Below are 57221 nucleotides of genomic sequence, written 5' to 3'. Positions count from 1 at the left end.
CTGCACGCCGGCCGTGTCGTCGTCCTGGTCGGCGTAGACGTCCTGCGTGGCGACGTTGTCGAGATAGTCGGCCGCGCTCGGGTCCTCCGGCAGGCGGCCGTCATCCTCGTCGGGGTCGTCGGAATAGGTCGGCGCGACAAGGCCGTAGCCGGTCGGCAGCAACGCCAGGCCCGAGACATCGAGCGGGGCGGCGCCCGTCTCGGGGCTCTTGGCCACGACAGAAACGCCCCCGGCGCCGGCGTCCACGTGGCGCACGCCCACGATCTGCGCGGTGACGTCGTTGGCGATCTCGTTGATCGAGACGGCGACGCCCAGCGACACCCCCACGCCCACGCCGCCGAAGGAGGCCGAGATCGCGGCCGCCCCGGTGAAGCTGTCGATGGAGGAATCGTCGTTGGCCTCGACGAAGACGCCCTCGGCGATGATCTCGGTGGTCCCGTCGGGGCTGTCGGTTTCGCCGACATAGCCGTCGATCGCGGCGATCACGTCGGTGGCGATGCGGTTCTCGGACCCCGCGCCGGCGCCCGAGACGCCCACGCCCACCGTCCCGCCCGACACCGCCGCGGTGGCCGCGAGCACGGCCGAGACGATGCTCTGCGCGCTGTCGGCGTCCACGCTCAGGGCGCCGCCCGCCTCGATGGAGGAATTCTTGACGAGCGCCGAGACCTCGCCCGGCGCGGCCCCGCGACTGACCAGCTTCCAGGCGTCGGGGTTGCCGAAATCGAGGTCCTGCAGGCGCACCACGTCGTTGCGCCGGTCGAACAGATCCTCGTTCTCCTGGTCGAGCACGTCGTAGTCCGCGCCCACGTATTCGTAGACGTCGCCCTCGCGCACCCCGTCCGAGATCTCGACCAGCGTCGGCGCGGGGGCGCCCGCGTGGTCGGCGGCCGCGAGATCGCCCAGCCGGATCTCGGTCGCCTCCAGCGCCAGCGTGGAGAAGTTGAAGGTCGACGTGCCGATGGGGGTTCCCGCCACCGTCCGCTCGCCAAAGCCGATGAAGTTGCGCGCGACCGAGAGGCCCAGCGCCGGGGCCACGCCCGCCGTGCCCCCCACGCCCAGCGCGAAGGCGACCGAGGCGACCAGCGCGGTCACCTCGCCGAGGGACTCCGCGCGCACCGTCACGTCGCCCGCCGCCTCCACGTCCGAGCCGTCGACCAGCGCCCGGACGTCCGAGAGGATCGTGTTCTCCGACCAGGCGCCGGCGCCCGCGATGCTGACCCCCGCCGTGCCGCCCACCGCGAAGGCCACCGCCGCGGCGGCCGACAGGGCGGTGATTTCGGAGCTGTCCGTCGCCTCGACCCGCACCAGGCCGGTCTCGGCCTCGAGGCCCGCGTCGAGGGTCTCGATCACCGCCTCGGTCGCGCCCTCGATGGTGTTCATCGCCACCGAGACGCCCAGCGACACCGCCACCGAGGCGCCGCCGGAGAAGGCCCCGGACACCGCGACCGCGGCCGCCAGCGCGGAAATGGCCGAGGCGTCGTCCGCGTCCACCGTGATGCTGTCGGCGGCGATCGCCGGGCTCGCGCCGCCGTCGTCGCCCGAGATGGCCGCGCGCACGTCGTTGTCGATCTCGTTGATCGCCACGACGCCCGAGCCCGCCACGCCGATCCCGTTGCCCCCGCCCGCGGCGATGGCGACCGAGCCCGCCACGACCATGGATTCAATGGTCTGGGTGGAACTCGCCGACACCGCCAGCGCGCCCTCGGCGTCGACCCGGCTGTCCACGATCTCGGCCGAGACGCCCGATGCGGCGGAACCGCCGTCCCGCTCCCTGCCCATGAAGTTGCGCGCCACCGAGACGCCGATGGAGGCCCCGACCGCGTTGCCCGATCCGCCCGCAAACGACAGCGAGGCCGCCACCACCAGCGCCTGGATCGAGGCCGCGTTCTGCGCCGTGACGCTGACATCGCCCTCGACGTCGAGATCGCTGTTCTCGATCAGCGCCGAGGTGGTGGAGTTGATCACGTTCTGCGAGTAGGCGCCCGCGCCCGCAACGGCCACCGGATTGCCGCCGGAGATCGAGGCCGCAAATGCCGCGGCCGCCGAGACCGAGGAGACGGTCGCCCGCTCCACCACAAGGTCGCCGGTGTCCGACAGGCTCAGCCGGTGCACGACCCCGTCAAGCGTGATCAGGGTCCAGCCCGCGTCATCCGCCGCCTTCGCGAAGCGCAGGATGTCGGAGGGGGCGATGTCGAGCCCCGCCGCGCTGAGGTCGGCGGTCAGCGCCGCCAGCGCCAGCGCGTCCCCATCCGCGTCGTCCTGGTATTCGTCGGTCCCTGCGGTGGAGTCGTCGTCGGGGGTCTCCTCGGCCGCGTCATACAGCTCGGCCGCGGTGAGGCTGAGGTCGCCCGCGGCGATGGTGGTCACCTCGCCGCCGCGGGTGGTTGCGGCGACGGTCACGTCGTCGCTTGCGTCCGTGCCGGCGGACTCGAAGGCGGCCACGTTCACGATCTCGGCCGAGACGTCGTTCTCGATCTCGTTCATCGCGATCGAGAGGCCGATGGCGACGCTGGTGGCGTTGCCCGAGCCGATGGCGACCGAGATCGCCGCGGCCCCGGCCAGCGAGCCGATGGAGGAGGTGTCCTCAGCGCTCACGCTGGCGCGCGAGACCACGATCCCGTCGCTCGCGCTGCCCGGCGCATCGTCGCCCGAGACCCGCGCCGAGACGTCCGAGCCGATGCGGTTGCGCGCGAACACGCCCGCCGCCGAGACCGCCGCGGCGTTGCCGCCCAGCCCCACCGCCACCGCGCCGGCCGCAGCCAGAACCGAGGCCGAGATCGACTGATCGCCCGTCGCCTCCACCGCCAGGTCCGCGTCCGCGGCGCCGTTGTCGAGCAGCGCCGTGTTCTCCATCAGCGCCTGGGTGACCAGCCCGCTGCGGGCGATGTCGATCCGCTTCCACAGGTCGGGGTTCGAATAGTCCTGCAGCGAGAGGTCCACGTCCTCGGGCGGGGTCTCGCCCACGAACTCGAACACCTGGCCCAGCCGCAGGAAGTCGCCGACGATGCGCACCACGTCGCCGGTTTCCAGCGCCACCGTCTCGTCGGAGCCGAAGACCTCGGCCGGCGCGAGGATGTCGGAGTCCTCCACCGCCACCGTGCCGAAGCCGATGTTGTTCTCGGCGATGGACAGGCCCACCGCCACCGCGGTGGTGTTGTTCAGCCCGCCCGAAGCGGTGACCGCCGCGGCCAGCACGTCGGAGTCGATCACGGCCGCGCTGCCCGCGTCGACCCTCACGGCCGAGGCCTGCACCACGCTGTCGACCAGCCGCGCGGTCGTCGCGCCCTGGATCGCGTTGGCCGAGATCGCCCCCCCGCCCGAGGCCCCGAAGGCCCCGCCGCCGCCGACCGAGACCGAGGCCGCGACCGCGCGCACCACCGCCGTGACGCTGGCATCCTGCGAGGCGAGCACAGACACGCCTCCTGCGGCCGAGATCGGAAGCGCGTCCGTCCCTGTCCCGAGGATCGCCGCATCCACGAGCGCGTCGATCTGGTTGCGCGCGATGGAGGCCGCGATTGCGACGCTGAGCGACTTGCCCGACCCCAGGTTCAGCGAAACCGAGGCCGACGCCGCCAGAACCTCGGCCCGGATCGTGGCGGCGTCGGCCGCGCTGACGGTGATCGCGCCGGCGTTGGAGCGCAGCTCGTCCGCCTCGACCACGTTGGCCACGGCGCCCGAGGCGACGCGGTTCAGCGTCACGATAGGGGCCACCGCGATGGCCTTCTCGTCCTCGCTCGAGCCGATGGAGACCGAGGTCACGATGACGGTGTTCTCGACCTGCGCTTCGATGGTCCCGGCGTTGGTCGCGGTCACGCTCAGCGCGTCGTCGGCCACGGCCGAGCCGCCCTCGATGGCCGCATAGGCCCGCGCCCGGTCGACGTCGCCGATGGAGGTCCCCAGCAGCGCGTCCACGGTGTTGAACAGCACGTTCTGCGGCGCGATCCCCACCGAGTTGAAGGCCAGCGCCACGCCGATGCCGATGGAATCGCCGCCCCCGCCCTGCACCCGCGTCGTGGTCGTGGTGGTCGCCTCGATGGTCGCGGCATTGGTCGCCGCGACCGTCAGATCCCCCCCGTCGACGCCGCCCGCGGCGTCGAGCGCGGTCATGGCGGCGTCGCGGGCGATGGCGCGGGCCTCGCCCAGCACGGTGTTGGTGGCGATGATCGCGTTGACCGCGAGCACGGTGCTCGACTCCTCGCCCGCCGCGAAGACCGAGCCGCCGTCGGCCTTCACGATGCCGGTGTTGGTCGCCTCGACCGTCGCGGTCTCGGTGGCCGTCACGGCGATGGAGCCGTCGCTCGCGTCCACGTCCGAGCGCCCCACGATGGCGTCCGTATCCGCCCGCAGGTCGTTGAGCGAGATCAGCCCGCCCGCGGCGGTCGCGTCGCTCTCGGAGATGTTGAAGTTGAAGCCGACGTCGTTGAGGATCCCGAAGATCCCTGCAAGATCAACGGGATCGATCTCCTTCCACAGGGTCTCGTCGGTGAAGTCGGTGGTCGCGAGGTCGACCGTCACATAGCCGTCGGTGTCGTCGCTGGCGTCGTTGGGATCCTCGCCCACGAACATGTAGAGCGTGTCGTCGGCCGGATCCTCGGTCCCCGCCGCATGCAGCACCTTCTGGCCGAAGCGGATCTGCCGCTCGCCGGAGTTCTGGGTGAACTGGTATTCGTTGGCGAGACTGTCGAGCGCGCCCAGCGCCGTCGAGATGCCGCCGTCGTTGGAGACGGTGGTGATCGCCTCCATCGTGTTGTCGGCCTGAAGCGTGGCGGAGTCGGTCGCCGACACCGTCACGCCCTCGTGCCCGTCCACGTCGTTGCGCTGCGCGGCGCCGCCCGCGACCAGGGTCCAGTCGTCGTCCGCGGACGGGTCGAACCCGTCGAAGTCGACGCGCATGTCCTCGCCCGTCAGCTCCCAGATCGCGCCGGCCTCGGTCTCGAACCGTTCGCCCGTGCGCGCCCAGCGCTTGCCGTCGCCCTCGCGCCAGTCGGCCACGTCGAGGATGGCGCGGCTCTCGGACGACAGACGGTTGTAGGCGATCACCGCCCCGAAGGCCTTGCCCGAGGCGCCGGTCAGCGCGCCGGCCGAGGAGGTGGCGTCCCCCGAGGTGTCCGCGTCGATCAGCGAGGTGTTGGTCGCCTCGACCAGCACCGCGCCCGAGGCGTCGAGGTCCGAATTGATCACCCGCGCGGTGGCCGAGACGGGCTGCTCGCCCGCGAAACTGTCGGTGAACTCGGCGTCCGAGACCTCCGGCGATCCGATCAGCGCCTCGAGCGCCAGCAGGTAGCGCGAGGTCGGCGACCAGCCGGCGCTGTTGATCGCCATCAACACGCCCACGGCGGTGTCGCCGGTGGAGGTGTCGGCCAGCGTCTCGGCGATCAGCTCGCCGGTGTTGGTCGCGCGCACCGTGATGTCGCCATCCGCGCCGCCGCCCGCCGTCAGATCGGAGTCCGCCACCGAGGCGTCGGCCGAGGCCAGCAGCAGGTTCGTCGCGATGACCCCGTTGACCGCCAGCGAGGTCCCCTCGCCCAGCGCGCTGCCCCCCGAGGAGGAGGCGATGGAGTCGGTCCTGGCCTCCATCCGCGCGTTCTCGACCGCCTCGACCAGGATCGCGCCGCCCGAGGCGCGCAGCTCCGCCTCGATCACCCGCGCCGTCGCGCCGCCGCGCAGCTCGTTGTAGACCAGCAGCCCGGCCGCGCCGGTGGAGTTGGAATCCGAGACGTTGAACCCGGTCGGCACGATCGAGGAGAGCGCGAACTCCTTCCAGAAGTTCGGATCGGTGTAGGTCGCCCCCGCCAGGTCCGTTTCGACGTCGTCGTCGCCCATCCAGACATAGACCTTGCCGGCCTCGCCCGCGCCGGAGAAGTCGTCCGACAGGCGCACCAGCTGGCCATGCTGGAGGAACACGCTCTGGGCGTCGTCGGTGGCCACCCAGTCGGCCGGCGTCAGGTCGTTCAGCGTCTCCTGGAAGACCGCCGCGCCGCCGTCGTTGGAGGTGGAGCTGTCCGAGGTCAGCTTGGTGTTGGCAAAGGCCAGGATGTCGTCGCGCGCAACCACCGAGACGCCGAGGTCGCCCGAGACCTGCGTCCCCGCCGCCGCGCCGGAATTGTCGATCGCCGCGACCGCCTTGCCCGCGATCTTGTTCGAAGCGACGGCGAAGCCGATCGACTTGCCCTCGGCCCCCTTCAGGGCGGAGGCCTCCGAGACGGTGGAGTTCGAGAGCGTCGCGTTCAGCAGCTCATCGGACTCCGCGGTCACGGCGACCGCGCCGGCGGCGTCGATGTCGGAATTCAGCACCTGCGCGCGGGCGGAGGAATAGGTCAGCCCGCCCAGCAGCTCCTCGGAGATCAGCGGATCGGTCAGCACCGTCTCGACGAGGCTGAAGAGGACGTTCGAGCTCTCCCACCCCAGCGTGTTGAACGCCAGCGTGACCGAAACGGCGGTGTCGCCCGCCTTGGTCGAGGGCGCCAGCGTGGCGTCGAGCGTGGCGGCGTTGCGCGCGGCGACCGTGACGTCGCCCAGCGCGCCCGCGCCGGTGGCGGCGATTTCGCTGTCGAGCACCAGCGCCTCGGCCTGGCTCTGCACCAGGTTGGTGGCGATCTGGCCGTTCACGGCCAGGCTCTCGCCCGTGCCCCAGGCGCTGCCGCCCGAGGAGGAGACGTTGGAGAGCAGCGTCGAAAGGATCGCCGTCTGCGCCTGCGCGGTGACCGAGACGGGGCCGCCGGCCTCGACGTCCATGCCGATCACGGCGCTGAACACCTCGCCCCGCGCGTCGTTCAGCGCGATCAGCCCGCCCACGGCGCGCGAGTTGCTGTCGGCGAGGTTCCCAACATTGGGGAAGGCGTCGGCCAGCACGTCGTCGAGCGTGGTGACGTCGACCCAGCCGGCCCCGAAGTCGACCGCGTCCCAGTCGGTCACGGCCAGCGGCGCGGGGCCCTGCCACTCGAACACCCGGGTCTTGAGGGCGGCCTCGCCCCCATGCTCGGTCGCGACGCGCACGCGCTGGCCCTCGGTGACGGTCTGCGCGCCGGAATTGGTGGTGTAGTCGTAGTCGGCGCTCAGCAGCTCGACCGCCACTCCGACCAGCCCGTCGACGTTGTTGGAGACCGAGGACGAGACATCGAGCGAGATGTTGGCCACCACGTTGGCGCTGTCGACCGCGTCGACAGTGACCGCGCCGCCCGCCTCGAGTGTGCCGCCGCCGAAGACCGAGGCCGCGCGCCAGTCGTCGTTCGTGGCGTAGCTCTGCGCCCCGTTGGCGAGGTTGACCGCGATCGGCGCGTTGATCTGCGTCCAGTCGGCGGCGTGATCGGCGATCAGCGCGCTCAGATCCTCGCCGTCATAGACCTCGAAGTCCCCGGGGGCCGAGACCAGCAGCGCCGCGATGTCGGGCGCCGCAACCGGGTCGCCGGTGTAGCGCAGCAGCGCGCCAGCGGCGAAATCGCCGGTGTCGGCGGCCACTTCGACGAGGGCGCCGGTCGCGAGGCTTGCCGGGCTCGCGTCGCTGGCGATCGTGGGCTCGGCGGCGATGCCGGGGCCGTCGTAGCGCAGGATGTCGCCCTGCGCGAAGCCGCCCGCATCCTCGTGAAGGCGCACGGTGATCGGCCCGTCGACCGCCAGCAGGCGAGTGCGGCTGGTGTAGTCGAAGCTTTCGACCGGAGCCTGGTCCTCGCCCACATACTCGTAGACCTGGCCGCCGTGCAGGACCCGGTCGCCCGTGCGCAGCGCGTCCACGGTCTGAGAGGACTCGAAGTCGTGGCCGACCGAGGTGATCACCGCCGAGGTCGAGGAGTTGATCCGGTTCGTCGCCAGCGCCCCGCCCGAGGCCTGGCCGTTGGACCCGTACTTGAGCTTCTTGTCGGTGTCCTTGGACTTGTCGAGCTTCTGCTGGGCCAGCATGCGGTCGACAAGGACCTTGCTGTTGGTCACCTCCTGGGCGACCTCATTGCCCACGCGGGCGTTGACGATGTTGACCAGCGCCACCGTCAGAACGTCGTCCGAGGCGTCGCCCGCCAGCGCGCCGAAGTCGCGCTTGACCTGCCAGGCCCGGCCCTCGGCGTCGGTGACGAACCAGAAGGCGCCCGTCTCGACCGTCTCGACCCTCAGACCCTGCGCGTCGAATTCGATCCCTTCGGCGGCGAACCGGTCGGCGAGCGCGCCAAGGATCGCGGCGTCGCCATCCTCGTCGTCGGAATCGCCCTCGGCGGTCCCAGCGTCATCCAGCGCCTGGGCCGTCGCCTCGACCTCGGCGCTGTCGAACTCGAACAGCGTCTCGCGGCTGTCGGCGGTGACCAAGACGTCGCCGCTGGCCAGCAGGTCGGCGTTCAGCGCCGTGGCGGTGGCCGAGGCCGGCGTTTTCTCGAGCAGGTAGTCCGAGCCGAGCAGCGCGTCGAAGACCTGGAAATACAGGATCGAGGAATCGAACCCCACCGCGTTCAGCGCGATGGTGGCCGCCGCCCCCTCGGTCGTGGCGGTCATCGAGGTCAGCACCTTCGCGTCGAGCGCCGCCAGGTTCAGCGCCGAGATCGTGATGTCGCCCTCGGTCCCCGCCGTGGTGTCGAGGGAACTGTCGACCACCTTCGCCTCGGCCGAGGAATTCAGCTCGTTCATCGCGAGGATGCCGCCCGTGGCCTTCACCGCGGCGATCGAGGAGGTCTCGATCGCCGACAGGGTCGCCCGCTCGGTCGCCGTGACGGTCACGTCGCCGGTGGCCACGATGTCGATGTTCTCGACCCGCGCGAGCGCGCCGCCCGTGGCCTCGTTGCGGGTGACCAGACCCGTCAGCGCTTCGGAATCGCCCGCCGACAGGTCCAGCGCCTTCATCAGCGACGAGGCGACGACGCCCGGCACGACGTTGGTCGCGTCCACGGCCTTCCACCAGTCGGGGTCGTCATAGGCCCGATCCGCGGGCAGCGCGCCGAGATCGAGCGCGGTCCCGTCGGGTCCCATCCAGCGATAGAGCTGGCCGGTGTTCTCCTCGCCCGGCACGTCGCTGCCGACCCAGACCCGGTCGCCGAATTCCAGCGTCTGCAGGCCGGATTCGTCGGTGTACTCGTAATTGTCGAGCAGGCTCTGCGCGAAGTCGTTGATCAGCCCGGCGCCGAGGTCGTTGGTCTTCTTGACCGTGGTGTCGAGGTCGGTGCGCGTCTTCAGCAGCACCGCGTCTGTCGCCGAAACCGTGACGTCGTCGAGGAAATTCGCGTCGGGCGTGTCCTCGGTCCGGCTGCCGACGACGCCCATCGCGGCGCCCTCGAGCTCGACGATCTCGGCGACGGCCGAGGCGGAGATCCGATTCGAGGCCATCACCCCCGTCGCCGCGAAGCCGCTGGCGCCGAAGAAGGCGGCCGCGTCGGCCTTGGCCCGGGTGTCGATGGTCGCGTCGAGGGTCGCGGCGTTCTGCGCGGTGACCGCGACCGAGCCGTCGGCGTGGATCGCGAAGCCCGAGACCCGCGCCGTGACGTCCGAGGGGTCCTCGCTGGCGATGTCGGTCTTGTAGTAGGTGTCGAGCGCCTGGGTGACGATGTCGCCCGGCCGGTAGCCCACGGTGTTGAACGCGACCACGATCCCGACCGCGTCCGCCCCCGAGGTGGTGGCGTTGTGGATCTCCGCCGCCAGCCGCCCGTCGTTCGCCGCGGTCACCGAGACGTGGCGCCCCGCGGTGGCGGAGCCGTCCTCGACCCGCGCCGTGGCCTCGTTCTGCACCGAGTTGAAGGCGAGGACGCCGTTGCCCGCCACGGACTCGCCCGTGCCCCAGACGCTGCCGCCCGAGGACTCGACGCTGGTGTCGAGCACCGCCTCGATGTCGGCGTCCTGTGTCGCCGAGACGCTGACGTCGCGCTCGGCGACCACGTCGCCGCGCAGGATCCGGGCCTCGGTCTCGACGTCGATCTGGTTGCGCGAGAGGGTCGCGCCCAGCGCCATGGAATCCGAGGATGTGAGATTGTAACCGGTCGGAATCGTGGAGGTTTCGGGAACCTCCTGCCAGAGGTCGAGGTTGGTGAAGTCGGTCTCGTCGAGGTTCACGCCGCTCGCGGCGTCGCCCATGAACCGGTAGATCAGCCCCTGGGCGCCGGCGCCGTCGCCCGCCGCCTCGTAGCCGCGGGTCAGCCGCACCCGGTCGCCGAAGCCGAGATCGACCGAGGTCACGTCGGCCGTGCCCCCCGTGCCGAACGTGTCCGGATCGCCCGCCCCCGAAACCACGAAGTCGCTGTCGAGGAACAGGCCCAGCGTCTCGTTGATCTGGGTCAGCCCGCCGTCCGAGGAGGTGGCCGAACTGGCCACCAGCGTCACCTCCGAGAGGATCGCCGAGACGTCGACGGCCGAGACGCTCACGTCCCGCCCGGCCTGCGTCTGCGTAACCCCGTCGGCGCCCAGATCGACGTCGGCGGTCGCCGCGTCGTCGATATAGGCGAGCGTCGCGCCCTCGAGCACGTTGAACGCGATCACCGCGCTCGCGCCCATGCCCTGCGCGCCATAGAGGTAATCGCCGTCGGTCCCGCCGGCGCTGGACTCGGCCGCGTTGGAGGTGACGGCGTCGATCAGCATGTCGGACGCGGCGGCCACCTCGACGTCGCGATCGGCGTTCACGTCCGAGGACTCGATATAGGCTTGGGTCAGCGCGGGCTCGCCCGACAGGCCCAGCTCGGTCCCGAAGAAGACGTCCACCGCCTGGCCGGCGATGTTGGTCACGTCGCGGCCCAGCACGTTCACCGCCACCGCGACGCCGCCCGCCACGTTGGAGCCGCCGATGACCTTCTGGGTCGCGTCGGTGCGCGCGGTGACCAGCTGCGCGTTGCTGGCGCGGACCTTCACGTCGCCCGCGGTCCCCATCGCCCGCACGCCCGAGGCGGCGATGAAGGCCAGCACGTCGCCCCGCATCTCGTTGGAGGCCAGCACCCCCCCGAAGGAGATCCCGATGTTGGGCGCCGTGAGGTCGATGTCGGAGTTGTTGGAGATCGCCATCACCTGCGTCGTGGCGATCAGCGTCATCTCGTTGGTCGCATCGACCTCCACCGCCCCGTCGCGGGCCGCGACCTCCGAGCCCGAGATCGACGCCTCGACGTCGCGCGCGACCTCGTTGACCGCGGCGGCGACCTCGAAGGTCACGTCGGGCAGGCCCAGGCCGACCTCGACCACGGTGTCGAGGATCGTGTCGATATCTTCCTCGAGCCCGGCCGAGGTGACGCGGACCCGCGCGGAATCGGTCGCCGTGGCCGAGACGCCGGCCCCCGAGACCACGTCGGAATTCACGATCTTCGCCCGCGTCGCGCCGGTCACGTCGTTGCCCGAGACCTTGGACTCGGTCTCGTAGAGGGTCGCGTTGCTCGCGATCAGCGAGACGGACCCCATGTCCACGTCGGCCATCGCCAGCCGCGCGACGGCGCTGTCCTGGGAGACGTCGAGCCCGGTGACGCCCACGAAGGTCGAGGCGACCCGCACGCCGATGGCGCCGGCGTTGCTCGCGCTGATGCTCAGCGCCCCGCCCAGCGTCGCGCCGGGCCCGCCGACCAGGACCTCGGCCGAGCCGTCGCCGATCCGCGCCACGCTCGAACGGGTCATGTCAACGTTGGCGAACAGCACGTCAAAACCGGTGACGTCCGACAGAACCCCCGCCTCGACGTCCACATCCACCGTGGTCACGTTGGCCGCCGAGACGGAGACCGCGCCCGAAACCTCGAGCGTCGCGCCGCCCAGAACCTCGGCCCGGGTCATCGCGACCACCGTCGCGTCGATCCCGCCGAGCCCCAGGGTAGCCTCTGCGTCGATGATGTTGGCGGTGTTGGCCAAGAGGCTCAGCGAGCCGGCCCGGATTGTCGAGCTCGCCCCCACCTGCACCGTGGCCGAAGCGTTGGCGCCCGCCGTCTGGGCCGGCGAGGCCGAGCCCGAGAGCGTGGCGTGCGCGGTCGCCTCCGCGCTCAGCGTCACCGCGCCCGAGGCGGTGATGTCGCCCAGCACCACGACCGAGGCGGTCGCCGAGGCCGAGGCCGCGCCAGAACCGGAGGTCGCGGCGTCCGAAGCGGTCGCGTCCAGCGTCACGAAGCTCATCGCGCCGTTGGCGCCGACGTGCGCCGCCTCGGCGATCAGGATGGATTCCGCCTCCACCAGCAGGGAGCCGGTGTAGTTCGGATCGAAGCTCTCGATCTCGAGGAAGTCGACGCCCTCGCCGCCCGAGATGCGGATCGAGTCGGTGACGTTGAAGGTGATCAGCTCGAAGCTCGACCCGTCGAGGGTGAACAGCGATCCGTCCCAGCTGAGCCTCGCGTCGGGATCCGCGCCGTTGCTGAGCACCACGTCGAGGTCGGCGGCGGTGTCCACGATCACGATCGGCTCGAAGCCCGACAAGGCGAGTCCGGTCGCGTCGCGCCAGATCGTGCCCGACTGCGGCCCGTCGACGTCGTAGCGCAGGGCGCCGACGTCGCCCTCGAAGGTCAGCGTGTCGAAGCCGCCCTCGCCGCCCTCGATCCCGCCCGAGATGTTGGCGGCCTCGACGACGACGAACTCGTCCTGGTTGCCCGCCGCGCCCTCCAGCCGCTCGACCCCGGTGAAGCTGACCGCGCCGCGCCCGTCGCTGGCCGAGCCGCCGTCGAGCTGGTCGATGGTCCACAGCATGTCGCCTGCGGTCGCAAAACCCAGCAGGTCCGAGCCCGCGCCCCCGTCGAACGACAGCGCCGGCACGCCCGCGTCCCCGAACGAGGCCGCGTCGACGAAGACGGAGTCGTCCCCCTCCCCGCCCAGGATCGACAGCGCGGTGATCTCGGAGAGGTCGCCGAAGGCCAGCAGCGCGCCGCCCTCGCGGTCGAGCACCTCGACCCGCTGCACGACGGCGGTCGCTTCGCCTTCGCGCCGGGTTTCCTCGTGCATGCGGACCAGGAGGTCGGCGTCGCGTCGGTCGGGGAACAGCGCGCCCACGTCCAGCGCCAGCACGTCGGCGTTGAGCAGGATGCGCGGCTCGAGCGGGTCGAGCGTCAGGCGGCGGGCCGCCGCCTCCAGTCGTCGAAGGCGTCGCGGATCGCGGTGTCGAAGCCTGGCCCTCACCCCCCGGTTGAACGGCAGACGAGGAAGCGAGCCCGCCTCCTGCGGCTTGAACGGCGACGACATGCGACCGACCTCCCCTGTACGCCCCGGCCCGAATTCATGTTAAATTCATGGCCGATTAACGCTTTAGCCCACGCATCCCTGCGACGGAGAGGCATGGACGCGACATACTCGTGTCGCATTTCCGCAAGGGCAAGCCCCAATGCCGCCACCTTTCCCTTTGGCAGCTTTGAATTTTGGAATTTGTTGGAAACGACGTGGAAACCGGAGGAAAAGGCCGCGCACAACCGCTGGGTGTGAACCGGATCTGAACCGAAGCGGCCGGATCGGGAGGCCGCCGGATCACTCGAGGCCGTCGGATCGACGGGCGAATCCCTCCGGCGGGATGCAAGGGAGGCGAGGGCGGGCCGCTCAGCCGGCCCGGCCGGTCACCACGTGGAAGGGCAGCGAGGGATGCGCCCGGCGCGGCGGCTCGGGGCTCAGGCCCACGCGGGTCATCATCGCCACATAGGCTTCGGGGGGGCGGAAGAACGGGGCGAAGACCAGCTCGGCGGCGAGATGAAACGGCGCGGGGTCGGGGACGCGGATCGGCGCGCGCTCGGTCACGATGACCGGCGCGCCGGGAGCGGCGCAGGCGGCGGCGCGGGCGAGCAGCGCCTCGGCCTCCTCGGGCGGCCAGTCGTGCAGGACCGACTTGAACAGCACCGCGTCGGCCGGCGCGGGCCAGGGATCGCGGCGCGCGTCGCCGGCAAGAAATCCCAGCCGCTCGGCCCCCGGACGCCCCGCGCAGCGCGCGCGCCCAAGGGCGCAGACCGCCGGCAGGTCGAGCACCGCAACCGAGAGGCCCGGATGCGCCGCGAGGATCGCCAGGGCCATCTCTCCGGCGTTGCCGCCGATCTCGAGCAGGCGGCCGCGCTCGGGCAGCGGCAGGGCGGGGACCAGGCGCGGAGCCTCGGCCTCGGTCAGGGCGCAGACATGCTCGACCCAGGGGCGCGCGGCCTCGCGCCCGGCGGCGTCGTCGGTGGCGGCAAGGTCATAGCGGTAAAGGGAAAACGTCTCGGACCGGGCCATGTGGCGCGGCAGGTCGGCGAAGACTGCCGCGGGGTCCGCCAACAGGTCCCGCGCGGCGCGGACCAGAAACTCGAGCCGCGCTTGCAGCGCCCGGCCGCGCGCGGCATGGACGGCGGCGAAAGCGGGCGCGAGGGCCGCCAGCCCGTCCCCCGCCGGGCGCACGATCACGCGCTCGGCCTCGAGGATGTCGAGGAGCTGGGCCATCGCCGGCCCCTCGGCGGCCAGCGTCCTCGCCTCGCGAGGGGCCGAAGCCAGGCGGTCGATCAGGCCCAGCTCGATCGCCGCCCGCAGCGCGGCAACCCCCACGAACCGCTCGAGCCAGGGGTCTTCGGGATAGGCGGGAAGGTCGGGCCGGTCGTGCATGCGCGCCTCGTTCGCCGGGCGCGCGCGACCTGCCGCGCGGCGCTGCGGGGCCCCGGCCCCGAAGGCGCGCCCGGGGGGCGAGGGCGCGCTGGTCGGGGCGGCGAGATTCGAACTCGCGGCCTCCGGTTCCCAAAACCGGCGCGCTACCAGGCTGCGCTACGCCCCGACGACACCCCGATACCCCGCGGCCGCGGCAGGGGCAAGCCACGCCGCGCGCCGCCGCAAGAGCCCCCCCTCCCAGCGCTGCGCCGCAGGGCGAAAGCCCTCTTCCCCGCGCTGCGCCGCAGGGCGCAAGGCCTCTTCCCTGCGCTGCGCCGCAGGGCGCAAGGCCTCTTCCCGGCGCTGCGCCGCAGGGCGCAGGAACGCCTTCCCCGCCCGCAAGCGCGGCGGTCAGAGCCGCTCGAGCGTCACCTGCTCGGGGTCGAAGGCGATGTGATCGGCGAGGGCCTCGGCGCCGGGGGCCGGCGTCTCGAGGATCCAGGCGGCGGCAGGCAAGGTCGCGCTGACGCCGACCACGTCCAGCAGGCGGGCGCGGCCGAGGCCCGGCAGCTCGACGGTGGCCTCGGTTCGCTCGAGGAACGGCTCTCCGGCCTCGGCGCGGGGCAGCCAGAACATCGGGGCGTCCGCGGGCGTCAGCCGCGATTCCAGGGCGTGGGCGCTCTCGGCGATGACCGCGTCGGCGGCGCGGACCACGCGGACGCCGGCGGCGGGTTGGATCTCGGGCGTCGGGGCGGCGTCATGGGGCATCGGGCTCTCCCTCAATCGGCGAGCCGCGCGCAGGCCGCGGCCAGCCAGTCTCGGTCGGCGGGGTCGTCGAGCAGCGGCGTCACCTCCGCCGCCACCCGGGCGTGATAGGCGTCGAGCCAGGCCCGCTCGGGCGGGTCCAGCAGCGCAGGGACCACCAGGCGCCGGTCGATGGGGGCCAGGGTCAGGGTCTCGAAACCCAGCATCTCCCGTTCGCCGCCCTCGGGCACGGCGGGGGACGAGACCGCGACCAGGATCTCGAGGCGGATGCCCCATTCCCCTTCGCGGTAGCAGCCGGGCTCGTCCGAGAGGACCATGCCCGGCTCCAGCGGGACCATGCCGCGGCGCGAGATCGAGGCCGGCCCCTCGTGCACGCCCAGATAGGCGCCCACGCCATGGCCGGTGCCGTGATCGTAGTCGAGGCCGCCCTTCCACAGCGCCTGCCGGGCGAGCGCATCGATGTCCCGCCCCGCCAGCCCCGCGGGCCAGCGCGCCATGGCGATGGCGATCATGCCCTTGAGCACCAGGGTGAAGGCGCGCGCGGCGCCCTCGGGCGCGGGGCCGGTGGCGAGGGTGCGGGTGACGTCGGTGGTGCCGTCGGGATATTGCGCGCCGCTGTCCACCAGCAGCAGCTCGCCCGGGACCAGGGTGCGGTCGGTCTCGCGGGTGACGCGGTAATGGACGATGGCGCCGTTGGGGCCCGCGCCGCAGATCGTGTCGAAGGAGATGTCGCGCAGCGCCCCGGTCTGCGCGCGCAGGTTCTCGAGCTTCTCGACCGCGGCGATCTCGGTCAGGGTCCCGGTGGGCGCGGTCTCGTCCACCCAGCGCAGGAACCGCGCCAGGGGGACGGCGTCGCGCAGGTGGGCCGCGCGCGCGCCCTCGAGCTCGGCCGTGTTCTTGCGGGCCTTGGGCAGGATGCAGGGGTCCTGCCCCCAGTCGATCCGCGCGCCGGCGGCCTCGAGCCGGTGGGCGATCCACACCGGGCAGCTGGCGCGGTCGAGCAGCACCGCGCTGCCCGCCAGCGCGTCGAGCGCGGGGCCCAGCGCCTCGGGGTCCGCGATCTCGACGGCGTTGCCCAGGTGCTCGCGCACCGGATCGCTCAGCTTGGCGGCGGCGACGAACAGGGTCGCGGTCCCGTCGGCGCGCAGCAGGCCGAAAGCGTGGGGCGCGGGCATCCGCGCCACGTCCGAGCCGCGCACGTTGAGCAGCCACGCCAGGCTGTCGGGCAGCGTCAGCACGGCCGCGTCGCGCGAGGCTTCCGCCAGTTCCCGCCCCAGCCGGGCGCGCTTGGCGGCCGAACTTTCGCCGGCCAGCGCCTCGGGGTGGACGGCGAGCGGGCCCATGGGCGGGCTGGGCTGATCCTCCCACACCGCGTCGATCAGGTTGGCGGTGGGGACCAGTTCGGCCCCGACCTCGGCGCAGGCGCGCTCGAGCGTCTCGATCTGCTCGCGGCCGTGCAGCCAGGGGTCGTAGGCCAGGCGCTGGCCCGGCTTGAGGGCGGATTTCAGCCAGGCCGAGGGGGGCGTCGCCTCGATCCCCACGCGCTCGAACGCTGCGTCGACCTGCTCGCGGGCCTGCAGGGTGTAGCGGCCGTCGCTGAACAGGGCCGCGCGCTCGGCCAGCGCCACGCAGATCCCGGCCGAGCCGGTGAACCCGGTCAGCCAGGCCAGGCGCTGGTCGCGCGCGGCGACGGTCTCGCCCATATGCGCGTCGCCGCGAGGCGCCAGGAAGCCGTGCACCCCCTCGGCCGCCATCCGGGCGCGCAGCGCGGCCAGTCGGGCGGGACCCGCGGCGCGATTTCCCTGGGTCTCGAAGCTCTGGAACATGGACGATCCCCTTGCTTGGCGCGCGGAGGCTAGGGCGAAAGCGGCGGCGGCGAAAGAGGCGCGGCGCGCCCGCCCGCGGGTGGGAGGGCGGCGCGGCGCGCTAGGCTCCGGTCCAGCGGGTCAGGCGGCGGCGCTCGGCGGCGTAGGCGACCGGGTCCCAGCCGATCGAGAGGATCGCGCGCGCGCCGTCGTCGCGCACCAGCGCGATGCGCTCGCGGTAGCGGCCCCGCGACAGGCCCTCGACGGTGCGCGAGCCGGTCCACTCCCGCCCGTGCAGCAGCATCCGCGCCGCGCCGTCGGGCGAGACCAGGATCAGCGCCGGCGCCCCCGGCGAGGGATAGAGCGCCACCACCCGGTCGCCGTCGGGCCCGGCCGCCTCGGAAGCCGCGAGGTCCACGTCGATGTCGAGATCGGGCGAGACCAGGCGGGCCGAGACGCCGGGCGCGTAGTCGAAGGCGTCGGGCGCGGCCAGCGCAGCGTCGTCGAGCGCCGCGAGCCGGCAGCCGCAACCCTGCGCGCCCGGGGGCGGAGCGTCCGCGGCCTCGAGCGCGGCGAAACAGGCCTCGAGCGCGGCCGAGGCCGCGGCGTCGGGCGAGGGGCCGCCGGTCTCGACCCGCGCCGGGCAGATGTCGGCGGGCTCTCCCAGCGCGAAGGCGCGCGAGCCCTGCGCCCCGCCTGCGGGCCGCGACAGGAACCGCCGGCCCTCGGGCGAGCCGTAGAGGATCGGCAGCGCCGCGGCCTCGGCCGGGCGCGGCGGGCGGGGGCCCATGTCCGAGGGCGTGCGAGAGACGATTCTCGCGGCTCGGTCCGAGACTTCCGTGACGGCGCCGCGATCTGGCGCGATCAGCGCCTGCGGGGCGGCCCCGTAGGCTGCGAATCTGAACGAAGAGCGGGCTGGATTCGCCTCCCGTTCGGTTGGATGAACGGCGCCGCAGGCGCTCGCGCTCAGCGCGACGATTCCAGCGAAAATTTTAACGCACTGTATTTTCAACGTTTTTTCCGATGCCCGCGGGACGGCCAGGGTTCCGTCGCGGCCAAACTCGCATTTTGTTGCGGCACGTCACATGAATGACGTATATCGGCGAGACGAGTAAGGCACGTTCAGAGTCTGGGGTTAGGTAGTTGACTGGGGAAGTCGTCAAGGTGTCCCGCTTCGTGACCGGCAAGGTCAAGTGGTACGATGCCGAGAAGGGTTATGGCTTCGTTGTGCCGTCCGAAGGCGGTCCGGACGTGATGGTGCATGCCGCCTGCGTTCGCGCCGCGGGGATGTCTTCGCTGGATGAAGGGGCGACGGTGTCGCTGACGGTGGTCAGGGGAGACCGCGGTCTGCAGGCGACCGAAGTCATCGGCGTCTCGGCGGAAGCATCCGCGCCCGCCACGGAGCAGCCGAAGGAAGCGCGGCCGACAGAGATCGCCGCAGAGGCCGAGGCGGAGGGGGAGTTCCTTCCGGCTCGGGTGAAATGGTTCAACAAGCAGAAGGGGTTCGGGTTCCTCAACGTGTTCGGGGACCCTGCCGACATCTTCGTGCACATGGAGACCCTGCGCCATCACGGTTTCCAGGATCTCCAGCCCGGCGAGGCGCTGTGCGTGCGTCTTGTCGCCGGTCCGCGCGGCCACATGGCCGGCGAGATCTGCCGTTGGGAAGAGGTCGTGCGGGTCTGAGACCCGCGCGACGCGACCCGGACGGTTTCGGCGCCCGAGCTTCAGGCCCGGTGCGCTGAAAAAGCGTGTCTGACGTTCGCCAATATTGGCCTTGGCGCCCTTGACCCCTTGGGCGCGGCTTCGGGCGGCTGAGGGACCGGGCGGCCCCGCACCGACCTCCCTCGCCTGGCGCCGCCGGCGGGCCGCGCGCGGCCTGTGCCGCAAGTGTGCGGCAGGGGGCCTTGCATTGCCGGGACGAGGCGGGAAGATGCGCGCCATGGACATCCCTCACGCATCGATTCTCGGGCTCGCCCTGGCCCTGGCGCTCTCCGCCCCGGCCCTGGCCGCCTGCCGCGAAGACGTTGTCGAGCTGAAGGCCGACGACGCCTCCGCCCGCTTCACCGTCGAGATCGCCGACACCGCGCTCGAGCGCGCGCAGGGCCTGATGCATCGGGAGGATATGGCGGCCGGTCACGGCATGCTGTTCCTGTTCGACACGCCGCGCCCGGTGTCCTTCTGGATGAAGAACACGCCGCTGCCGCTCGACATGATCTTCATCGACGAGACCGGCGAAGTGCTGAATGTCATCGCCAACGCCGAGCCGTTCACCGAGGATCCCCGCCCCTCCGAGGGCGACACCCGCGCGGTGCTCGAGATCAACGGCGGGCTGGCCGAGCGCTACGGCATCGGCGCCGGCGCCCTGGTGCGCCACCCCGCCTTCGGCGACGAGGCCGCCTGGCCCTGCGAGTGATCCGGGCCGGGCGAGCGGCCTGACCCGTCCGATTCCCGGCGCCTGAAACGCACCGGGCCCCGCGGACGTCCGCCGGCGCTTCCCGAGGGAAACCGGCGGGCGCCCGCGGGGCCCGGCCGCGCGCCGCCTCCGCACGGAGCGAAGGCGGCGCGCCGGTTCACGCGCGCGTCAGACCGGCGGACGGCCGCGCACGGCGCGCGCAATCATCGCGATCAGGAACAGCGCGATGAACACGAAGAACAGGATCTTGGCGATACCCGCCGAGGCGGCCGCAAGCCCGCCGAAGCCCAGAACGCCCGCGATGATCGCGACGATCAGGAAAGTCAGGGCCCAACCCAGCATCGGTTCTACTCCTCTCATGTCGCCGTGGCGGCCACTGCCGCCGTTTCGGCTCTGAGTCGAAACTGGAGGGCGGTTGCGGCGCATTGGCGCCATCGCGGGGATGATTGCAGGGCGCATTGTGGCGAGATCGCCATCACGGCAGCGAGAGCAAGGCGGCGCGGCGCGCCCCGCGCGGCTCAGGATTGCGCGCAACGCGCCCCGCGCGCGGCAGGAAGAAGCCCCCGCGCGGGCTGCCCGCGGCTCAGGAATGTTCCTCGCGATGCGCCTCGACGAGCGCGCGGTTGTAGGCCTTCAGCGCGTCGAGGTGGAAGACGGCGCCCATCAGCTCCGGCCGCCCGTCCTCGCCCCGGTCGACGACGGGGATGAAGGGGCCGGCGCCGCGACGCTCGAACTGCGGCAGCGCCTGCTCGAGCGTGTCGGTGGGGGCGAGCGTGGCGCCCTGCTCGACCAGGCTCCAGCACATGCCGTCGGGGGCGCCGTCGTCGGCCCCCCGCAGGCGCATCACATGGGTGACCGCGATGGTGCCCGGCAGCCAGGACTGCGGCCCCTCGGCGAGGTGGATGTTGCGGCGCTCCAGCAGGCTGAGGAAGAAGCTCTTGTCCACCATCCGGGCGCTGACCACGGTCGCCATCGAGACCGAGGCCATCACCGCCACCCCCGTCTGCCAGTCGCCGGTCAGCTCGAAGATGATCAGCCCGGTCGACAGGGGCGCGCCCAGGAACGAGGCCGCCACCGCCCCCATCCCCGCCAGCGCATACAGGATCTCGGACCCCGAGACCGAGGGGAACACCCCCACTGCGATATACCCGAACGCGAGCCCGGTCAGCGCCCCCAGCATCAGCGAGGGCGAGAACACCCCGCCCCCCATCCGCCCCGCCAGCGTGATCGCGAGCGCGGCGGCCTTGATCAGCGCGAAGACGATCGCCTCGTGCAGCCCGATGCCGCCGGTCAGCGCCAGGGAGGTCGTCTCGTAGCCCACGCCGATCACATGGGGGAACTGCAGCGCGATCAGGCCCAGCAGCAGGCCCGCCACGCCCGGGCGCAGCCATCGGGGGCAGCGGCTCCAGCGCTCGAAGCGGTCGCCCCAGGCCTCGGTCGCCAGGATCGCCTTCATCGCCAGCACCGCGGCGACCCCGCACACCAGGCCCAGCAGCAGGAAGGCCGGAAGCTCCTGGTAGAAGGCCAGCGAGTGGCGCGGAAGATCGAACTCGGTGATGTTGCCCAGGTGCACGCGGCTGACAACGGCGCCGGCGATCGAGGCGATCACGATGGGCGCGAACGCATGCAGCGCGAAGTGGCGCAGCACCACCTCCATCGCGAACAGCGCCCCGGCGATGGGGGCGTTGAAGCTGGCCGAGACCGCCGCGGCCACTGCGCAGCCCATCAGGTCGCGGGCGGTGATCGGGGTGGCGCCGATGCGCTCGGAGACCCACGAGGCCATGGTGGCGGCGAGGTGGACCACCGGCCCCTCGCGCCCCGTGGAGCCTCCGGTCGAGAGCGTCACGATCGAGGCGGCCGCCGAGGCGAGCCCCGATTTCAGCGGCAGCCGCCCCGATCTCAGCGCCGCCGCCTCGATCACCGAGGCGACCGAGCCGGCCCGCCCCTCGGCCGTGAACAGATGCAGGATCACCCCCACCACCAGCCCGCCGATCACCGGCGTCGCCACGATCACCAGCGGGTCGAGCCCCGAGAGCGTGCTGTGCAGGCGGTGGTCGTCGGCGCCGTAGATGGTGGTCTGGATGGCCGCGATCGCGAGCCGAAAGCCGATGGCCGCGTAGCCCGAGGCCACCCCGATCGCGAGCGCCAGCAGCCAGAACAGCAGCCCCGTCGGCCCATGCGCCACCGTCCAGGCCCGCAGCCCGCGCCCATGAGCGGCGGCGCGTCCGGCCAGTTGCGCCCGCCAGTGCCCTGCCCCGCCGGCCGCGCGCCCGGCAGCGGCCGCCCCTCGCCCGGCGGCCGGCCCGGTTGCAGCGCTGGCCGCAGACCCGTGGGCGGACCCGGTTGCGGCATCGGCCTCGAGCCCGGAGGCGGGGCCGGTCTCGCCCCCTGTGGCGGGCGCCGCCTCGCGTCCGGCCGCGCCGTCGGCGCCCCGGCCGTCGCCGCGACCGGAGGCGGGCCGGTCAGGCTCTGCGCGCCCCTGAGGACCGCCGCCCGCTCCGTCGCCATCCGCTGCGTTGCTGCCCGCCATGACGCGCTCGTCGCTCCCTGCGTCCCCGCGCGGGGACGGTTCGCTGCGGGGTTCAGCCTTTCCGGCGGATGCCGATGACCGACCCGGCCAGCTCAGGCCGCGGCAACGACGCCTGGGCCTTGCCCAGCGCCTCGATGCGCGCCTGGGCCCAGTCGGGATAGGGGGCGGACCGGCGCTTCACAAGGTCCACATTCATGCCCATCGTCTCGGTGTAGGCGGCGGTGGTCCCGTCCTCGAGATTCTTCATCTCGCCAAAGAAGTGCAGGCGCTTGCTGTCCCAGTCCAGCAGCTGCCACAGGCACTGGAAGCGCTCGCCCTCCAGCAGCTCGCCCACGAAATGGATCTGCTGCTGCAGGATCATCGGACCCATCTTCAGCTGCTCGGCATAGGCGCCGCCCACCCCCAGCACGTCGTCGAAGATCACATCCGAGCTCTTGTCGAAGGCCATCGAGTAATAGGCCACGTTCATGTGGCCGTTGTAGTCGATCCACTCGGGCGGCACCCGCATCTCGGGCGTGGGCAGCAGAGCGGGTTCAAAGCTCGGGATGGGCGCGTCGATCAGGAGTTCGGACATGGGGCTCCTCCGTCAGGGTCAGGTTTCTTGAGTGTCGGACAATGCAACGGCCCGCGGCGGAGGTCGAGCCCGCGCGCGACGCCCGCGCCACGTCCCGCGCCGACCAGGCGTCCCGACAGGGCCGCCCCGCCCGACGCCCGCCACGCCACGCCACGGCCCAGGCGCCGCGCCCGCCCCGCGCCGCGAGCCCAAGGCCCGCAATCTGTCCGACGCCCGTCGCGGCGCTTCCCCGGTCCACCCCGGGCGCCGCCCGCTTCGTCCCCGGCGCCACGCCCGTCCCGGGGCTCCCGGGCGCCGCGCCCGCCACGCGCCGCGGGCGGAACCGCGATCCCGGGCGCCGCGCCCGACGCGGCGCCTCCCTCCCGACCGGCGCTCAGCTCAGCGAGGGAACCAGCCGGTTGCGCAGCACGCCGATCTTCTCGATCTCCAGCTCCACCACGTCCCCGTCCGAGAGATAGCGGTCGAACTCCAGCCCACAGCCGTCCCCGACCGTGCCCGATCCGAAGAACTCGCCCGGGTGCAGCGTCTCGCCGTGAGACACCCACTCGATCACCTGCTCGAAGCTCCAGTACATGTCGCCCGAGTTGCTGCGCGACATCTCGGTCCCGTTGATCCGCACGATCATCTCCAGGCCCTTGTAGTCGCCCAGGTCCTCCAGCGGCACGATGCACGGGCCCATGGCGTTGGCCTTGTCGAAGTCCTTGCCCTTGGCCGGTCCCAGCCGCCCCAGCATCTCGAGCCCCTGCGCGTCGCGCGCCGAGAAATCGTTGAACACCGTGAAGCCGAAGATGTGCTCGCGCGCCCGCTCGGCCTTGATGTTCACGCCGCCCTTCCAAAGGAAGCAGCCCATCTCGCACTCGTAGTCCATCTTGCGCGAATAGGGCGGGCGCGGCACGTCCTCGCCGGGGCCCGAGACGGCGAAGCGGTTGCCCTTGTAATAGATCGGCTGCTTGTACCACTGGTCGGGGGCGCGCGGCAGCTCGATGGCGTCGATCTCGGCCTCGCTCGCGCCGCGCTTCTTCGCCTCGACCACCAGCCGGGTGCGTGCGCACTGGCGCACGTGCTTCTCGAACAGCATGAAGTCGCGCATCTGCGCGGGGACCGGCACCGGGGCGCGCAGGCTCACCGCCTCGAGCGGGCGACGCTGGGCCGAGGCCGAGGCCCTGCGCGCCTTGTCCAGCGCCGCCGGACCGCCCTCGATCAACGCCTGCATCGACACGAACCCGTCCTCGCCGGTGGCCGAGAGGTCGGCGACCGTGTCGTCGTCCATCCACACGCCGACCCGGTCGCGCGCGTCGTCGGCGCTCGAAAAGCGGAACGTGATCAGTCTCATCGCATCCTCCCCTCAGTCGCCGGCCGATCCGGCGTGCTTCCCGATCTCCCAGCCCACGCCGCCCAGCGCGGCCTGCGCGAAAGCGAGCGGGCTGTCCTCGAGCTCGGTCGCCATCGTGTCGTTCCAGCGGTTGAGCCATCCGAACAGCGACACGACCGCCACGATCTCGACCAGCTGGTCTTCCGTGAAATGCGCGCGGGCGGCCTCGAAGTGCCCGGCCTCGACCCGGTTGGGAACCTCGGCCGCCGCCTGGGCCAGCGCCAGGGGGCGCGCTCGGCCGGCGTGAACAGCTCGGAGGTCTCGCAGCTCCAGACCTGCGCGATCTTCTCGGCCGAGGCGCCCCGCCGCTCGGCCACGTGACCGGTGTGGGCCTGGCAATAGCGGCAGCCGGCCGCGGCCGAGCAGATGTGGGCGATCAGCTGCACCAGCTCCGCGGGCAGCGAGCAGCCCGGCCCCATCACCGCCCGGCCCAGTCCCGCGAAGGCGCGCAGCAGCTCGGGCTTGCGCGCCATGGTCTTCATCGAGTTGGGCACGAAGCCCATCCGCTCGCGGACCGGATCGAGGTCGGCGGCGAAGGCGGCCAGCGCCTCCTCGGGCAGCGGCGCGACATGGGGCACGGCTCAGCCCTCCAGCACGGCGACCGCGCGGATGAAGCCCGCCGAGGCCGCCTTGATCTTGTAGGGAAAACAGATCACCTCGAACCCGTGGTCGGGGAGCTGGTCAAGGTTGGCCAGCTTCTCCATGTGGCAGTAGCCGATGTCGATCGAGGCGCGGTGCCCCTCCCAGATGATCGAGGGGTCGTGGGTCGCCTCCCAGGTCTTGCGGGTCAGGGCGAAGGGCGCGTCCCAGGACCAGCCGTCGGTGCCGGTGACGCGCACCCCCCGCTCGAGCAGCCACAGCGTCGCCGCCCGGCCCATCCCGCAGCCGCGCAGCACGTAGTCGTCCTCGCCGTAGCGCCCGCCCGCGGCGGTGTTGACCACCACGATGTCCAGCGGCTCGATCTCGTGGCCGATGCGCTTGAGCTCGGCCTCGACGTCGCCCGGCGTCGCGACGTAGCCGTCCTCCATGTGCCGGAAGTCGAGCTTCACGGCCTTGTTCCAGAACCATTCCAGCGGGACCTGGTCGATGGTCCAGGCGGCCTCGCCGCCGTTGAGCTTGCGGTTCATGGTCGAGTGGTGGTGGTAGGGCGCATCGAGATGCGTGCCGTTGTGGGTCGAGATCGCCAGCCGTTCCACCGCCCAGCCGTCGCCGTCGGGAAGATCCTCGCGGGTCAGGCCGGGAAAATGCGCGGCGAGCTGGCCGGCCGTCTCGGCGTGGGGGTGATAGGCGATCTGCGGCAGGCTGCCCGGCGGGTCGGAGGCGATCCCCGCCTCGAGCGCGACCGAGAGGTCGACGAGCTTCCGGGGCATCGGCGGCCCTCCCTGGGTTTCCAGCGCCTGTATAAAGCGCTTGTTTGAATTTGGGCGAGACTGCCCCGGATGCGGACGTGCGTCCAGCATTTCCACCGCCCGAGACGGCGGGGGAACGGAGAGCAGGCGCCCTGCGGGCGGGCTTGGCTGCGGTGCGCGTGGGGCGAGGCGGGCGACTGCCGGCCAGGGCACGGAGCCTCCGGCGGGCTCCCGACTCACCAAAGAACAGGGCCGCGCCTGGTCTCCGGATCCGTCTCTCGCTGATTGATGCCTGAGCGACTCGGCCGGAGGGGTCAAGGACGAGCCGGCTGCGCCGGTCGCTTCGCGATCCTTGACCCCTCCGGCCGAGTCGCTCTGATCGGCATCAGCGAGAGACGGCTCCGGAGAACAGGCGCTTGGCGCGGCGTGTTCGGGCGTCGCGCCGGGGCGCCCGGGATGAGGCGAGGGTGCGGGGAAGGCGGGGGCATTGAGCCTTCGGGCGGGGGGGGCTAGGAACGAGGCTGTTCCGCCCGCGCGACCGGAGGTCGAATGAGCCAGTCCAGCCTCGAGGCCGCCTCGGCTCCCGTCGCGCGACGGCCGCGCTTTGGCGGGCGAGGGCCGAGGGCGGCCTCGGCGCGGGGGCTCACCTGGCCGGCCTGGGTGCTGGCGGCGTTGTGCGCGCTGCCCGCGATCTCGGTGGCGGTCACCGCGGTGACGGGCGACTGGTCGCTGTGGTCGCTGCTGATGGCGAGCGTGCTGCCGCGATATGCCCTGACCACCGTGCAGCTGGCCCTGCTGGTGGCGGCGGGGTCGCTGCTGATGGGGGTCGGATCCGCGGTGCTGGTCACCGCCTGCCGCTTCCCCGGACGGCGCATCTTCGAGGTGGCGCTGATCGCGCCGCTGGCCTTCCCGGCCTATGTGCTCGCCTACGCCTACACCTGGATGCTGGACCACCCCGGGCCGGTGCAGAGCGGGCTGCGCGCGCTGATGGACTGGGGGCCGCGCGACTACTGGTTCCCCGAGATCCGCAGTCTGGGCGGGGCGGCGCTGATGCTGTCGCTGGTGCTGTACCCTTACGTCTACCTGCTGACGCGGGCGGCGCTGATCCACCAGTCGGTGACCGCGGCGCAGGTGGCGCGCACGCTGGGGCTGGGGCCCTGGGGGGTGCTGTTCCGGGTCACCCTGCCGATGGCCCGCCCCGCCATCGTCGGCGGCCTCGCGCTCGCGATGATGGAGACCATCGCCGACTTCGGCGCCGTCAGCCATTTCGGCGTGCAGACCTTCGCCACCGGCGTCTACCGGGCCTGGTTCTCGATGGGCGACCGGGTGGCCGCGGCCCAGCTGTCGCTGTGCCTGCTGACGCTCGCCGTGGCGCTGGTGGCGCTCGAGCGCGCCCAGCGCGGGCGCGCCAAGCGTCACCAGGCCGGGCGGCGATACGAGCGGCTGACCGAGGTCGAGCTTTCCGGCTGGCAGGGGCGGGCGGCCGCGCTCGCCTGCGCCGTGCCGGTGGGCTTCGGCTTCGCGATCCCGCTGGGGATGCTGGGGTGGATGGCCTGGACCTCGTGGTCGGGGCTGGGGATCGAGCGCTACTGGGGGTTTGCGGCGAACACGCTGATGCTCTCGGCCTCGGCGGCGGCGCTGGTGATGGGGGCGGCGCTGCTGATCGGCTATGCGGTTCGCCTCGCGCCCGGGCCGGGGGCGAAGGCGGCGCAGCTCGCCTCCTCGGTCGGCTACGCGGCGCCGGGTTCGGTGATCGCGGTGGGGCTGCTGGGCCCGCTCGCTTTCACCGACAACGCCATCGACGCCTGGGCGCGCGAGGCGCTGGGGGTCTCGACTGGGCTGATCCTGACCGGGACCATCGGGGGGATCCTGCTGGCCTATCTCTCGCGCTTCATGGCCGCGGGGCTGAACGCGGTCTCGGCCGGGTTCGAGGGGCTGGGGCCGAACCTCGACAGTTCGGCCCGCGTGCTTGGCTGCAACGTCTGGGGCGTGGTGGGGCGGGTGCATGCGCCGCTCTTGCGCGGCTCGCTGCTGACCGGGGCGCTGATCGTCTTCGTGGACGTGACCAAGGAGCTGCCGGCGACCCTGATGCTGCGCCCCTTCGACTTCGATACGCTTGCCGTGCAGGCCTATCGGCTGGCGTCCGACGAGCGGCTGACCGAGGCGGCGGCCCCCTCGCTCGCCATCGCCGCGGTGGGCATGGCGCCGGTGCTGCTGCTCGCCCGCGCGATCAGGAAGAGCCGGCCGGGGAGCTGAGGCCCCGGCCGGCCGTCTCAGCCCTTCGCCCGTCGCCGGACCAGGGCGAGCGCCCCGAGACCGCCCAGCGCCAGCAGGCCCGGCGCCGGCAGGGGCACGGCCGTCGCGCCGGTCAGGCTGCCCGGCGCCCCGGGCAGCTGCGCCCCCTCCAAGGCGAGGAGGCTGACGCCCGAGAACTCGGTCGCCGGCGAGGCGGGCGTCGACACGCTCGCCATGATGAAGCCGCTGGTGGGCGCGGTGTTTCCGTCCCCGTCATGCGGCGCGCCCAGGATATGGCCCAGCTCATGGGCGAAGAGCGTGGTGCTCGCCGCCAGCGACAGGCGGTCCGTCGCCTGCACCACGCCGAAGGGGTAGTAGAGGGCGCCGACATAAGCCAGGCCGAGGCCGGAGCCGAAGATCTCGGGCGTGCCGCCCATGTAGGCCGTGTGCGCGGCCGCCGGCGGCCGCATCGCGTCGGCGAACTCCGACAGCGCGTCCTCGAGGCGCGCCTCCGCGCCTTCGAACACGAAGCTGAAGTTCAGAATCTGGATCGGCGCCGGCAGCAGCAGCAGGATGCCGGTGGGATCGTACATCGCCTGCAGCAGCGTCGCGTCGAGCCGCGGCGTGAAGCAGGTCAGACCGGCGTCGGTGCACAGCGAGACCCGCTGCACCGCCAGTTCGGAGGTATAGACGGGCGTCGCGTGGGCCGCGCCCGCGCCCACCCCCGCAATCAGTCCCGCGCCCAGCGCCGCAGCCGCCAACCGGCGGGCCGCCCGCGACCGTCGGCGTGCGCCGGCCGCCGCCAGTCTCGCGCGAATCCAGAGTGTCATCCGATGCCCCTCCGTGTCCGGCCCTCGACCCGGGCCGCCCCAAGGATGAACGATGCCCGCAGGAAGCTGCACGCAGGATGAACAGGACGCTCCGCGAGGGCGGCCGCAGCAGGCGGCGCGGGGCGCCTCGCCCGGCCGCCCGCCGCCGCGATCAGAGGACCGAGCCGCGGCGGGCGGGGTCGGTGACCACGCCCGCCCCCGCCCGCTCGAGCGCCGCAAGCATCGCGGCGATGGTGACCCGCTTCTGGACCATCGCCTCGGCCTCGGCGCGTGTGACGCCGACAGCCAGGTGCAGGTCCACGGCGCCATGCGGGGTCTGCGCCACGTCGAGCTCGGGGTCGGTAATCAGCAGCAGGGCCGCGATCTCGCCCTCGGGCAGCAGCGGCTCGGGCAGCATGGCGAGGAAGCCGGGGACCACCGCCTCGGGCGTCTCCAGAGCCAGGCGGCCGATCACGTTGAGCAGCTCGCACGGCCAGGTGGGGGCGGCGGCCACGTTGGCATCCGCCGCGGCAAGACGGAACACGGGCTCGATTCCCATGCCGCTGACCGTCTCTCCCGCCAGATCCGCATCGAAATCGAGATCCGAGAGGCCGAAGCCCGCATACAGCAGGTGCGCCGGCCCGAGATCCGAGGCGGGGCGGGCGCGCAGGGACACGTCCTCGAGGGTCTCGGGCGGGGCCGACGGGTCCCAGGCGGCGCGCAGCCGCCGCTCGGCCGGGAGGGCGATGCGGCGGTGCTCGGGGCCGAGACGGCTTTCGAGATGGGCGACGAGGGCCTCTCGACCGGGGCTGTCGCCGGCGGTCCAGCGGCGCATGTAGTCGGCCTGGCTGATCGGGGGGGTCATGGCGGGCTCCGGCCTTGAGGATGCGGCGGGGCGGGCGGAAAGCGCAACGGGGCGCGGCCTGCGCCGCGCCCCGTCCTTGTGGCAGATCCTGCCGGGGGTTTCGACCCGAGGCCCCCCGCCGGTCGTTCCGACCGAGGTCCCCCGCCGGCCGTTCCGACCGAGGTCCCTTCCCGGTCGTTCAGACCGGGCGCGCGATCACTCGTAGCCGACGCTGTCGTAGATCATCTGCGCCCTGGCCTGGTTGCGGCCCAGCTCGGCGAGGTTCAGCTCGTCGGCCTTGAACTCGCCCAGCTGCTCGGCCGACGGGGCCAGCGCCACGCCCTCGACGGCGGGAAACTCGTCGTTGCCGTTGGAGAAGTACGCCTGCGCCGAGTCGGAGGCGAGATACTCGAGGAACGCCTTGGCGGCGTCGGGATGGGGCGCGTGGGCGGCCATCGCGCCGGCCGAGACGTTCATGTGCGCGCCATTGCCGTTCTGGTCGGGGAACACCCAGCCGATGCGGTCGACATGGGCCGAGACGCCGTCCACTTCGGTGCGCAGGGCGCGCGCGAAGTAGTAGGTGTTGGCCACGACCACCTCGCACTCGCCCGAGACGATGGCGCGAAGCTGGTCGGTGTCGCCGCCCTGCGGATCGCGGGCGCGGTTGTCCCACAGGCCCTGCGCCCACTGCGTCGCGGCCTCCTCGCCGTCATGGGCGATGCGCGAGGCCAGCAGCGAGAGCATGTAGATGTTCGAGCCCGAGCGGGTGCACACCTTGCCCTCCCACCTGGGGTCGGCGAGCTCGGCGTAGGTCTGCGGCGGCTCGGCCACGTCCTGCTTGTCGTAGAAGATGATCCGCGCGCGCTGCGAGAAGCCGAACCACAGGTCGTCGGGGTGGCGCAGGTGGGCGGGGATGCGGGCCTCGAGGATCTCGCTCTCGACCGGGGCCAGGATGCCGGCCTCCTCGGCGCGCCACATGCGGCCCGCGTCGGTGGTCAGGAACACGTCGGCGGGGGAGTTGCGGCCCTCGGCCTTCATCCGCTCGATCAGCTCGTCCGCGCCGGCCTCGATGCGGTTCACCTTGATGCCGGTGGCTTTCTCGAAGTCGGTGTAGAGACGCTCGTCGGTGTCGTAGTGGCGCGAGGAATAGAGGTTCACCTCCTGGGCGGAGGCGGCGGCGGCGCCAAGCGCGAGCGCGCCGGCGAGGGCGGCGCTCAGGGCTGCGCGGGGAAAAGTTCGAGGCATGTCGGATCGCTCTCCTGCGTTCGACCTGTCTGGCCGGGTCCGCCGCGGGGGCGCGAGGGACCGGCGCGCCCGGGGGAGGACGCGTCGGAATGCCTGACGGTTTCGCACGGTCATGTCAATTCCTAGGTGATTCGTCAGGAATTGGGGCGCGCGTCGCACGCAGAGGGCCGCCTGCGCTCAGGTCTCGATGGCGGCCTCGAAGCCCTCGAACTGCGGCGGACCGAGGTAGAGGGAGCGGGTCTCGCCGGCCCCGGCATGGGCCGCGCGGAACTGCTCGGACCTGGTCCAGGCATCGAAGGCGGCGCGAGAAGTCCAAGTGGTGTGAGAGACATAGAGGATGCTCTCCTCCGTCGCAGGGCCGCGCAGAAGGCGGAACGAGACGAAGCCCGGGACCTCGCGCAGGCGGCTGTCACGGGTGCGCCAGACCTGCTCGAACTCCGATCCGCGGCCGGGGGCCACGCTGAAGCGATTCATGGCGATGAACATGCGGGATCTCCTGGGGCTCGGGTCCGGTCGGACCGTCCGCCCCCAAGGACGCCTCGGCGGTGCGGCAGGGTCAAGGCGGCTGAGGGCCGCCGCCGTGTACCCCCGCGCGCCCCTGCCCCCCGTTCAGATCCGCCCGTCGTAGCCGCCGGGCGGGATCTCGGCCGCGATGACGGTGAAGACGGGGGCGGCGAGCGCCTCGGCGAAGGCCGCGCGCAGGGCCTGGGCGTCGCGCACGGTGGCGCCGCGGCCGCCCAGGGCGCGGGCGACCGCGGCGTAGTCGGTGGTCCCGAAGGCGACGCCGGCGGGGCCCAGGCCCTCGGATCTCTGCTTGAGCGCGATCAGCTCCAGCGAGCCGTCGACCAGCACCACAACCACCACCGGCAGCCCGAGGTCGCGCAGGGTTGCGAGCTCTCCCAGCGTCATGTCGAGGCAGCCGTCGCCGATCACGCAGATCACCGGCGCGTCCGGCCGCGCCAGCTTCGTCCCCGTGGCGAGCGGCAGCGCGCAGCCCATCGTGCACAGGCCCGAGGATTGCAGCAGCGCGCCCGGCGCGTCGCAGCTCCACACCTGGCTGAGCAGGATGCGATGCGCGCCGCTGTCGACCGTGGTCACGGCGCCGGCGGGCTTCGCGCGGTTGAGGACGTGCATCACCTGCGCCGGGCCCCAGGCCTCGCCGGGGGCGAAGGCGTCCTGCAGCGCGGCGCGGGCGCGGGCGGGCTCGCCGTCGGGCCAGGCGGCGGCCGGCGCGAGGCCCTCTGCCAGCGCCTCGAGCCCCGCCGCGATCCCGCAGGTCCATGAGATCGCGGCGTGGTTGAGATACTGGCGGTCGGGGGCGGCGGCGATCTCGATCGCGCGGGCCGGGTCCCAGGGGTCGCGCCAGCCCGCCCGCATCTCGATCGGGTCGTAACCCGCGCAGATCACCAGATCGGCCGCGCGCAGCAGAGGCAGGATCACGGCGTCGGACTTTGGCGACAGGCCGTGGCCGCCCAGACTCAGCGGATCGTCCTCGGGCAGCGCGCCCTTGGCCTTGTAGGTGGTCGCCACCGGGATGCCGTGCGCGGCCGAGAGCCGGCGAAGGGCCGCCACCCCCTCCGGCTCGGTCAGCAGATCGAGGCCGGCGAGGATCACCGGCCGCTCGGCGTCCGCGAACATCTTTCGCGCCCGGTCGAGCTCGGGGCCGGGCGCGGGGGCCGAGGGCGCGAGGCCGGGGCGCAGGGGGGCGCCGGTCGCGCCGGGCTCGGGCGCCGCGGCGACGGGGATCGGCAGGTCGATGTGGACCGGCCCCGGCCGCGGATCCAGCGCCAGCCGCACGGCCTTGTCGATCATCGGGGCGCAGGCGCCGGCGCGGGCCTCGAAGCTCGCCTTGACCAGCGGGCGCAGCACCGCCTGGTGGTCCATCACCTGGTGCGAATAGGTCAGCGCCTGCGCCTCGGGCACCCGGCCCGAGATCACGATCAGCGGCACGCGGTCCTGCTGGGCGTTGGCCACCACGTTGACGGCGTTGGCGATGCCCGGGCCAACGGTGGCGATCAGCACGGCGGGGGCGCCGGTGGCGTGCCAGGCGGCCTCGGCCATGAAGCCGGCGGCGTTCTCGTGGCGGGCGAGGCGGAAGGCGATGCCGTTGCGCTCGAGCGCCGCGATCAGGGCCAGCACCTCGCCGCCGGGAACCCCGAAGGCGTGGCGCACGCCCGCCCCATGCAGGCGCCGCGCGATGGCGTCGGCGGAGGTGGTCGTCTCGGCGGCGGCGAGCGCGTCGGTCGGCTGCACGGTCATGGCCCTGGCTCCGTTGGTTTGGCGCGATCCTGACGCGGCCCGCGGACCGAGGCGAGGGCCCGCACGCAAAGGTGAGGGGCGGCGAGCCCGCTGCCCTCCCCGCCGCGCCGGGAAGGACGCGACAGCCCCGCCCGCCCGCAGGCCTCACCCCCGCTCGGACGGCGGGCGAGGCGAGGCGCCGGGACACGCTCGGGGAGCGCATGATCGGGCCAGAGCGCTCGGGTCTCCCCTCCTGGCCAGGGCGGCTGGCGGGCCTCGCCATCGCCCACCGATACGCACGTATGCGTCTTGCGGTCGCTCCGCCCCCTTGGCGCTCGCGCCCGGGGCCGGAGCGGCTAGGCTCTCCCCAGCGCCGACCGGTCCGGTCGGCGCGCCCCCTTTCGCCCGCCGGGACCGGCGCCCGGCGCGGAGGTCCGCCCCCTCGCAGCCCGCGTCCCCCGACGTCGCGGCCTGCGCAAGGAGATCCGGACCGCGCGCCGCCCTCCCCTCCCGCAGGCCTGCATCAAGGAGTGCGCCCCATGACTTCCGAGCTCTGGTCCTGGACGGCCAGCGAACTGGCCTCGGCCATCGCCGCGGGCAAGATCACCTCCCTCGAGGCGACGCAAAGCGCGCTCGCGCGGATGGAGGCGGTCAACCCCGCCCTGAACGCCGTCGTCGATCCCCTGCCCGAACAGGCGCTCGAGGCTGCGAAGGCCGCCGACGCCGCGCTGCGCGCCCACGGCCCCGCAGGCCCCCTGCACGGCGTGCCGGTGACGGTGAAGATCAACGTCGACTACGAGGGCCGGCCCACCACCAACGGCGTGGTCGCCTTCAAGGACCTGATCGCGCCCGAGGACGGCTCGGTCGTGCGCGCGATCAAGGCCGCGGGCGGGGTGATCGTGGGGCGCACCAACACGCCCTGCTTCTCGATGCGGGCCTTCACCTCGAACGACCTGCACGGGATGACCGTGAACCCCCACGATTCCGCGATCACGCCGGGCGGGTCCTCGGGGGGCGCGGGCTCGGCCACCGCCGCGGGGATCGGGGCGATGGGGCACGGCAACGACATCGGCGGCTCGGTCCGCGGGCCGGCCTATCACTGCGGGATCTACGGGCTGCGGCCGACCGCGGGGATCGCGGGCGCCTACAGCCCCTCGCAGCTGGCCGAGCGGATGATCGTCAGCCAGATGAGCTCGGTCCAGGGGCCGCTCGCGCGCTCGGTCGAGGACGTGCGCCTGGCGATGCTGGCGCTGTCCCGGCCCGATCCGCGCGACATCTGGCAGACGCCCGCCATGGGGATGTTCGCGCCGCTCGAGCATGCGCCCTGCAAGGTGGCGCTGGCCGCCGAGAGCCCCGATTTCCCCACCGACCCGGCCGTTTCGGCCGCCATCCGCAAGGCCGGCGCGATCCTTTCGGACGCGGGCTATGAGGTGGTCGAGGTCCCCACCCCCTCGTTCCAGGAGGCGGTGGAGTACTGGCGGCTGGTGTTGGGCAACGAGATGCGCGCGGGCCTCGCGGGCCTGATGGAGGAGATCGGCGACGCCAAGATGAAGAAGGCGCTCGAGGTCACGCTGCGCGGCGTCCCCGACGTCACGGACCGCGCGGGGATGCTGAAGCTGATCGCGAAACGCTCGACGATCCTGCGCGAGTGGCAGGCGTTCCTGGCCCAGTACCCGCTGATCCTGACCGCCACCTGCTGGTCCAAGCCCTTCGAGGAGGATTACGACCAGCGCGACGACCTCGACGCGGACGCCTTCTTCGCGGCGATGGCGCCGCTGACCGGCACCCCCACGATCGGCCTTCCGGGCTTCTCGATCCCGGTGGACACGGTTCCGGGCCAGCCGATGGGCGTGCAGCTGATCGCGGCCCGCTACGGCGACCGCGCCCTGCTGAACGCCGGCGCGGTGATCGAGCGCGGCATCGGCCCCATCGCCCCCATCGACCCGATGGGGTGACCCCGAGGGTTCCCATACGCCGGGGCGCCGCGGGAGATCGCGGCGCCCTTCGCGGGCTGTCGCGCCGAGCGCATGTCGCGGCAAGGCGCCGTCCCCCGGATCGCGGTGGGTTGCAGGCCACGCCCCCCGCCCGCGGGCCTTTGGTCGAGGCGCCGCGGATCGGCCGCTCTTTCCTCTTTCGCCGGGCTCGGCGAGACTGGCCGCAATGACCGACCTTGAGGAGCTTCTCACGCGGGCGCAGCTGCTGCTGCCCTGGTTGCGCAACGAGATCGTGGCGATGGTCCAGCCGTGGCGGCTGGTCCAGCTGGCCCTGATCGCGCTGCTGGCGCTGGCGGCCTGGGGGATCGGGCGGTGGGCGCATCCGCGGATGGACGCCTGGATGCGGGCGCGCTCGCTGACGCCGCCGGCGGCGCGGGCGCTGGTGCTGGTGCGCGACCGGCTGGGGCTGATCGCCTTCGCCGCGCTCGCCTGGGCCGCGGCGGTGGGGATGGCCGAGGTCACCTGGCCCTCGCGCTCGCATATCGTGGGGCTGGCGGCCCAGCTCGCGGCCGTCTGGGCCGCGGTGGGCATCGTCGTGCGGCTGATCCGCAACCCGCTGCTGCGCCGCGCGGCGCGATGGGGCGGGCTGATCTTCGCCACCGCCCTGGTGCTGGGACAGGCGGGCGCGCTGCTCGAGACGCTGGACGGGATCGCCTTCACGGTGGCCGAGCGGCGGGTCTCGGCCCTGACCGCGGCGCGGGGCTTGCTGGCGCTGATCGGCCTGATCTGGCTGGCGCGCTGGGCGCTCGCGGTGCTGCGGCGCAGGCTGGCGGGGGTCGAGGAGATCTCGCCCTCGATGCGGGTGCTGACCGAGAAGGTCGCGGGCTTCGCCATCTTCCTCGCCGCCGCCGCCGCGGCGCTGAACGTGGCGGGGTTCGACCTGACCTCGCTGGCGGTGTTCTCGGGCGCGATCGGGCTGGGGATCGGGTTCGGCCTGCAGAAGGTGGTCTCGAACCTCGTCTCGGGCGTGATCCTGCTGGTGGACAAGTCGATCAAGCCCGGCGACGTGATCTCGCTGGGCGAGACCTTCGGCTGGATCTCGGGGCTCAACGCCCGCTACGTCTCGGTCGTCACCCGCGACGGGCGCGAATACCTGATCCCCAACGAGGATCTGATCACCGGGCAGGTGGTGAACTGGTCCTATTCCTCGGAGCTGGTGCGCCTCGACGTGACGTTCGGGGTCGCCTACGCGAGCGATCCCCACGCGGTTCGGCGCATCGCGGTCGAGGCGGCCGAGGCGGTCGAGCGGGTCTCCCACGATCCCACGCCGGTCTGCCATGTGACGGCCTTCGGCGACAGCTCGGTCGATTTCGTGCTGCGCTTCTGGATCCACGACCCGGCCAAGGGCCTGACCAACGTGCGCGGCGCGGTGTTCCTGGCGCTGTGGGACGCCTTCCAGGCCAACGGGATCGAGATCCCGTTCCCCCAGCGCGACGTCCGCATCGTCGAGACGCCGGGGCGGCGCGCCTCGCCCGCCCCGGACTGAACAACGCCCCTCAGGGCATCGGGATCGCCTCGCCCGTGGCGGGAACGTCATAGCCCCGGATCACCGCCGGACGTTCGGCGATGCGCTTGTACCAGGCGAGCACGCCGGGGAACTCGGTCAGGTCCACGCCCTGGCGTTCGAACCGCGCGGCCCAGGGCCAGATCGCCATGTCGGCGATCGAGTAGGCGCCCGGCCCCTGCCCGGCCACGTAGTCCCGCCCCCGCAGCCGCGCATCCAGCACGCCATAAAGCCGGCGCGCCTCGGCGCCGAAGCGGGCCTCGGCATAGTCGGACTTGCCGGGGTTGTAGAAATGGAAGTGGTGCACCTGGCCCAGCACCGGGCCGAAGCCCGCCATCTGCCACATCAGCCACTCGACCACGCGCCATTCCTCGCCGCCCTCGGTGAGGAACTTCCCGTGCTTCTTGGCGAGGTAGAGCAGGATCGCCCCGCTCTCCATCAGCGTCTGGCCGGTCTGGCGGTCGACGATGGCGGGGATCTTGTTGTTGGGCGCGACCGAGAGGAACTCGGGCGCGAACTGCTCGTCCTTGCCGATGTTCACGGCGTGGGTCTCGTAGGCGACCTCCAGCTCCTCGAGCAGGATCGAGACCTTGCGCCCGTTGGGCGTCGTCCAGGTGTAGAAGTCGATCATGCGGCCGCCTCCGCCGGCAGCAGCCGGTCGACCAGCGCCAGCCAGTAGGCCACGCCCAGCGGGATCGAGGCGTCGTTGAAGTCGTAGTCGGGATAGTGCAGCCGGCCCGAGACGTGGTCCTCGGCCGCCGTGCCCATCCAGATGTAATGCCCCGGCCGGGCGTTGAGCATGAAGGCGAAGTCCTCGCCGGCCATGCACGGTTCGGCGGAGCGGGAGACGGCGGCCTCGCCGACGACCGTCTCGGCGACCTGGGCCGCGATCTCGGCCTCGGGCGCGGGGTTGATGCAGGGGGGGTAGTTGCGGCGGTAGTCCACCACCGCCTCGCAGTCGAAGCCCTGCGCGACCGAGCCCGCCAGACGGCGCAGCCGCGCCTCGGTCTTCTCGCGCGCCTCCTCCGAGAAGAAGCGGACCGAGCCGCCGACCACCGCCCGGTCCCCCATCACCACATAGGCGTCCGAGCCCTTGATCATCGAGATGCCCACCGTCACCGCCTCGAACGGCGAGAGATTGCGGGCCGGGATCGACTGCACGGTGGTCACGAAATGGGCCGCCGTCAGCACGGTGTCGACGCCCGCATGGGGCACGCCCGCATGGGTGCCCTGCCCCTCGAAGGCGATGTCGAAATAGTCGATGCCGGCCATGGTCGGGCCCGGCAGCGCGGTGAAGGTGCCCAGCGGCTGGTCGGGCATGTTGTGCAGGCCCCAGACCGTCTCGCAGGGGGCGCGGTCGAACATGCCGTCCTCGACCATCTCGCGTCCGCCGCCGCCGCCTTCCTCCGCCGGCTGGAAGATCAGCGCGACCGAGCCTGCGAAGTCCCGCGTCTCGGCCAGGATCTTGGCCGTCGCGAGCAGCATCGCCGTGTGCCCGTCATGCCCGCAGGCGTGCATCTTGCCGGCGTTGACCGAGGCGTGGGGCAGGCCCGTGCGCTCCTGCATCGGCAGGGCGTCGATGTCGGTGCGCAGGCCGATCATCTTGCCCTTCGCGCGGCCGTGCACGATGCCCACCACCCCGGTGCGGCCGAGGCCGGTCAGGATCTCGTCGACGCCGAACGCTTTCAGCTTCTCCTGGATCAGGGCCGAGGTGCGATGCTCCTCAAAGCCGATCTCGGGATTCGCGTGGAGGTCGCGGCGCCAGGCGGTGGCCTCGGCGTGGAGGGCGGCGATGCGGTCGTGATGACGGCCGAGGGGTGCGGGCGAGGCCGACATGTCGTTCATGGGCGGATCTCCTGCGGCCCGCCGGAGGACAGGCGGAGCGCGCCGCGGAGGCGCATGCGGGCCGGAGGGCGGAGCCTGCGGCGCCGACGGGGGCGCGGTCAATGGCGCGGCGCGCGGGCGCCCTGCGCCCTCCTCGCCCTGCGTCCTTGCTGCGCGACCATGCCTGCCGCGCCCGGCCCGCCCGCCGGGAGAGTCTCGGCGGGGCGATCCAGCGACGGTCGACAGGGACAGGGAGGCGAGCGGCGGCCGAGGGCTCAGCCCCCCAGCGCCTCGATCTTCTGGTTCAGCCAGGGGGCCTGGTAGCCGAGCTCGAAGGCGCGGCGGTAGTCCTGGGCGGCCTGCTCGCCCTGGCCCGCGCGCTCGCGCAGCTGGCCGCGGGTCGCCCAGGCGGCGGCCCAGCTCGGCGACAGGCGCACCGCGGCGTCGAGATCGGCGATCCCCCCCGCCGTGTCCCCCGCCTTGGCCAGCGCCACGCCGCGCTGCAGGTGGGCGGCGGCGTCGGAGGGATCGAAATGCAGCACCCGCCCGAAGGCCGAGGCGGCCTCCGACAGCCGCCCCAGGGCCGCCAGCGCCACGCCGCGGTTGTAATGCGCGTCCGGGTTCGAGGGGGCGAGCTGCACCGCGCGGTCGAGATCGCTCAGGGCCCCCGAGGCGTCGCCCCGCTGCAGCTGCAGCGTGGCCCGCCCGACCAGCGGCTCGGCCGAGCTCGGCTCGAGCTGGATCGCCCGGCCCCAGTCGGCCAGCGCCTCGGCCGTGCGCCCACGGCGCGAGTAGGCGAGCGCCCGGTTCACGTAGATCGCCGGCAGCGCGGAATCTTCCTGCTGGGCGCGGTCATAGGCGCCGATGGCGTCGCCGTCGCGGCCCATCTCCGAGAGCGCCACGCCGTAGTTCGTCCAGGCCGCCGCCGCCGTTCGCCCGCTCACGCCGCCCTGGTTGAGCGCCGTCTGGCAGGCGCCGGCCAGTTCGGACGAGGTGGCCTCGGCCTTCAGACACTTGTCGAGGAACGGGTTCGCCAGCCCCGCCGTCGGGGCCCCCAGCCCGCAGACAAGCGCCAGCGCCGCCGCCCGCAGAGGCCACGGCGTCCGGGGACCGCCGGAGGGGTCCGCCACGCGATCCGCACGGGCGAGGCCCGCGCCGGACCGGGGGCGCGTGCGGCCCGCAGCAGAAAGGGCGCGGGCGGGGCCCGCGGCGAAAATGGAACGCGTCGTCGTCATGCGGCGACGATGCCCGAGGACCTAGGCGGGAAAAAGGCGCGCGGCCGCGACCTCGCGCCGGCTTGAACCGCATCCTGTCGACCGGCAGGTTCGCGATACGGGCGCATCGTCCGCGACCTCTCCAAAGCGCCCCGTTCCCCGCCGACGCCACTCTTCGCAGCGCCTCCGCAGCCCCCACGTCAGTCCGGATCCCCCGCCTCTTGCCCCAGGCTCCCTTCGACCCCCGCGAAATCGCCCCGGCGCCCCCTGTCGGCGAAGCCTCCCCGGCCGAGACCGCCGCCCCGCCGCGGCCCGACAACGCGCTGGGCGGCGCCTGGATGCTGATGTCGGTGGTCACCGCCTCGGCGATGGTGCTGGCCGTGCGCGGCATGGCCGAGGGGCTCGACAGCCGCATGACGGTGCTGCTGCGCTCGCTGGGGATCATGGCCTGCGTGGGCGCGATGCTGCTCTCGCCCCGGTTCCGGCGCAGCCTGCGGTTCTCGAACCCCAGGCTGCACCTGGTGCGCGGCGGGCTGATCGCGGTCTCGACCCAGTTCGGGTTCTACGCGATCTCCAACCTCAACCTCTCGACCGCCACGGTCCTGTCGTTCACCGCCCCGATCTTCGCCACCCTGCTGGCCGTGCCCCTGAATGGCGAACGGGTCGGCCCGCGCCGCTGGGCGGCGGTGGCGGCGGGCTTCGCGGGGGCGCTGATCATCCTGCGCCCCACGCCTGCGGGGCTGGACTGGGCGATGCTCTCGGCGCTGCTGGCCGCGGTCCTCTTCGCGCTGGCCCTGGCGCTCTCGCGCGGGATCGCGGCGGCGGACGGGCCGTCGGCAGCCTTCGTGTCGGCCAACGGTCTGATGCTGCTGATCGCCCTGCCCATCGCCCTGCCGGTGTGGGAACTGCCCACCGGCGCCGGCGGATGGAGCCTTCTTGCCCTGCTGGTCGCCACCTCGGCCGCGCGCAACGTGGGCGACCTGCAGGCCTACCGGCACGGCGACGCCTCGGTGATGGGGGTGATCACCTACGGACGCCTGGTGCTGATCGCGGCGGCCGCCTGGGCGATCTTCGACGAGGTTCCCGACACGCCCACCCTGGTGGGGGGCGGGGTGATCATCGCCTCGACCCTCTACATCGCCTACCGCGAGCGCGCCGTCGCGCGCGAACGCCGGGCCCTGGCCGCCGCCCGCGACGAGAGCTGACTCGCGCTCCGGCACGCCCCGGACGAGGGCCGAGCGCCGCCGCCGCCCTGGGTTCGCGCCCTGCGGCGAATGCGGCGCCTGCGAAGGCCGCGACCGAAGCTTGCGCGCAAACCTCTCGGGCTGTCTGGAAATTGCGCAGCGGCGCCAATGAGAAGGGCGTCCGGTCTGGAAGCGCCCTGCGATGTCGGAATTCGTAAATCGATCCTTGATCGGGGGGGCCTGAATCAGTATGTCCCCCCTCCACAGGGTCGCCGATCCCAACCTCGACCAGGGCCGCCGCCGGTTACAGACCGCGGCCGAGTCACAGGGGGGGCGCTAAGGGGCCGCTGGGTTAGACCTGCTGGTAGGGGAGACTACGTCATGCACGACGGCAGCCTCTTCCGACTGGGGATCGACCTGGAGACAGGCGCCACCCATGAGGAAGCTCACACGAGCGGCCGTAAGGCCGACATTTACGCCGAAGTCCCCGTTCGGGACATCTTCGACGAGTCGCGGGACGATCACTTCATTCGCCGCGACGGCAAGATCTTCGCAGGCACTCACCTGATCATCGAGGTGGTCGACGGCGAGGGTCTGGACGATCAGGCGCGCATCGAACAGGCGTTCCGCGACTGCGTAGACACCTGCGGCGCGACGCTGCTGCACATCCACACCCACAAGTTCTCGCCCCAGGGCGTGAGCGGGGTCGCGGTGCTGGCCGAGAGCCACATCTCGGTCCACACCTGGCCGGAGATCGGCTACGGCGCCTTCGACGTGTTCATGTGCGGCGACGCGCAGCCGTGGAAGGCCGTCGAGGTCCTGCGCGAGGCGTTCGCCGCCGGCGACGTTCGCGTCAAGGAACTGCTCCGCGGCGAGGAGGTGGTGGCGGACCGGCTGTGAGCCGGCCCCCCGCCTGACCTGACACGTCAGACCTGAAATGGGCGGCCTTTCGAGGCCGCCCTTTCGCGTTTCCGCCTCCCCGGCGCGGCCGCCCGCGCGACTGCCGCGCGGGTGGCCACGGGTGGCGCGCGGGTGGCGCGAATCCGCCGCCGCCCGTACTCTGCCCGGATCCCTGGCTCCCGGTGGAGATCCCCGCCCCCATGCGCCTTCGCCGACGCCTCGCGATCCTCGCGCTTGCCGCCGCAGTCCCCGCCCTGTCCGCGCAGGCCCAGCAGGCCCAGCAGGCCCAGCAGGCCGCGCCAGAGACCGGCGCCGAGACCGACGCCACCGAGCGCGGCTGGCGCGACCTGTTCTTCGATCCGCAGGACGGGGCGCCGGATCTTTCGGGCCTGCTGGCGCGAGGAGGATTCGTGCCCGCCCCGGTGCTCATCACCGAGCCGGCGGTGGACGGCGGCCTCGGGCTGGTGGGCTATTTCGTGCAGATGCGCGGGGCAGACCGCCCGCCGGAGCGGACCATCCTGGGCGCCGCGGTCACCGGCAACGGCTCGAACGGCTACGGGGCGCTGCACTCGGGCAGCTTCCTGGGGGGCGACCTGCTCTACAGCGCCGCGGCGGCGCACGGGCTGGCGATCCTGAACCTCTATCCGGGGGGGCGGGACTACTCGCTGGCCTATGACAACACCATCACCTACGTGGGCGGTCGGGCGCATTACCGGCTGGGCGGCGGGGCGGTCTCGGTGGGGCCCTCGGTCAGCTGGCGCTCCAACGACGTGGCCGCGGATCTTTCGGGCCTGTTCCCGCGGCGCGATCCGCTGCTGGGGCGGACCACCGACCTGCTCGCGCTCGGCGGGTCGCTGCACTACGACGACCGCGACAACCCGCTGACCCCCACCTCGGGCGTCAACGCCATCGCCGAGGCGCTGACCTACAGCGCCGCGCTGGGCTCGGACCGCGACTTCTCCTCCCTGACGATGACCGCGGCGGGGTTCGAAAGCCGGGGCGAGTGGACGGCCGGCGCGCTGATCTCGCTTGCCGCGACCTTCGGCGACGCGCCCTTCTTCATGGAGCCGGGGGTGGACCTGCGCGGCGTCTCCTATGGCCGCTACACCGGCGACCGTGTGGCCTCGCTCGAGGTCGAGCTGCGCCGCCAGGTGTCCGATCGCTGGGCGGTGCTGGGCTTTGCGGGCGTCGGTCATGCGCAGCGATCGGGCTCGATCCTCTCGGGCTCGGAGGCCACCGTGCCGGCGGGGGGCGTGGGCCTGCGCTACCGCATCGCGCGCAAGCTGGGGCTCGACATGGGCCTCGATCTCGCGTTCGGCGAGGAAGGCTCGACCGTCTACATCCAGTTCGGCCACGCCTGGGGGCGGTCGATGGACTGAGCCGGCCCCTCAGGCCGCGGCGAGGCTCAGCCCGCCCTGGCGCGTGAGGAACGCCACGATCTCGTCCACCCCGTCGCCCTTGCCGACATTGGCCATCACGAAAGGCAGGCCGCGGCGCATCCGCTCGGCGTCCGCGCGCATCACCTCGAGGTTCACGCCCACGTAGGGCGCGAGCTCGACCTTGTTGATCACCAGCAGGTCAGAACGGGTGATGGCCGGCCCCCCCTTGCGCGGGATCTCCTCGCCCGCGCAGGTGTCGATCACGTAGATCGTCAGGTCGGCGAGCTCCGGGCTGAAGGTGGCCGCCAGGTTGTCGCCCCCGCTCTCGATCACCACCAGGTCGAGGTCGGGGAAGGCCCCCCGCAGGTCGGCCACCGCGGCGAGGTTGATAGAGGCGTCCTCGCGGATCGCGGTGTGCGGGCAGCCGCCGGTCTCGACCCCGCGGATGCGGTCCGCGCTCAGCACCTGCATCCGGGTCAGCGCGTCGGCGTCCTCGCGCGTGTAGATGTCGTTGGTGATCACCGCCATCGACAGCCGGTGGGCCAGCGCCCGGCACAGCGCCGCGGTCAGCGAGGTCTTGCCCGCCCCCACCGGGCCGCCGATGCCCACGCGAAGCGGGCCATGGGGAGATGTCTGGAGGGTCACGAGCGGAACAGCCTCGTCGTCTGGGTTTCGTGGAACATGCAGGACAGGTCGACGGCGAGACAGGCGCCGCCGAGGTCGTCGGGGTCGGCGGCCAGCGCCTCGACCGCGACCGCCTCGCAGATCGGAGCCAGCGCCGCGATCACCGCCTGGCCCTCGGTCTGGCCCAGCACCGACAGCCGGATCGCGGCCGAGACCAGGTTCGAGACGAAGGCGTGCAGGAAGGCCGCGGCGGTCTCTTCGAGCGGCAGGCCCTCGCGCCGGGCCGCGCGGCCGAGCGCCACCGGCAGGGCCGCGGCCTCGCCCGAATGTCCGCGCACCGCCTTCGTGGTCATGGCGAAGGCCGCGCCCTGGGCCGTCGCCTCGAGCGCCCGCTCGGCCGAGGGCTGGAGGGCCGCGGCGAGCTCGGCCGGGGCGGGGTCGTCGGGGTCGCGCCAGGCCGCGGCCAGCAGCACCGCGTCCGAGCGGCCGGCGCCCTGGCGCAGGATCGCCGTCAGCCACGCCTTCAGGGCGGGGGCGTCGGGCAGGAGGCCGGCCTCGGCCGCCTGCTCGAGCCCGTGGGAATAGGCGAAGGCGCCGACGGGATAGGCGGGCGACAGCCAGCTCGCCAGCAGCAGGGCGCCGCGCGCATCGAGGCTCATGTCTCGCCCCGCAGGGCGCGGCTGTCCCCGCCCCGGAGGGGCGCGCTGTCCCCGTCCCGCGGGGGGGCGCTTTCCTCGCCTCGCGGTCGGCCGGGGCTGGTCTCGCCCCGCAGTCGGGCGGCGACATCCTCTGCGCGTCCCTCGCGGTAGAGGTGGACTTCGCGCACCAGGCGGATCGTGGGCTTCACGGCAAACAGGATCGAGCCGATCAGGAACAGCCAGGTGCCGGCGGTCAGCCACGCCTCGGAGAAGAACATCACCGAGCCGATGACGAACGCCAGCGCCGCGCCGAAATCGACGCAGGTATAGAGGATCTCGTAAGCGGCGAAGAGGCGGCGCGTGCCCTCGGAGCGGTGTTTCGCGCCCGGCTCGAACAATCTCATGCGGGGTCCCTCAAGTGCGCGTCCGGGTCGTGGTGGGGGTCGTGGCCGTGGGCGTGGCCATGGGTGCGGCCGTGACCGTAGGCGCCGCCCTCGGGGCGGAAGGGCTCCTCCACATGCGCGACCGCGGCGCCCAGATGCTCGAGCATGTGTTCGAGCACGTGGTCGCGGCGGATCAGCAGGCGGCCCTCCTGCACCTCGCAGGGGGTGTGCCGGTTGCCGATGTGCCAGGCGAGCCGGGCGAGCCCGCGGGCGTCCCTCGCCCGCGCCTCGGCCAGGGGCTCGGGCGCGGCGCGCAGGGCCACACGGCGGCCGTCGCCCAGCGTCAGGGCAAGGCCCTCGGCCAGCTCCGTCGCCTCGGCGAGGTCGAGCAGGATCTCCTCGCCGCCATCCGTGGTCAGCAGGCCCCGGCGGCGCCAGCGCCCCTCATAGGGCAGCGACAGGCTGTCGGCCGCGGGCCCGGCTAGCGGTTCGAGCGTCAGCGCCCGGGGCGGGGGAGCGGAGGGCTGGGTCATGGGGTCCTTCCCGTGTCGACTGGGCCATCCGGCCCGATCCCCGCCCCCGGCGCAACCCCGGCAGGACGTCGCGCACCGGCGTCCGAACCCATCCAGCGGAATGTCTGGTGCCCGCCGACCCCCGTCGGGGCCTGAAAATGGCTCAAATCGGGCCGCATTGTGACATTGAGCGCGCTCCAGACGACCTCCGCGGGCCATCGCCCGCCGCCTCTGCCGCGCGGGAACTCCTTGATGTTCCTTATGATATCTTTTGGAAACGGTCGCGCGGCCGCGACGGGGCCGCTCCGAATATCGTGCAGAAACGGAGCGAGGCCAACAAAAGGCAAGACCTTGGCGAAATGGTTGCGGACCCCAGCATTGTGGCGTATCGCGGAATTACTCCTGCCGTGCACGACGACGCCCGGGCGTCGGGTTGGACCGGCTGGCCGCATCGGCCTGCCGGCCCGGATCGCGTCCCGTGCCGAAACCGGCCGCTGCGCGCCGCGCGCAGGAACCGGAGCCTCCCTCGGGGGGCTTGAGAAAACGACGATTGACGACTGCGCCCAACGACTGCAACCGACACCGACTGGCTCCGAGGACAGGCTGACATGACGATCCTCTTGCGCGCTGCAACGGCCGCGGTGATCGCGACGACCCTGCCGGTCATCGGCGGGTCGGGCGTCGAGACCTGGACCAACGTCGGCGCCCTGCGCGGCCTCGACGTGCTGGTGGCCCTCGACGACGCCTACCTCGACGAGAGCGCGGGGCGGGTGCTGGTCGCGACGCGTCTGGTGGGCGACATCGACGCCCGGCTCGAGACGATCCCCGATCTCGACGACTCCCCGCCCACGCCGCGGCGCGTCGGGGTCCGGGCGATGACTCTGACCTATATCTACGACTGCGACCTCGGCGAGATCGAGCAGGTGCGCTTCCATTCCGCCTACGACGACGAGGATCGCCGCATGGCGGCCCCGGCCGACTTCGTGAACCTGGTCGAGAACACCCTGCGCACCGGCCTGCTGGCCTCGTCCTCGACCGAGTCGCGGGCGGGCTGGCGCAAGCTCTGCGCCAGGCTGCGCGCGCGCCTGCCCGCCGACCTCAGAACATGAAGTAGCGCTGCGCCATCGGCAGCTCGCTGGCCGGCTCGCAGGTCAGCAGCTCGCCGTCGGCGCGGACTTCGTAGGTCTCGGGGTGGACCTCGATCTGCGGGCAATGGGCGTTCAGCGCCATGTCGGCCTTGCCGATGTTGCGCGTGTTCTCGACCGCCACCAGCCCCTTGCGCAGGCCGAGGCTGTCGCCGATCCCCTCGGCCAGCGCGGCCTGGGAGACGAAGGTGACCGAACCCATCTCCTGCGCGCGCCCGAACGCCCCGAACATCGGCCGCGAATAGACCGGCTGCGGCGTGGGGATCGAGGCGTTGGGATCGCCCATCTGCGCCATGGCGATGGTCCCGCCCACCAGCACCGTGTCGGGCTTCACGCCGAAGAAGGCGGGCGACCACAGCACCAGGTCGGCGCGCTTGCCGACCTCAATCGAGCCGATCTCGCGGCTGATGCCGTGGGCGATCGCGGGGTTGATCGTGTACTTGGCGATGTAGCGCTTCACGCGAAGGTTGTCGTTGGCGCCGGTCTCGTCGGCCAGTCGCCCGCGCTGGACCTTCATCTTGTGGGCGGTCTGCCAGGTGCGGATGATCACCTCGCCGACCCGGCCCATCGCCTGGCTGTCCGAGGCGATGATCGAGAACGCGCCGAGGTCGTGCAGGATGTCCTCGGCCGCGATGGTCTCGCGCCGGATCCGGCTTTCGGCGAAGGCCACGTCCTCGGGGATGTCGCTGTCGAGGTGGTGGCACACCATCAGCATGTCGAGATGCTCGTCGAGGGTGTTCTTCGTGAACGGCCGCGTGGGGTTGGTCGAGGAGGGGATCACATGCGCCTCCCCGCAGACCTTGATGATGTCGGGGGCGTGGCCCCCGCCGGCGCCCTCGGTGTGGAAGGCGTGGATGGTGCGGCCCTTGATGGCGGCGAGCGTGTTCTCCACAAAGCCGCTTTCGTTGAGCGTGTCGGTGTGGATCATCACCTGCACGTCCATGTCGTCGGCGACCGACAGGCAGCAGTCGATGGCGCCCGGCGTCGTCCCCCAGTCCTCATGCAGCTTCAGCGCGCAGGCGCCGGCCTTGACCATCTCTTCCAGCGCCGCCGGCCGGGACGCATTCCCCTTCCCCGACAATCCAAAATTGATCGGCAGCCCGTCGAGCGCCTGCAGCATCCGTCCGATATGCCAGGGCCCCGGCGTGCAGGTGGTCGCCAGCGTCCCGTGCGAGGGGCCGGCGCCCCCGCCGAGCAGCGTGGTGACGCCCGAGTGCAGCGCGTCCTCGACCTGCTGGGGGCAGATGAAATGGATGTGGCTGTCGAAGCCGCCGGCGGTCAGGATCCGGCCCTCGGCCGCGATCACGTCGGTGCCGGGGCCGACAATGATGTCCACGCCCGGCTGCACGTCGGGGTTGCCGGCCTTGCCGATGGCGCAGATGCGCCCGTCGCGCAGACCCACGTCGGCCTTGTAGATGCCGGTGTGGTCCACGATCAGCGCGTTGGTGATGACCGTGTCGACCGCGCCCTGCGCCCGGGTGACCTGGCTCTGGCCCATGCCGTCGCGGATCACCTTGCCGCCGCCGAACTTCACCTCCTCGCCATAGGTGGTCAGGTCGCGCTCGACCTCGATCACCAGCTCGGTGTCGGCCAGGCGCAGCCGGTCGCCGGTGGTGGGGCCGAACATGCCGGCGTAGGCGGCGCGGGAGATGCGGGCGGGCATGGTCAGGCCTCCGGTCTGCAAAGAGGGATCCGGGCGCGGACCCGGGAAAGTTCAGGTCGCGGCCCGCCGGCGCGCGTTCGCGCTGGACCGGAACAATTGGCCGGCGTTACCTTCGCCTCGCCGACGGGCGCAGGGCCTGTCGCAGAGGCAGAGAGGACGTCATCTTGGATCTTCGCAAGGCAACGGCGCGCGTGGCGCTGCTCCTCGCCGGCGCGGCGGCCATTGGCGGAGCGGCGCAGGCCGAAACCCAGCTCGAGCGCGGCGAATACCTGGTGCGCGTGGTCGCCGCCTGCGGCAACTGCCACACGCCCTTCGGACCGCAGGGCCCGGACATGACCAGGGAGCTGGGCGGCCGCCTGGTCGAGAAGAACGAGGCGTTCGAGGCCTGGGCCCCCAACATCACCCCCGACCCCGAGACCGGCGTCGGCGCCTGGTCGGACGCCGAGCTCAAGCGCGCCATACGCGAGGGGATCCGCCCCGACGGCTCGGTGATCGGGCCGCCGATGCCGTTCCTGTTCTACCGGGATCTGGGCGACGCGGATCTCGAGGCGATCGTCGCCTTCCTGCGCAGCGTCGCGCCGGTGAAGAACGAGACGCCCGAGTCCGTCTACAACCTGCCGCTGCCCCCCAGCTACGGCCCCCCGGTCGAGAGCGTGACCGCGCCCGAGCGCGGGCCGACCGCCGACTACGGCGAATACCTCGCCGGCCCCGTCGCCCATTGCATGGAGTGCCACACCCGGCTCGGCCCGGCCGGGCCGATGATCTCGACCCATCTCGGCTCGGGCGGGAATGAGTTCCACGGGCCCTGGGGAACCTCGGTCTCCTCGAACCTGACGCCGCATGCGGACGGTCTGGCCGGGCGCAGCGACGAGGAGCTGATCACGATGATCCGCATGGGGATCCGCGACGGCAAGCCGATGCTGCCGCCGATGGGCTACGCCTACTACGCCAACATGACCGACGAGGACGCGCAGGCGATCGTGGCCTACCTGCGCACCCTGCCCCCGCTGCCGCTGCCCGAATGAGCCCGCCGGCCGGGGCGCGCCCGCGCCCCGGCGGCCCTGCCCCCGCGCCTCGCGCGTATGTGGGGCGCGCGTATGTGGGGCGCGCGTATGCGGAGCGAGGGTCATCGCTCGGCGTCTCCGGCGCGCGGAACCTGGCGGGCAAGGTGCAGGCAGACCGCGGGGATGTAGAGGATCATCAGCTTCCAGGCGTTGAACGCCTTGTCGAATTCCGCGCGCGGGTCGCCCTCGCGCAGGGCCGCGACGCCCTCGCCCACCACCCAGGCGACGCCCACGGTCGCGATCAGCGCCAGGACGCCCCCGATCCACACGCCCCTGCGCCCGCCCAGCAGCTTGCGCCCGCCCAGCGGCAGAACCCAGCCGACGACCAGCATCAGCACGACCGCGATCGCCGGGGTCATGCCCGGCCCGCCACGCCAAGCATGCGCATCCGGCGCGGGTGGCGGCGGCGATAGAGCACCCGCGCCCAGAGCGCGAAGGCCGGCGTCATCGGGCCGGCGTCGATCTCGATGCGGTCGTGGAGACGAGAGCCCTCGCCCTGCGGGCACGTCTCGACCCACATGCGATGGTTCCAGGCGCGAATGCCGGCGCCGCGCTCGCGGCTGACCATCACGCGGGCCGCGTCGTCGCACTCGAGGATCTCGATCTCGTAGGGCTGGCGCGGCATCACGCCGAAGCCCGAGACCTCGATCGCCAGCTTCTGGCCCGAGCGGAAGCGCCCGCCCGGCAGGCCGTATTGCGCGACCATGCCCCGGTTGGCCTCGGCCAGCGCGTCCCAGTCGGCGGCGACCGCCCACAGGCGGTCCGCGTCGACCGGATAGCCGTGGTGGGACTGGACCACGCAGACCCGGCTCACAGCGGCCCCATCACCTTCTGGTTGAACCCCCAGACCTCGCGCTTGCCGGCGTAGGGCACCAGCGTCACGTCGCGCGACTGCCCCGGCTCGAACCGCACGGCGGTGCCGGCGGCGATGTCCAGGCGCATGCCCTTCGCGGCGGCGCGGTCGAAGTCCAGCGCCGGGTTGGTCTCGGCGAAATGATAGTGCGAGCCCACCTGCACAGGCCGGTCGCCGGTGTTGGAGACGGCCAGCACGACCGTCTCGCGCCCGGCGTTGAGCTCGATGTCCCCGGCCGCGGGGAAGAGCTCGCCCGGGATCACCGCAGCGCCCTCCGCGCGGTCCACACGGCCGCGACCGCAAGCGCCGCGAACACCAGCGCCTCGACGCCGTGGGGGTGCAGGTGGCCCTCGGGGCCCGCATGCGCCAGCGCGGCGGCGGGGGACAGGGCGGCAATCGGCGCCAGGGCGATCAGGGCGGCGAGGGTTCGGGTCATGCTCAGGGTCTCCGTGTCGGTCTTGATTGCGTCGCGCCCCGCGGGCCTTGCCCGGGCCGGAGGGCGGGTCCGGGGTCGCGGGTTCGGGTCAGCGAATGGGATCGTGGACTGTCACCAGCTTGGTGCCGTCGGGGAACGTCGCCTCGACCTGCACCTCGTGGATCATCTCGGGGATGCCCTCCATGCACTGGTGGGCGGCGACCACCGTGGCGCCGGCGGCCATCAGGTCGGCGACCGAGCGCCCGTCGCGCGCGCCCTCGACCACGAAGTCGGTGATCAGGGCGATCGCCTCGGGATGGTTGAGCTTCACGCCGCGCGCCAGGCGTCCGCGCGCCACCATCGCGGCCATCGAGACCAGGAGCTTGTCCTTCTCCCTGGGCGTCAGGTTCATGCGGATCGTCCCCTCGTTCTGTCTTCCCGTCCCGCCGCCGCCGGCGGGCCGCCTACATCGTCCACGGCCGCGGCAGCGCGCCGCCGCGCCAGAGTTCCAGCAGCGGCATCAGCATCGCCCTCAGCGCCCGTCCGTCGCGCGCCAGGATCCGGACCACCGTGATCCCGTTCACCCGGCTTGCGGCGCCCAGCGCCGGCGCGCCGGCCGCAGGGAATTCCCCAAGCAAGTTCCGGGCCGAGACGCAGGCCGCCTCCGCCCCCGGCCCCGCGCGCACCGCCGTGGCGGCGCACAGGCGCCCGCCAAAGCTCGCGGCCTGCGCGGCGATGGCCGAGGCGTCGCCCTCCAGCCGCAGCCCGTCGGCCCAGACCAGCCGTCCGTCGATGCGCAGGCGCCAGGCGTCGCGGAAGCGCGCGTCGCGCACGGTCTCGCCCATCGCGGCGCGGCCAAGGATCAGCGGCTCGACGCCCAGAAACTCCGCGTCCGGCGCCAGATCGATCTCGAGCCGCCGGTCCAGCGCGCCGCCGTCGAACAGGATCGTCTCCTGGGGCAGCCACTCCAGCCGGGCGCCGGGGCCGGCGCGCAGGCGGGCGCGGACCTGCGCGGTCTCGTCGGCCTGGGCGCGATAGATCCGTTCGGCCGTCTGCGTCGCCACGACAAGGTGCGAGCCCTCGCCCGCCTCCGCCGCCCAGTCGAAGCGGTCGCCCCCGGTCAGCCCGCCGGCGGTGTTGAGCAGCACCGCCTCGAGCGCCGCGCCCTCGTAGACCGTCGGCAGCAGGCACTTGGCCGAGCCCCGCTGGTAGAGATCGTCGAGCCGCGAGCGCCCGCCCCGAAGCTTGGAGGAGACCCGCCCCTCGCCCTCCGCCCGCGGCTGTCGCGCCACGCCGCCCGCCCGGGCGGCAGGCGCGGTCGCGGGGCGTGAGGCGTCGAGCATCCGGCAGGTCCGAGCATTGGCTCGCCCGCGCGGGCGCACGGGCGGAAAGGGAAGGTTCTTCCGGACGATGGCCCGTTCAGGTTCGCCGCGCAAGCCCCGCGCCGGGGCCCGCCGCGACGATCATGCTGAAGCGAAGATGAGCGCGCGCCGCCCCTGCCCGCCTGTTGGGCGCCCTGCCCAGAGCGCAGGCGCCGACCCGCCCGGACGCCCCCGATCGCCCGCCCGCGCTTGACCCCGACGCCCGGCCCGGCGGATACCTCCGCCCGCCGGGCCAGGGCCGGTCCGCGCGACGTGCAGAGGGGACATTGGGGTGGAAACGTTGACCTTGCTGGGCCAGGCCCTGCTGACCGCGATCCCCGCCGCCTGGATCGGCGTCGGGGTCATCGAGAACATCCGCTTCCCGCCGGTCAACGGCGATCTGGTGACCATGGTCATGCGCATGGACCGCGTGCGCGAGGAACGCCCCGAGATCTACGAGAAGGTGAAGGGCAACCGGATCGAGAGCCCGCGCGCCCACGCGCTCGCCTACGCCGCCATCGTGGGGGTCGAGCTGCTGGCGACCGTCCTGCTGGGCCTCGGCGCGCTGCTGCTGGCGCTGGCGGCCCTCGGCCTTGCCGGCCCGATCTTCGCCCGCGGCCTCGCGGCGGCGGGCGCGCTGGTGTTCACGATGGTCTGGGGCGGGTTCCTGGTCGGCGGCCAGTGGTTCCACTACTGGGCCGGCTGGAAGGACAGCCAGTTCACCCACTTCTTCCTGGTGCTGTGGGGCGCGCTGACCTTCCACATCCTGACCTGAGCCCGCCATGATCCCGATCCTGATCGCCGGCGCCGCCGTCCTGCTGCCCGAGGGCCCGGTCGAGACCAGCGTGCGCGTCGAGGACGGCCTGATCGCCGAGATCGGCGCGCCCCCCGCCGCGGGCGCCCTGCGGATCGACGGCCGCGGCCTGGTGCTCGCGCCGGCCATCGTCGATATCCACGGCGACGCGTTCGAGCGTGCGGTGATGCCCCGCCCCGGCGTGTTCATGCCCGGCGAGGTCGCGGCCCTCGACGTCGACCGCCAGCTGGCCGGGCTCGGCATCGCCACCGCCTACCACGCCCTGACGCTGAGCTGGGAGCCGGGGCTGCGCTCGGTCGAGCGGGGGGAGGCGTTCCTCGAAGCGCTCGCCGCCGCCGCCCCGCGCCTGAGCGTCGACCACCGCATCCAGCTCCGCTGGGAGACCTTCGCGCTGGAGGCGATCCCCCTGATCGAGCGGACGCTGGCGGCCGGCCCCACGCCCGCCATCGCCTTCAACGACCACACCTCGATGATGATGCGCGAGCGCTCGGGCCCGGTGACCGAGCGCGCCTTCGAACATGGCCCCGGCTATGTCGCCGCCGCCTTCGACGACCCCGGCGTGCGCAAGTCGGTCCGCGCCGTCGCCGCCCGCGCGAGCCTGAGCGAGGAGGAATACGTCGAGCGTCTGGCGCAGGTCTGGGCCCGTCGCCCGCAGATCCCCGGCGCCATCGCGCAGGTGGCGGCGCTTGGCCGGGCCGCCGGCGCGCCCATGCTCAGCCACGACGACAGCCAGCCCGAGACGCGGGCCTTCCACCGCGCCCACGGCGCGCGCATCGCAGAGTTCCCGATGTCGCAAGCCGTGGCGCGCGAGGCCCGCGCACAGGGCGAATCCGTGGTCCTGGGCGCCCCCAACGCCCTGCGCGGAGGCAGCCACATCGGCTCGCTCAGCGCCGCGGACATGGTCGAGGCGGGGGTCTGCGACATCCTCGCCAGCGACTACCACTATCCCGCCCTGCCCGCCGCCGTCGGGCGCCTGGCCGCCGAGCGTCGCGCCGACCGCGCCACCCTGTGGGCCTGCGTCTCGGCCAACCCCGCCCGGGCCCTGGGTCTGAGCGACCGCGGACGGATCGCGCCGGGCCTGCGCGCGGATCTCGTCCTGCTCGACTGGCCCGAGGGCGCGGCGCCGGCCGCCTGCCTGACGCTGTGCGCAGGCCGCGCCGCGCATCTCTCGGGCGACCTGATCCGCCCGGCCTGAGAGGCGCGCCCCCCGGGCCGGGCGGGGCGCAGAACGCCCCGGGTCAGGCCCGCGACGCGAGGGGCTCGCCCCCTCGGCTCACTCCTTCAGCGCATCCAGGATCGGCGCCCACTGCGCGCGCATCGGCTCGAGCGCCTTTGCGGGACGATCGAAGATCGACAGGCCCTGTTCGGCGAGTTCCGCGTAGGCCGCGCGTTCGGACAGGCGGGCGAGCGGCGTGTGGCCCAGCTTCTCGAACTCCGCGTCCAGCCCTGCGGCGGCCCTGGTGCGGGGGCGGATCCGGTTGCCCACCAGCCGCACCTCCACCCGGCCCTTGCGCACGCGCTTGAGCTCCTCGATCTCCTTGAGGAAGCGCCGGGTGGCGTCGAGATCGTAGAACGAGGGCGACAGCGGCGCGATCAGCAGGCGGGCCTCGGCGACCAGCTCCTCGGCCTTGCCGCCGCGCAGAGCGCCGGGGGCGTCGATCACCAGCCAGTCGAGCTTCTTGGGCCGCTCGCCCACGTCCTTGGACTTCGACCAGTCCAGCGCCTCGACCGGGGCCGCGTCCACCGGCCGCCGCCGCGTCCAGCGCAGCGCCGACTTCTGCCGGTCCGCGTCGGCCAGCGCCACCCGCGCGCCGGTCCGCGCGAGCGCCGCGGCCAGCGTCGTCGCGATCACGGTCTTGCCGCAGCCCCCCTTCAGGTTCGCCACCAGGATCGTGCCCCCGGCCGTGTCGGCCATCCCTCGTCCTCCCACCCGACTTCCCGCCCGGCGAGGCGCCGGCGACCGCACGCCGCGCCCCTGGCGCCGGGATGCCCGCGCGCCGCCGAATTCGCGCCGCAGGCTCTCAGCATCTTTCCCTCCGCGCAAGGCGCCCTGCCCCCCATCAGGCCCCGACGCCCCGCGCCGCCGCCTCGCGCCGGGGCCCGTCCCGACATGGAGCGCCGGCCCGCTCCATGGAATGTCCGCCCCGCCGCGCCCGATCGCGAAATCGATGCGACGGAAACCGTGGGGCGGGGCGTTGAACGCTTCGACACGCCCTCCCCCCGCGAGCCGCCGCTGCGGAGATCGACGAGAGATGACGCTGCAAAAAGAAACCATCGCCGCCCTGCGCTTCGGCCTCGGCTTCCGTCCCGACCAGAGGGTCGAGCGGGACCCCGAGGCCATGGTCGCCGGCCTGACCGCCCTGGCCTCCGCCCGCCCGATCGTGGACGAGGAGGAGGACCGCCGCCTGTGGACCGAGCTCAAGGAGTTCCGCGACGCCAAGAAGGCCGACCGCAAGCAGGGCGGCAAGAAGGCCAACGACATGGCCATGGCGGGCAGCGTGGACGAGGAGCGCAAGGAGTTCCGCCAGCGCCTCTACCACGTCTGGAACGCTTCGCTCGCCCGCTCGATCGAGGCCGAGCACGCCTTCGCCGAGCGCATGGCGCGGTTCTGGGCCAACCATTTCTCGGTCTCGATCAAGTTCCCCGCCCATGCCTCGCGCGTCGCGGGGTTCGAGGACCAGGCGATCCGCCCGCATCTGGCGGGCAGTTTCGCCGACATGCTCAAGGGCGTGACGATGCACCCCGCGATGCTGGTGTTCCTGGATCAGCACCGCTCGGCCGGACCCTCGAGCGCCGCGGCCAAGCGCGACGGGCTGGGGCTGAACGAGAACCTCGGCCGCGAGATCCTGGAGCTGCACACGCTGGGCGTTTCCGCGCCCTACAGCCAGCAGGACGTGATTTCGCTCGCGATGCTGCTGACCGGCTTCACCATGCGCGCGCGCCGCGGGACCTTCGTCTATCGCGACAACTTCGCCGAGCCCGGGCGCTTCGAGCTGCTGGGCGAGACCTATCGCGGCGGCGACCAGGCCGAGACGCTGCGCGCGCTGGAAGCTCTCGCGACCCACCCCGCAACCGCGCGCCACGTCGCAACCAAGCTCGCCGCCCATTTCGTGGCCGACCAGCCGCCCGCCGAGCTGGTCTCGGCGCTCGAGGCGAACTTCCGCCAGACCGGCGGCGACCTGCCCGCCCTGTCGCGCACGCTGCTGAGCCACCCCGCCGCCTGGGGCCCGCTGGGCGGCAAGGTGCGCCAGCCCCAGGAGATCGTGGTCGCGGCCCTGCGCGCCGCGGGCGTGACCGGCGAGACGCTCTCGCGCCGCAACGATCCCTTCCAGGGCCTGACGCTGAAGGCGCTCAAGGATCTGGGCCAGCAGGTGAACCGCGCCCCCGGCCCCGACGGCTGGCCCGAGGCCGCGGCCGAGTGGATCAACCCCGGCGCGCTCGCCATCCGGCTCGAGTGGGCCGCGCGCATGGGCGAGGTGCTGGCCGCCCGCAAGGTCGATCCGCGCGAATACGCCGAGGTGGCGCTGCGGGACGCGCTCGACCCCAAGACGGCCTGGGCGATCGCCGCGGCCGCCGAGAAGCGCGAGGGCTTTGCGCTTCTGCTCGCGTCCCCCGACTTCAACCGCCGCTGAGGAGGCGACGATGTCCATGGATCTTTCGCGCCGCGGCCTGCTCAAGGGCGGCCTGACGCTGGGCTGCTCGGCGGCGGCCTTCCCGCTGATGTCGAAGGTCACCTTCGCCTCGGCCCCCGGCGACAACCGGCTGGTGGTGATCGTCCTGCGCGGCGCGCTCGACGGGCTGGCCGCGGTCGGACCCTACACCGACCGCGACTATCTCGCGATGCGCCCCAACCTGGCCACGACCCCGGACCGCAAGGGGATCGACCTCGACGGCCGCTTCGCCCTGCACCAGGAGCTGGGCGCGCTCATGCCGCTGTGGCAGGCGGGCGAGCTGAGCTTCGTGCACGCCGTCTCGACGCCCTACCGCGACAAGCGCTCGCATTTCGACGGTCAGGATGCGCTCGAAAGCGGGACCGAAGCCGAAAGCGGGGGCATGACCCCCTCGCGCGACGGCTGGCTGAACCGGGCGCTGTCGCTGCTGCCGGGCGCGCAGGCGACCACCGCGGTGGCGGTGGGGCGGGACAACATGCTGCTGCTCGACGGGCGGAACCCGGCGCTGAACTGGTCGCCCGATTCCGACATCCAGCTCAGCCCCCAGGCGCTGCAACTGTTCGAGACGATCTCGGCCCGCGACCCGCTGTTCGCCGCGGCGGCGAAGGAGGCGACCCAGATCGACACGGCGCTGGGCATGGACGGCGCGGCGGCGAAGAAGGTCGACGCGCAGAGCCTCGCGGCGCTGTCGGCCGAGATGCTGCGCGGCGAGAGCCGGATCGCGGCCTTCTCGCTGGGCGGCTGGGACACCCACCGCCGGCAGGCGGGCGCGATCCGCAAGCCGATGAACCAGCTCGCCGACGCGATCCTGGAGCTGAAGAAGGGTCTCGGCCCGGTGTGGGAGAAAACGGCGGTGATGTGCATCACCGAGTTCGGACGCACGGCGCGCGAGAACGGCTCGGAGGGCACCGACCATGGCACCGGCGGGCTGATGATGTACGCCGGCGGCTCGTTGTCGAAGGCCAAGGTGTTCGGGGAATGGCCGGGGATGCGCGCCTCGGACCTGTTCGAAGATCGCGACCTGATGCCCACCGACGACCTGCGCCGCCACGCGGCCTGGACCCTGCGGACCCTGTTCGGGATGGAGCGAGCGGGCCTCGAGCGAGAGGTGTTCCCAGGCATAGCCATGGGCCAGGACGCGCGCATCTTCGCCTGAGGGCGAGGAGAGGGACAGTCGAGCAGGCCGACGGCCGCCGTCCGCAAGAGACGGCGGCCGTTTCGCGTCTGCGGGCGGGGGAGCGCCGCGACGGGCGGCGGGCCTGTGGCGGAGTCGGGCTCGCGGCGCGGGGTCGGCCTGGCGCGGGTTGCCACGGGGCCTGTGGCGGGCCGGGGGGAGGAATCCCGAAGGACGGGGACGCTCCCGACTCACCAGAGAACAAACCCGCGCCTGTTCTCCGGATCCGTCTCTCGCTTCTGATGCCTGAGCGACTCGGCCGGAGGGGTCAAGGACAAGCC

Annotated in this window: 46 protein-coding genes and 1 tRNA gene (1 of these 47 running past the window's edge); 15 read left to right on the top strand and 32 right to left on the bottom strand. The window is 72.7% G+C overall.

Translation table 11 applies throughout. The annotated features are described in order from the left end of the window. From AAC134_RS08035 to AAC134_RS08010, 6 genes are all read right to left on the bottom strand, one after another. Window positions 1–13095, bottom strand: the beginning of a protein-coding gene (locus AAC134_RS08035) for a calcium-binding protein (RefSeq protein WP_339948555.1). The gene continues 19581 nt to the left of window position 1, outside the view; the window shows 13095 of its 32676 coding nt (coding positions 1–13095); the start codon lies at window positions 13093–13095; the stop codon falls past the left edge of the window. 348 nt (window positions 13096–13443) lie between these two features. Further along, window positions 13444–14466, bottom strand: coding sequence for a methyltransferase (locus tag AAC134_RS08030; RefSeq protein WP_339948554.1), 1023 nt, complete (start codon window positions 14464–14466; stop codon window positions 13444–13446). 89 nt (window positions 14467–14555) lie between these two features. Next, window positions 14556–14632, bottom strand: a tRNA-Pro gene (locus AAC134_RS08025). Between the two features lie 224 nt (window positions 14633–14856). Further along, window positions 14857–15213: a DUF427 domain-containing protein gene (locus AAC134_RS08020; protein WP_339948553.1), complete on the bottom strand. Its 357-nt coding sequence runs from the start codon at window positions 15211–15213 to the stop codon at window positions 14857–14859. Window positions 15214–15224: 11 nt separating this feature from the next. Continuing rightward, window positions 15225–17036 carry an aminopeptidase P family protein gene (locus tag AAC134_RS08015; RefSeq protein ID WP_339948552.1) on the bottom strand — a complete coding sequence of 604 codons (1812 nt, stop codon included), beginning with the start codon at window positions 17034–17036 and terminating at the stop codon, window positions 15225–15227. Window positions 17037–17136: 100 nt separating this feature from the next. Further along, window positions 17137–17805, bottom strand: a complete 669-nt coding sequence (locus AAC134_RS08010; protein ID WP_339948551.1) for a hypothetical protein — start codon at window positions 17803–17805, stop codon at window positions 17137–17139. 374 nt (window positions 17806–18179) lie between these two features. Here AAC134_RS08010 and AAC134_RS08005 point away from each other — a divergent pair, with 374 nt between their 5' ends. Beyond that, entirely contained in the window at window positions 18180–18698 is a 519-nt protein-coding gene (locus AAC134_RS08005) for a cold shock domain-containing protein (protein ID WP_339948550.1), read from the top strand. Window positions 18699–18954: 256 nt separating this feature from the next. Further along, window positions 18955–19428 (top strand): DUF192 domain-containing protein, encoded by a 474-nt coding sequence (locus AAC134_RS08000; RefSeq protein WP_339948549.1) that lies wholly within the window; start codon window positions 18955–18957, stop codon window positions 19426–19428. A gap of 168 nt (window positions 19429–19596) precedes the next feature. Here the strand turns inward: AAC134_RS08000 and AAC134_RS07995 are convergent, their stop codons facing one another. From AAC134_RS07995 to AAC134_RS07975, 5 genes are all read right to left on the bottom strand, one after another. Next, window positions 19597–19770: a DUF1328 domain-containing protein gene (locus AAC134_RS07995; RefSeq protein ID WP_092860524.1), complete on the bottom strand. Its 174-nt coding sequence runs from the start codon at window positions 19768–19770 to the stop codon at window positions 19597–19599. Window positions 19771–20011: 241 nt separating this feature from the next. Continuing rightward, window positions 20012–21613 (bottom strand): chloride channel protein, encoded by a 1602-nt coding sequence (locus AAC134_RS07990; RefSeq protein ID WP_339948548.1) that lies wholly within the window; start codon window positions 21611–21613, stop codon window positions 20012–20014. Window positions 21614–22010: 397 nt separating this feature from the next. After that, on the bottom strand, window positions 22011–22532 hold the full coding sequence (locus AAC134_RS07985; RefSeq protein WP_339948547.1) for a thioesterase family protein: 522 nt from the start codon (window positions 22530–22532) through the stop codon (window positions 22011–22013). A gap of 373 nt (window positions 22533–22905) precedes the next feature. Beyond that, a complete protein-coding gene (locus AAC134_RS07980; protein WP_339948546.1) occupies window positions 22906–23865 on the bottom strand; it encodes a fumarylacetoacetate hydrolase family protein in 960 nt (319 codons plus the stop codon). A 12-nt stretch (window positions 23866–23877) separates the two neighbouring features. Beyond that, window positions 23878–24018: a hypothetical protein gene (locus AAC134_RS07975; RefSeq protein ID WP_339948545.1), complete on the bottom strand. Its 141-nt coding sequence runs from the start codon at window positions 24016–24018 to the stop codon at window positions 23878–23880. Between the two features lie 57 nt (window positions 24019–24075). Here AAC134_RS07975 and AAC134_RS07970 point away from each other — a divergent pair, with 57 nt between their 5' ends. Continuing rightward, complete coding sequence (locus AAC134_RS07970; protein WP_339948544.1) at window positions 24076–24225, top strand: hypothetical protein; 150 nt, start codon at window positions 24076–24078, stop codon at window positions 24223–24225. 260 nt (window positions 24226–24485) lie between these two features. Here AAC134_RS07970 and AAC134_RS07965 read toward each other — a convergent pair whose 3' ends face one another. Beyond that, window positions 24486–25274 carry a cyclase family protein gene (locus AAC134_RS07965; RefSeq protein WP_339948543.1) on the bottom strand — a complete coding sequence of 263 codons (789 nt, stop codon included), beginning with the start codon at window positions 25272–25274 and terminating at the stop codon, window positions 24486–24488. Between the two features lie 528 nt (window positions 25275–25802). Here AAC134_RS07965 and AAC134_RS07960 point away from each other — a divergent pair. After that, window positions 25803–27509 carry an iron ABC transporter permease gene (locus AAC134_RS07960; RefSeq protein ID WP_339948542.1) on the top strand — a complete coding sequence of 569 codons (1707 nt, stop codon included), beginning with the start codon at window positions 25803–25805 and terminating at the stop codon, window positions 27507–27509. A gap of 17 nt (window positions 27510–27526) precedes the next feature. On the opposite strand, the gene AAC134_RS07955 is transcribed toward AAC134_RS07960, so the two are convergent. From AAC134_RS07955 to AAC134_RS07935, 5 genes are all read right to left on the bottom strand, one after another. Beyond that, window positions 27527–28318 carry a M12 family metallo-peptidase gene (locus tag AAC134_RS07955; RefSeq protein WP_339948541.1) on the bottom strand — a complete coding sequence of 264 codons (792 nt, stop codon included), beginning with the start codon at window positions 28316–28318 and terminating at the stop codon, window positions 27527–27529. Window positions 28319–28469: 151 nt separating this feature from the next. Then, window positions 28470–29162: a suppressor of fused domain protein gene (locus AAC134_RS07950; RefSeq protein WP_339948540.1), complete on the bottom strand. Its 693-nt coding sequence runs from the start codon at window positions 29160–29162 to the stop codon at window positions 28470–28472. Window positions 29163–29357: 195 nt separating this feature from the next. Further along, window positions 29358–30386: an extracellular solute-binding protein gene (locus AAC134_RS07945; RefSeq protein WP_339948539.1), complete on the bottom strand. Its 1029-nt coding sequence runs from the start codon at window positions 30384–30386 to the stop codon at window positions 29358–29360. 177 nt (window positions 30387–30563) lie between these two features. After that, entirely contained in the window at window positions 30564–30872 is a 309-nt protein-coding gene (locus tag AAC134_RS07940) for an antibiotic biosynthesis monooxygenase (protein WP_339948538.1), read from the bottom strand. A 123-nt stretch (window positions 30873–30995) separates the two neighbouring features. Beyond that, window positions 30996–32645, bottom strand: a complete 1650-nt coding sequence (locus tag AAC134_RS07935; RefSeq protein ID WP_339948537.1) for a thiamine pyrophosphate-binding protein — start codon at window positions 32643–32645, stop codon at window positions 30996–30998. 518 nt (window positions 32646–33163) lie between these two features. Between AAC134_RS07935 and AAC134_RS07930 the strand changes: the two genes are divergently transcribed. Both AAC134_RS07930 and AAC134_RS07925 read left to right on the top strand, forming a co-directional pair. Continuing rightward, on the top strand, window positions 33164–34579 hold the full coding sequence (locus AAC134_RS07930) for an amidase (RefSeq protein WP_339948536.1): 1416 nt from the start codon (window positions 33164–33166) through the stop codon (window positions 34577–34579). Window positions 34580–34784: 205 nt separating this feature from the next. Then, window positions 34785–36104 carry a mechanosensitive ion channel domain-containing protein gene (locus tag AAC134_RS07925; protein ID WP_339948535.1) on the top strand — a complete coding sequence of 440 codons (1320 nt, stop codon included), beginning with the start codon at window positions 34785–34787 and terminating at the stop codon, window positions 36102–36104. A gap of 10 nt (window positions 36105–36114) precedes the next feature. Here AAC134_RS07925 and AAC134_RS07920 read toward each other — a convergent pair whose 3' ends face one another. The 3 genes from AAC134_RS07920 to AAC134_RS07910 all read right to left on the bottom strand — a co-directional run bounded on the left by AAC134_RS07920 (window position 36115) and on the right by AAC134_RS07910 (window position 39076). Beyond that, the gene (locus AAC134_RS07920) at window positions 36115–36753 is read right to left on the bottom strand and encodes a glutathione S-transferase N-terminal domain-containing protein (protein ID WP_339948534.1); all 639 of its coding nucleotides are present in this window, start codon (window positions 36751–36753) and stop codon (window positions 36115–36117) included. Then, entirely contained in the window at window positions 36750–37967 is a 1218-nt protein-coding gene (locus tag AAC134_RS07915; protein ID WP_339948533.1) for an amidohydrolase, read from the bottom strand. Before AAC134_RS07915 ends, AAC134_RS07920 begins: the two co-directional genes overlap by 4 nt. Window positions 37968–38221: 254 nt before the next feature. Further along, window positions 38222–39076, bottom strand: coding sequence for a tetratricopeptide repeat protein (locus AAC134_RS07910; protein ID WP_339948532.1), 855 nt, complete (start codon window positions 39074–39076; stop codon window positions 38222–38224). Between the two features lie 305 nt (window positions 39077–39381). Here AAC134_RS07910 and AAC134_RS07905 point away from each other — a divergent pair, with 305 nt between their 5' ends. From AAC134_RS07905 to AAC134_RS07895, 3 genes are all read left to right on the top strand, one after another. Continuing rightward, window positions 39382–40365: a DMT family transporter gene (locus AAC134_RS07905; RefSeq protein WP_339948531.1), complete on the top strand. Its 984-nt coding sequence runs from the start codon at window positions 39382–39384 to the stop codon at window positions 40363–40365. Between the two features lie 360 nt (window positions 40366–40725). Next, window positions 40726–41244 (top strand): adenosylmethionine decarboxylase, encoded by a 519-nt coding sequence (gene speD, locus AAC134_RS07900; RefSeq protein WP_339948530.1) that lies wholly within the window; start codon window positions 40726–40728, stop codon window positions 41242–41244. Window positions 41245–41444: 200 nt separating this feature from the next. Next, window positions 41445–42623, top strand: a complete 1179-nt coding sequence (locus tag AAC134_RS07895; RefSeq protein WP_339948529.1) for a hypothetical protein — start codon at window positions 41445–41447, stop codon at window positions 42621–42623. Between the two features lie 9 nt (window positions 42624–42632). On the opposite strand, the gene ureG is transcribed toward AAC134_RS07895, so the two are convergent. The 4 genes from ureG to AAC134_RS07875 are packed head-to-tail and all read right to left on the bottom strand — an operon-like array spanning window position 42633 to window position 44801. Then, window positions 42633–43268, bottom strand: a complete 636-nt coding sequence (gene ureG, locus AAC134_RS07890; RefSeq protein ID WP_339948528.1) for an urease accessory protein UreG — start codon at window positions 43266–43268, stop codon at window positions 42633–42635. After that, complete coding sequence (locus AAC134_RS07885; protein ID WP_339948527.1) at window positions 43265–43906, bottom strand: urease accessory UreF family protein; 642 nt, start codon at window positions 43904–43906, stop codon at window positions 43265–43267. Before AAC134_RS07885 ends, ureG begins: the two co-directional genes overlap by 4 nt. Then, complete coding sequence (locus AAC134_RS07880; RefSeq protein WP_339948526.1) at window positions 43903–44289, bottom strand: YrhK family protein; 387 nt, start codon at window positions 44287–44289, stop codon at window positions 43903–43905. The genes AAC134_RS07885 and AAC134_RS07880 overlap by 4 nt, the downstream gene beginning before the upstream one ends. Next, on the bottom strand, window positions 44286–44801 hold the full coding sequence (locus AAC134_RS07875) for an urease accessory protein UreE (RefSeq protein WP_339948525.1): 516 nt from the start codon (window positions 44799–44801) through the stop codon (window positions 44286–44288). The genes AAC134_RS07880 and AAC134_RS07875 overlap by 4 nt, the downstream gene beginning before the upstream one ends. Before the next feature lie 587 nt (window positions 44802–45388). Here AAC134_RS07875 and AAC134_RS07870 point away from each other — a divergent pair. After that, a complete protein-coding gene (locus AAC134_RS07870; RefSeq protein ID WP_339948524.1) occupies window positions 45389–45889 on the top strand; it encodes a hypothetical protein in 501 nt (166 codons plus the stop codon). On the opposite strand, the gene ureC is transcribed toward AAC134_RS07870, so the two are convergent. Beyond that, entirely contained in the window at window positions 45879–47588 is a 1710-nt protein-coding gene (gene ureC, locus AAC134_RS07865) for an urease subunit alpha (RefSeq protein ID WP_339948523.1), read from the bottom strand. The genes AAC134_RS07870 and ureC overlap by 11 nt on opposite strands. Window positions 47589–47752: 164 nt before the next feature. Here ureC and AAC134_RS07860 point away from each other — a divergent pair, with 164 nt between their 5' ends. Continuing rightward, the gene (locus tag AAC134_RS07860) at window positions 47753–48613 is read left to right on the top strand and encodes a cytochrome c (protein WP_339948522.1); all 861 of its coding nucleotides are present in this window, start codon (window positions 47753–47755) and stop codon (window positions 48611–48613) included. A 101-nt stretch (window positions 48614–48714) separates the two neighbouring features. On the opposite strand, the gene AAC134_RS07855 is transcribed toward AAC134_RS07860, so the two are convergent. From AAC134_RS07855 to AAC134_RS07830, 6 genes are all read right to left on the bottom strand, one after another. Beyond that, window positions 48715–49011 (bottom strand): hypothetical protein, encoded by a 297-nt coding sequence (locus tag AAC134_RS07855; RefSeq protein WP_339948521.1) that lies wholly within the window; start codon window positions 49009–49011, stop codon window positions 48715–48717. Continuing rightward, a complete protein-coding gene (locus AAC134_RS07850) occupies window positions 49008–49466 on the bottom strand; it encodes a hypothetical protein (protein WP_339948520.1) in 459 nt (152 codons plus the stop codon). Before AAC134_RS07850 ends, AAC134_RS07855 begins: the two co-directional genes overlap by 4 nt. Further along, window positions 49463–49768 carry an urease subunit beta gene (locus tag AAC134_RS07845; RefSeq protein WP_339948519.1) on the bottom strand — a complete coding sequence of 102 codons (306 nt, stop codon included), beginning with the start codon at window positions 49766–49768 and terminating at the stop codon, window positions 49463–49465. Before AAC134_RS07845 ends, AAC134_RS07850 begins: the two co-directional genes overlap by 4 nt. Beyond that, on the bottom strand, window positions 49765–49941 hold the full coding sequence (locus AAC134_RS07840; protein ID WP_339948518.1) for a hypothetical protein: 177 nt from the start codon (window positions 49939–49941) through the stop codon (window positions 49765–49767). Before AAC134_RS07840 ends, AAC134_RS07845 begins: the two co-directional genes overlap by 4 nt. 88 nt (window positions 49942–50029) lie before the next feature. Next, on the bottom strand, window positions 50030–50332 hold the full coding sequence (locus AAC134_RS07835; RefSeq protein ID WP_339948517.1) for an urease subunit gamma: 303 nt from the start codon (window positions 50330–50332) through the stop codon (window positions 50030–50032). Between the two features lie 52 nt (window positions 50333–50384). After that, the gene (locus tag AAC134_RS07830) at window positions 50385–51263 is read right to left on the bottom strand and encodes an urease accessory protein UreD (protein ID WP_339948516.1); all 879 of its coding nucleotides are present in this window, start codon (window positions 51261–51263) and stop codon (window positions 50385–50387) included. A 310-nt stretch (window positions 51264–51573) separates the two neighbouring features. Between AAC134_RS07830 and AAC134_RS07825 the strand changes: the two genes are divergently transcribed. Next, window positions 51574–52056, top strand: a complete 483-nt coding sequence (locus tag AAC134_RS07825; RefSeq protein ID WP_339948515.1) for a DUF2165 family protein — start codon at window positions 51574–51576, stop codon at window positions 52054–52056. Window positions 52057–52063: 7 nt separating this feature from the next. After that, window positions 52064–53290 carry an alpha-D-ribose 1-methylphosphonate 5-triphosphate diphosphatase gene (locus AAC134_RS07820; RefSeq protein ID WP_339948514.1) on the top strand — a complete coding sequence of 409 codons (1227 nt, stop codon included), beginning with the start codon at window positions 52064–52066 and terminating at the stop codon, window positions 53288–53290. A 78-nt stretch (window positions 53291–53368) separates the two neighbouring features. On the opposite strand, the gene AAC134_RS07815 is transcribed toward AAC134_RS07820, so the two are convergent. After that, complete coding sequence (locus AAC134_RS07815) at window positions 53369–54010, bottom strand: ParA family protein (RefSeq protein ID WP_339948513.1); 642 nt, start codon at window positions 54008–54010, stop codon at window positions 53369–53371. A 337-nt stretch (window positions 54011–54347) separates the two neighbouring features. Between AAC134_RS07815 and AAC134_RS07810 the strand changes: the two genes are divergently transcribed. Together AAC134_RS07810 and AAC134_RS07805 are read left to right on the top strand one after the other, a co-directional pair. Continuing rightward, window positions 54348–55727 carry a DUF1800 domain-containing protein gene (locus tag AAC134_RS07810; protein WP_339948512.1) on the top strand — a complete coding sequence of 460 codons (1380 nt, stop codon included), beginning with the start codon at window positions 54348–54350 and terminating at the stop codon, window positions 55725–55727. 10 nt (window positions 55728–55737) lie between these two features. Beyond that, window positions 55738–56922, top strand: coding sequence for a DUF1501 domain-containing protein (locus tag AAC134_RS07805; RefSeq protein ID WP_339948511.1), 1185 nt, complete (start codon window positions 55738–55740; stop codon window positions 56920–56922). Window positions 56923–57221: the final 299 nt, after the last annotated feature.

The organism is uncultured Albimonas sp. (genome assembly GCF_963977235.1).
In the GTDB taxonomy this organism is placed as follows: domain Bacteria; phylum Pseudomonadota; class Alphaproteobacteria; order Rhodobacterales; family Rhodobacteraceae; genus Albimonas.
The sequence above is the reverse complement of the archived record's forward strand: the minus strand, read 5'-3'. Positions and strand labels throughout refer to the sequence as shown.

What these genes read in the sequence shown, in the direction of transcription:
- AAC134_RS08030 (WP_339948554.1), bottom strand. Translation starts at nt 14,466, where the DNA reads ATGCACGACCGGCCCGACCTTCCCGCCTATCCCGAAGACCCCTGGCTC.
- AAC134_RS07820 (WP_339948514.1), top strand. Translation starts at nt 52,064, where the DNA reads ATGATCCCGATCCTGATCGCCGGCGCCGCCGTCCTGCTGCCCGAGGGC.
- AAC134_RS07840 (WP_339948518.1), bottom strand. Translation starts at nt 49,941, where the DNA reads ATGACCCGAACCCTCGCCGCCCTGATCGCCCTGGCGCCGATTGCCGCC.
- AAC134_RS07815 (WP_339948513.1), bottom strand. Translation starts at nt 54,010, where the DNA reads ATGGCCGACACGGCCGGGGGCACGATCCTGGTGGCGAACCTGAAGGGG.
- AAC134_RS07925 (WP_339948535.1), top strand. Translation starts at nt 34,785, where the DNA reads ATGACCGACCTTGAGGAGCTTCTCACGCGGGCGCAGCTGCTGCTGCCC.
- AAC134_RS07855 (WP_339948521.1), bottom strand. Translation starts at nt 49,011, where the DNA reads ATGACCCCGGCGATCGCGGTCGTGCTGATGCTGGTCGTCGGCTGGGTT.
- AAC134_RS07835 (WP_339948517.1), bottom strand. Translation starts at nt 50,332, where the DNA reads ATGAACCTGACGCCCAGGGAGAAGGACAAGCTCCTGGTCTCGATGGCC.
- speD (WP_339948530.1), top strand. Translation starts at nt 40,726, where the DNA reads ATGCACGACGGCAGCCTCTTCCGACTGGGGATCGACCTGGAGACAGGC.
- AAC134_RS07995 (WP_092860524.1), bottom strand. Translation starts at nt 19,770, where the DNA reads ATGCTGGGTTGGGCCCTGACTTTCCTGATCGTCGCGATCATCGCGGGC.
- AAC134_RS08010 (WP_339948551.1), bottom strand. Translation starts at nt 17,805, where the DNA reads ATGGGCCCCCGCCCGCCGCGCCCGGCCGAGGCCGCGGCGCTGCCGATC.
- AAC134_RS07880 (WP_339948526.1), bottom strand. Translation starts at nt 44,289, where the DNA reads ATGAGATTGTTCGAGCCGGGCGCGAAACACCGCTCCGAGGGCACGCGC.
- AAC134_RS07955 (WP_339948541.1), bottom strand. Translation starts at nt 28,318, where the DNA reads ATGACACTCTGGATTCGCGCGAGACTGGCGGCGGCCGGCGCACGCCGA.
- AAC134_RS07950 (WP_339948540.1), bottom strand. Translation starts at nt 29,162, where the DNA reads ATGACCCCCCCGATCAGCCAGGCCGACTACATGCGCCGCTGGACCGCC.
- AAC134_RS07960 (WP_339948542.1), top strand. Translation starts at nt 25,803, where the DNA reads ATGAGCCAGTCCAGCCTCGAGGCCGCCTCGGCTCCCGTCGCGCGACGG.
- AAC134_RS07935 (WP_339948537.1), bottom strand. Translation starts at nt 32,645, where the DNA reads ATGACCGTGCAGCCGACCGACGCGCTCGCCGCCGCCGAGACGACCACC.
- AAC134_RS08015 (WP_339948552.1), bottom strand. Translation starts at nt 17,036, where the DNA reads ATGTTCCAGAGCTTCGAGACCCAGGGAAATCGCGCCGCGGGTCCCGCC.
- AAC134_RS07980 (WP_339948546.1), bottom strand. Translation starts at nt 23,865, where the DNA reads ATGAGACTGATCACGTTCCGCTTTTCGAGCGCCGACGACGCGCGCGAC.
- AAC134_RS07965 (WP_339948543.1), bottom strand. Translation starts at nt 25,274, where the DNA reads ATGCCCCGGAAGCTCGTCGACCTCTCGGTCGCGCTCGAGGCGGGGATC.
- AAC134_RS07945 (WP_339948539.1), bottom strand. Translation starts at nt 30,386, where the DNA reads ATGCCTCGAACTTTTCCCCGCGCAGCCCTGAGCGCCGCCCTCGCCGGC.
- AAC134_RS07930 (WP_339948536.1), top strand. Translation starts at nt 33,164, where the DNA reads ATGACTTCCGAGCTCTGGTCCTGGACGGCCAGCGAACTGGCCTCGGCC.
- AAC134_RS08000 (WP_339948549.1), top strand. Translation starts at nt 18,955, where the DNA reads ATGGACATCCCTCACGCATCGATTCTCGGGCTCGCCCTGGCCCTGGCG.
- AAC134_RS07810 (WP_339948512.1), top strand. Translation starts at nt 54,348, where the DNA reads ATGACGCTGCAAAAAGAAACCATCGCCGCCCTGCGCTTCGGCCTCGGC.
- AAC134_RS07915 (WP_339948533.1), bottom strand. Translation starts at nt 37,967, where the DNA reads ATGAACGACATGTCGGCCTCGCCCGCACCCCTCGGCCGTCATCACGAC.
- ureC (WP_339948523.1), bottom strand. Translation starts at nt 47,588, where the DNA reads ATGCCCGCCCGCATCTCCCGCGCCGCCTACGCCGGCATGTTCGGCCCC.
- AAC134_RS07805 (WP_339948511.1), top strand. Translation starts at nt 55,738, where the DNA reads ATGTCCATGGATCTTTCGCGCCGCGGCCTGCTCAAGGGCGGCCTGACG.
- AAC134_RS07870 (WP_339948524.1), top strand. Translation starts at nt 45,389, where the DNA reads ATGACGATCCTCTTGCGCGCTGCAACGGCCGCGGTGATCGCGACGACC.
- AAC134_RS08020 (WP_339948553.1), bottom strand. Translation starts at nt 15,213, where the DNA reads ATGCCCCATGACGCCGCCCCGACGCCCGAGATCCAACCCGCCGCCGGC.
- AAC134_RS07920 (WP_339948534.1), bottom strand. Translation starts at nt 36,753, where the DNA reads ATGATCGACTTCTACACCTGGACGACGCCCAACGGGCGCAAGGTCTCG.
- AAC134_RS07985 (WP_339948547.1), bottom strand. Translation starts at nt 22,532, where the DNA reads ATGTCCGAACTCCTGATCGACGCGCCCATCCCGAGCTTTGAACCCGCT.
- AAC134_RS07885 (WP_339948527.1), bottom strand. Translation starts at nt 43,906, where the DNA reads ATGAGCCTCGATGCGCGCGGCGCCCTGCTGCTGGCGAGCTGGCTGTCG.
- AAC134_RS07875 (WP_339948525.1), bottom strand. Translation starts at nt 44,801, where the DNA reads ATGACCCAGCCCTCCGCTCCCCCGCCCCGGGCGCTGACGCTCGAACCG.
- AAC134_RS07895 (WP_339948529.1), top strand. Translation starts at nt 41,445, where the DNA reads ATGCGCCTTCGCCGACGCCTCGCGATCCTCGCGCTTGCCGCCGCAGTC.
- AAC134_RS07940 (WP_339948538.1), bottom strand. Translation starts at nt 30,872, where the DNA reads ATGTTCATCGCCATGAATCGCTTCAGCGTGGCCCCCGGCCGCGGATCG.
- AAC134_RS07830 (WP_339948516.1), bottom strand. Translation starts at nt 51,263, where the DNA reads ATGCTCGACGCCTCACGCCCCGCGACCGCGCCTGCCGCCCGGGCGGGC.